The sequence below is a fragment of the Bradyrhizobium sp. PUT101 genome (genome assembly GCF_052043945.1).
In the GTDB taxonomy this organism is placed as follows: domain Bacteria; phylum Pseudomonadota; class Alphaproteobacteria; order Rhizobiales; family Xanthobacteraceae; genus Bradyrhizobium.
In genome coordinates this window covers 7,036,710-7,094,380 of the sequence record NZ_CP197207.1, presented here as the reverse complement: position 1 = coordinate 7,094,380, position 57,671 = coordinate 7,036,710, and the positions used below count along the sequence as shown (strand labels likewise).

Genomic DNA, 57,671 nt, shown 5'->3' with positions numbered 1-57,671 from the left:
GAGGCGCCCCCCATCTCACCGGCGATCACCTGAACGGGATCGCCGGGCGCGAGGTGGATCAGGCAGAAGTTCAGCACCAGCACCGCCAGCAGCAGCGCGGCGGCATTGGCAATCTGCCTACTTAGGTGGATGGCCAAAGCCATGATGTCGGAGGACTCCTCGCAGTCTCGATCGTGGTCGCGGTCACGTCATCAGTTCTTGGCTAAGTCTTGGGCGGGGTCTCCCAGTACATCTCGTCCAGCGGAGACATCATGCCCCAGATCGTGGTGGGAAGGCCACCGAGCCCCTTGCTGAACGCATTGTAGTACGGCGACACGTTGACGTAGTAGATCGGCACATCCTGGACCACGATCTTCTGGAATTCGGAATAGAGCGCCCTTCGCTTCTCCGGCGAGGTCTCCATTGCCGCCGCCTGCAACAGTTCGTCGACTTTCGGGTTGCTGTATTGCTGAGTGTTGGACCAGATGATGCCCTTGCGGATGTTGGAGGACAGGTAGGTCCGGTTGACCCCGATGACGGGATCGGCCCAGTTGTAGACGGTGTCCATGGTCAGATCGAAATCGAAGTTCGAAACACGCTGCGCCCAGGTCGGAAAGTCGGGTGCCGCCCGCACCTCGAGATTGATGCCGACCCGCTTCATCTGCGAGCGAAGATATTCGGCAACGTTGCGCTGCTGCTCGTCGCCGCCGGGAATATAGTCGATGGTGAGCGCGAAGCGCGAGCCATCGGCCCCCTTCGGATATCCCGCGGCATCCAGCAGCGTCGCCGACTTGGCATAGTCGACCTTGTAGGGCTCGACGTTCGCCTCGGCGAGCGGTGAATTCGGCGCGATCGGCCCGAATGCGGGAGCAGCCTTGCCGCCCATCAGTTTAGAGACGATGAAGTCGCGATTGGCCGCATAAGCGATAGCCTGACGAACGCGGACGTCGTCGAGCGGCTTCTTCCTGGTGTTGAAGGCGAGCCAGTTGAGCGGACCGACACCGGCAAAGCCCTTGTCGGTCACGACGATGTTCGGCACCTTCTGCAGGCGGTCGATATCGCGAACGCCTGCGACGAACGGCAGGGCCTGGACGTCGCCCCGCTCCATCGAGACCAGGGCGGCATTCCCATCCGAAACCAGCCGAACCACGATCTTGTCGAGCTTGGGGCGGCCGGGCATGAAGAACTTGTCGAACTTCTCCAGCGTGTAATATTCGCCCTGCTTGTATTCGGTCAGCTTGAAAGGCCCGGATCCGATCGGCTTGAGATTGGCGGGGTGCGTCTTCAGGTCCTGACCGTCACCGTAGATGTGTTTCGGCAGAATCGGCATCAGCGCCGGGGACATCGCCAGCAGCAGCGAGGGACTGGGGTGTGACAGCCGAATGATCGCTGTTGCCGGATCCGGCGTGTCGACCTTTTCCACCGCCGCCAGCATGGTCTGGAACGGATGGTTGGCCTTGATCGCCATGATCGAGAAGGCGACATCGTCCGATGTCACGGGCTTACCATCGTGAAATACGACATTCTTGACGAGATGCAGGGTCACAGACAGCCCGTCGGGCGCGACCTCCCAGGACTGGGCCAGATAGGGCTGCGGCTTCCAGTTCTCGTCATAGCGCAGCGGGCTCGCAAAGATCTGTGCCGTCGGCATGGCCGTCGCCATGCCCGACTGCACCGCGCCGTTGAAGTGGCGTGGCACCTGGGTGGTGGCCACAACGAGCGTATTGCTGCCCGCCGCTTGGGCTCGCGCAGCAGGTGACGCAGCGGCGGCCGCAACGAGACCAAGGGCTCCCAGTACGAATGTCCGTCTGATCAACATGGCTCTATCCCCCTGTTCGATTTGATCGTCGGCAAGTCGAGGTCGTGCATCGATCGATATCCGCTCGTCGTCATGCAGCGGCCGATACGGCCAATGCACGATCGAGAATGGCATCCAGTTCATGATCTGCCGGGAGATCAACGGACCCGACGCCCACCAGCACGATCGCGTCCGCGCCCTGCCCGGCGTCGCGCTCGGGCTGCGCCAGCGACCAGGTCCGCGACACCATCTGGAACACCTGCGGCCGTGCTTGGTCGCCGATCCGGCAGACGCCCTTCAATCGTAGCAGTTGCGGCGGCAACGCGTTCACCGCCGCGGCCAACAGATCGCGGTCGAAGCTGCCGGCGCGCCGATAGGTCCAGCGCCTGAACTCGCCTTCGTGATCGACGTCCTCATCGACGGAAACGGTGCGAAACCGTGGCGCCTCGCGTCGACCGAACACAACGGTGTCCTGCACCCCATCCGGGAGGATTTCGATCCGGACGTCCTGTCGCACCGCGCGGATCGCACTGCGCGCTGCCTCCATCTGCTTATCGGTTACCAGATCGCGCTTGCTGAGCAGCGCCACATCGCACTTTGTGAACTGGTTGCGGACCGTCTCGCCGACCTGGCGATCCTCGATCAGGGCCGCGATCCGGCTTGCATCGGCGAGCACGACCACGCCATCGAGCCGCAGCGCCGGCTCGACCAGCGCGATCTCGGCGATGCGCCAGGGATCGCCGACCCCACTCGCCTCGATCACGATGCGCTCGAAACGCCAGCTTTCGTCAAGCAGGCCGCCGAGCGTGTCCAGAAAGCCTGAACCGATGCTGCAACAGACGCAGCCATTGGTCAGCGACATCGTGGTGCCGTCGTGGCTCTCGATCAGGGCCGCATCGATATTGATTTCGCCGAAATCGTTCACCAGCACCGCGCAACGCGAACGACCGTTCGCCAGCAACCGATTGAGCAGCGTCGTCTTGCCGGCGCCGAGAAAGCCTCCAATCACCGTGACCGGGATGGGCGCGGACCGGATCATGCGCGCGGAGCTTTCCTGACATGGCCGCCGACGACCGTGCCCCACACGGGCACGTCCTTCAGCCCAGCGGGAGCGACCGCGAGCGGATCGTCATCCAGGACCGCGAAGTCCGCAAATTTGCCGCACGCGATGCTACCGATCAGGTGATCGAGCTTCAGTGTGTAGGCGGCGCCGATCGTGATCGCAGCGAGGGCCTGCTCGACGCCGAGAGCTTCCGTCTCGGTCCCGAGCTTGCGGCCTGACGACGAGACCCGATTGACCGCGCACCAGGCGGTAAACAGCGGCGATAGCGGCGTGACCGGTGCATCCGAGTGGATCGCGAACGGAACGCCGCTGCGCAGGGCAGTACCGGTTGCATCCAGTCTCCCGGCGCGCTCCGGCCCCATTGTCAGATCGTGGTGGGAGTCACCCCAGTAGAACAGGTGGTTGGCGAACAGATTGACGCAGACGCCGAGCGCCTTCATGCGCCGGAACTGCGCGGCATCCGCCATCTGGCAATGCTGCAGGGTGTGGCGGTGATCCGCGCGGGGCGTCGCGGCCAGCGCCTTCTCGATGGCATCGAGTGCCAGCTCCGTGGCCTCATCGCCATTGGTGTGGATGTGAAGCTGAATGCCCGCCTTGTGATAGAGGTCGACCAGCCGCGGCAGATCCTCGGGCGCGATGTACCAAAGTCCGTTCGGGGCACCGTTGTGATAGCCGGGCCATCGTAATCGCGCGGTGAAGCCCTGGATCGAGCCGTCCACGACCAGCTTGACGATGCCGTAGTGCAGGCGGTCGTTGCCGCTCTCCCGCAATGTCGCGATCTTCGCGATCGCCTGCTCGGGCGTGTGCGAGGCCGAAGCCAATGCAGGCACCAACCGCACACCAAACTCGGGCGAACGGGTGGCCGCCGCGTAGAGCTCGATCGTCGGATCCGTGAGATCATTGTGCAGATCGGTGATCGTGGTCACGCCCTGCACGCGGGCGGACGCGGCATAGCGATCGACGTCGTGCATCGTGATGGCGGAGGACAACGGATTGCCGAGCACGCGAAAGACGCGAAATCGCGCGGCGATGCCCTGTAGCTCTCCGCTGGCCAGACCGTCCTCGCCGGCGACGACGCCGGAAATCTCGGTGGCGTGCAGCAACTCGGTGCGCCCCAGCACCAGCGTGTTGACATTGCTGATGTGGAAGCTCGCATGGATCACCATGATCGACCGCGTGGTCGAGACGCGATCGAGATCCCGCCGGGTCAGCATGCGTCCGCCGATATGCAGCGGATCGAAGCCCCAGGCGAACAGCGTTGCGTTGGGATCGCCGATCCTGGATTCGGCCTCCTGCAGCCGGGCGACTATCGCGTCGATGTCACGCACGCCCGTTACGACCTTGCCTTCCGGCGAGCGACGATCAAACGCCCCGACATAGGGCAGCGACCACATCATGCCCTCCATGATGTGGCTGTGGCCCTCGACGAACCCGGGCAACAGCACCTTGTCGCGGAAGCGGTCGTCGATCGCTCCGCCGGCGAATGGTGCAATCTCCGCAGCATTGCCGACCGCAACGATGCGGCCATCGCGCACCGCGACATGGGTCGCGAGCGGTCGCGACGGATTCATCGTCACGATCTTGCGGGCTGAGTAAACGACCGTCTCCGCGCTCACATTGAACTCCCAGATGTCACGCCATCGACCCTGGGACCTCGCGTGGGCCTAGACCAGCGCCAGATGCCATGCACAAATGGAGCCAGCCCATGCACGGCAGCGCGTCATTCTCGCCGCTATGGCGCGGTTTTTGCTTTGCTTTTTGTGTTCACGCGACCCCCACCCTGGACAAGCCCCAATGGGAAAATTTGCACTCCTGCGGCAATCCGAAGCAACGGCACCGGCCGCCCCACCAAACGATGTCCTGTTCTGGGGATCGCTGTTCCAGGGCCTGGATCGGGGCGGCAGTTTCCTGCAGCTCCAGATTCGCCGGATGATCGTGACGGCGATCGAGGACGGCCGGCTCCCTCTCGGCGTGCGCATGCCGTCCAGCCGCGATCTTGCCGCGCTCCTCAAGGTCTCGCGCAACACCATCGTCATCGCCTATGAGCAACTCGTCGACCAGAACTTCCTGGTCTCGCGCGAACGCAGCGGCTATTTCGTCGCCGGCCTGCCCAAGCAGATTGGCGAGGCCAAGCTGCCTGCGACCGAGGCTTACAGCCGGCGCTGGACCGAGCGCTTCGCGCTCCAGCCTTCGACGTTCCGCAACATCGTCAAGCCGCTCGACTGGCAGACCTACCCCTACCCCTTTATCTTCGGCCAGTTCGACCCGAGTCTGTTTCCCACCAACGATTGGCGCGAGAGCGCGCGCGCCGCGCTCAGCGTGCCCGAGATCAACAACTGGGCGCGCGACATGATCGACGGCGACGATCCCGCGCTGATCGAGCAATTGCAGCGGCAGGTGCTGCCGCGCCGCGGCATTCGCGCGCGCGCCGACGAGATCATGATCACGATCGGAGCGCAGCATGCCCTCTATTTGATCGCCAAGCTGTTCGTGCGGCCGACGACAACCATCGGCATGGAAGACCCTGGATATCCAGACGCCCGCAACATCTTCGGCATGATGACGTCGGACGTCGTTCCGCTGCGGGTCGATGACGACGGACTGGTGCCCGACGACGACTTTGCGCGCTGCTCGCTTGCCTATGTCACCGCCAGTCATCAATGCCCGACCACGGCTGCGATGTCGCGCGCGCGCCGCGACGAAATTCTGCGGGCGGCGCGGGACCGCGACATCGTCCTGATCGAGGACGACTATGAAAGCGAGCTGATCCCGGAAGGCGATGCGCTGCCGCCGCTGATGAGCCTCGACCAGGACCAGACCGTCCTCTATGTCGGCAGCCTCTCGAAAGCCCTGGCGCCGGGACTGCGGCTCGGCTACGTCGTTGCGCCGGCGCCCGTGGTCCGCGAACTGCGGGCATTGCGGCGGCTGATGCTGCGGCACCCGCCTCTCAACAACCAGCGCGTCGCCGCGCTGTTCATCGGCCTCGGCCATTACCGCTCGCACCTGCAACAAGTCGGCCGCGTGCTGCTGGAGCGCGCCAAGCTGGTCGACGAATTGCTGCCGCAGACGCTGCCGGCATGCCGATGGGCGCGCGGATCCGGCAGCACGAGCTATTGGATCTCCTGCCCTGATGGAACCGACAGCGCAAAGCTCTCGGAAGCCGCGCGCGCCGAGGGCGTCGTGATCGAGCCCGGTGACGTGTTTTCGATGAGCCCCGACGCGACACGGCATTGCTTCCGGCTCGGCTTCTCGTCGATCCGGACCGACCGGATCGCCGCCGGCATGGCAAAGCTCGGCGAAGTGTTCGCGCGACAGGGTTAGAACAGGTCGCTCACGCCCTTGATGGCGCTGCCCAGCGCCACCACGGCAAGGCTGGCAATCGATACGCGGCGATGCAGCCGGTCGCTGCCACGGTGAAAGCCGAGATCGCCGAGCCAGGTTCCGAACAACATGACCGGAACGCCAAGCGCGGTCAGCACCACTGTGCTCTGATTCAACAGACCCAGCATGGCAGTGCTGATGAGCGCGGCAACTGACGAGACCAGGAAGAACACCATCATCGAGGCGCGCGCCGCGACGCGGCCGAAGGGACCAGTGCTGTAATAGACAATGACCGGCGGTCCCGGCATCGCCGCCAGGCCGTTGAACAGGCCCGCGCTCATGCCGACCAATGCCGTGACGCTGCGCGATGGAGCCACTGCGAGCCGGAAGCCGGCATTGAGCGCCACGACCGCACCAGCTGTGATCAGCGCGATCATGATGCGTGCGGCCGGCGCGGACGCCACGCGCAGAATGAGCGCGCCGAGCGGCGAGCCGATCACGCCGCCGATGACGAGCCAGCGCAGCGACGGCCAATCGCAGGCGCGCGAGGCGCGCGGGAGATCGCCGAGGCCGATGATGAGCTGAAGACACACCGCGACCGGAACCGATTGTATCGGCGGCATGAACAGCCCGAGCAGCGGCACCGCCGTGAGCGCGAAGCCGAAACCGGTGAAGCCGCGCACCAGAGCCGCCGCCAGGATCGACATCGCGGCGGCCAGCATCACGGCAGGCGTCGGGAGCGCCGTTGCGGCGATATCGCGGATCGCGACCACGGCCTCTGGCATCGTCATCGTCGATGCAGGGCGAGAGAGGGGAGATTGGCGGCCATTGCCGGCTATCAACAGGCCGGAACTTCGCTGCGGAAGTGCCAGCTGCCTCCGCCTCGTCATGCCAGTCTGGCCGTAGAGCCCGCGCGGTCTGGTTCTACGGCCACCTCCTCACCCCGTGGCAGATGTCCAGATGCCCCCATCAGGCTGTAGCGGCGCGCGTTGGCGCGCGAGGATACCGGCATGCGCAACATCAATACTGTCAGGCAAGAGCTGCTCGAAACCCTGTTCGCCGCGTTCAACCGGCACGACGGCGCGGGTGTAATGGCCTGCATGACCGAGGACATCGTGTTCGACACGGCCGCGGGTCCCGACATCTGCGGCCGACGGCTGGCCGGCACGAGCGCGGTTCGGGCCGCTTTCGAGGCAACCTGGACCGGGATGCCTGATGTGAGCTGGGAGTGCACGCGGCACACTGTGTTCGGCGACCGCGCCGTGTCCGAATGGATTTTTCGCGCCACCTCGCCGGACGGGGCGCGCATCGAGGTCGAGGGCTGCGATCTCTTCGAATTCCGCGGCGAGAGGATCTGCACCAAGAGCGCCTTCCGCAAGGACAGGCCGGCGCAGCCGGCAGCGCAGCGGAGCGACGCGCGATGAACGTGCACGCTGCGCCGCCAGCGGCGGCCTATGATCCGCACTATGACCCGCTGGTTTCCAGTGGTCCCGGCCGCAATCGGCAATATGCCCCGACCTACTGGATCGCCACGGCCGGCACACCTCCGCCGGACGACGGCCCGATCACGAACGACACGGTTGCCGACGTCGCAATCATCGGCTCGGGCTATACCGGGCTCGCCTGCGCGATCTTCCTTGCGCGCGAATACGGCATCAAGGCCGTCGTGCTCGAGGCCAATCGCGTCGCCTGGGGCTGTAGCACCCGGAATGGCGGCCAGGCGCAGAATGCCTCAGGCCGCCTGACGCGCTCGCAATGGATCAAGCGCTGGGGTCTCGATACCGCCAGGCGTATGCATGCCGAGATCACCGAAGGTTTCGAAACCTTTGAGGAGCTCGTGCGCGCGAGTCCGGTCGACTGCGAGCCACAGCGCGGCGGACATCTTTATATTGCCCATCGCCAGCGCAACCTCGACAAGATCGTAGCCGAATCGAGCGTCCTCAACGAGCTGTTCGGCTATGCGACGCGCGTCGTGTCACACGATGAGCTGCGCCGTGATTTCGTCGACGAGGCCGAGGCCGTCGGCGCGGTCCACGAGCCGCTCGGAACCGGGGTCCATCCGGCCAGGCTCGCGTTCGGCTACCTGCGCATGGCACGCGATCTTGGTGTGCGCGTACACACCGCAAGCCCGGTGCAGCGGATCGAACGGCATGACGGCGCATATCTTCTGCGCACGCCGGGCGGGACGGTGCGCGCTGCCGCGGTGGGGATCGCGACCGGCGCCTACACATCGCTCGGCCTGACGCCGGAGCTCGGCGGCCGCTGCATGCCGATCCTCTCCAATTCGCTGGTGACACGGCCGCTGACACAGGCCGAGATCGATGCGACCGGGTTCCGCACCAGGCAGGTGATCACGGACACCCGCACGCTTCGCTTCTACTACCGCCTGCTGCCGGACAATCGTCTCCAGATCGGCAGTCGCAGTGCGATCACCGGCGCGGACGCGGCTCACGACCGCCATCTTCAGCTCCTGATCGGCGGCCTTCACCGCAAATTCCCGCCGCTCGAGGGGATCGAAATCGACTACTCCTGGTGGGGCTGGGTCGACGTCAGCCATGACATGATGCCCCGCATCTTCCGGCCTGACGCAAAGCAGAAGCTGGTCTATGCACTCGGCTATGGCGGCAACGGCGTGTCCTATTCTGCGCAAGCGGGCCGGCGCATGGCCCAGATGCTCGCGGGCAAGACATTCAAAGGCCAAGAGCTGCCTATCTTCACCTCCCCGCTCCCGACGCATCCCTTCGCGCCATTCCGCCGTCTCGGACAGCGCATGCTCTATCATTGGTATCATCTGCGCGATGAAGCCCGCTGATTGCCGGCATCCTTCTGAGCTGCTGGCTAGCTGCAATTTCTACAGGGAACCGGCGAGAGCCTGGTGCGAACTCAATCCGCCGTGCTTTGTCGACAACTTCACACTTTCCGGAGTGTAGATTCTTCTGGTTCTCCCGGCGCACACGCGACCTTCTACCCAATAGAAGAACCTAAACTCTCGCTCCAATCCATCACGTGCACGCAGCTAAATCTCCAGTGATTTTCACTCACTTAGGCGTCTCTATCGTCCAATCCTGGAAGACGCGGCAAGTATCCATACTGATTTCGCTGGGTCTTTTAGGGATGGTTCGATTGTTCAGCGCCTTGCGCCGTCAGCTGCCTTCCGCCATGTCGGTTTTTTGACCCAGAGCGGAAGTAACGGACTCGAACGCTGAGCAGACTCGTCATTCAATCACCTGAGCCTCATGTCGAGCCATCCCAGATCGTTGACCTCGATTTGATCGCCCTCGCCAACGACGACTGTCGTCGTCTCAGCCTCCACTATTGCTGGGCCGTCGATTTTGTTGCCCGGTCGAAGCTGATCCGCAGCAAATACTCCAACCTCTCGCCATTCGCCGAAGAATGCCTTTCGACGTCCCTTTGGTTTGCAGGGCGCTACGGCCTTCTGCCCACGCGCGACTTGTCCGACGCTCGGGACGGCGCCTATGGCAGCGACCCGCGCATTGACGAACACCGCTTCCTGATCCGGCGAGGAGTAGGTGTATAGCTCTTCATGGCGACGGTGGAATTGATCCTCTATCCGATCGACGATGTTCTCCGACGTCCAATCGAGATTGTTTAGCGGGACATCAATCTGGAAGATCTGCTCGCCGTAGCGCATCTCGGCGGAACGTTCGATTGCCACATCGCCGCCAAACCACGACTTCAGACGACCTGTAGCTTCTCTTTCCAGGTCGGCGAAGATGGTCCTGACCTCCTGGGCCGTAATCCGTTGGCCGGCGCTGTAATACGTACTGCTCACCTCGTACCTCAGATCGCTGGTCAACATGCCCCATGCGGACAGGACCGAAGCCGCCGTCGGCACGATGATGCGCTTGATTTCAAGTTCCCGCGCAACTTCGGCCGCATGCAGGCCGGCAGCGCCGCCAAAGCTGAGCAGCGCGAAGCGCCGTGGGTCGACACCCCGCCGCAGGGTCATCAGACGGATACCATCCGCCATGCGCAGATTGATCATTCGATAGATTCCAGCTGCCGCATCGTCCCGAGATAGCTCGAGCGCTTTCGCGAGCCGATCGACTGCCGCTTCTGCGGCTGCACGATCGAGCGGCCGCTTTCCACCCATGAATGCAGACGCGTCCAGATACCCGAGAACGACATTGGCATCAGTAACCGTCGGTTCGACACCGCCGTTGCCGTAGCAAGCCGGCCCTGGCACCGACCCTGCGCTCTCTGGCCCGACGCGGAGCGTACCACCCGCGTCTAGAGTGGCAATCGAGCCTCCACCGGCGGCGATACTCGCGATATCGAGGCTCCTTAGCGCGATGCGTTGGCCGGCAAGCCCTCCCTCAGCGGACAGCGACGCGCGCCCATCCGCAATCAGCGAGATGTCCGTGCTGGTTCCCCCCATATCAAATGGCACAAGATTGGGAATTCCGAGCATTTCCGCACAGCGTCGGGATCCCGAGATGCCGCCCGCCGGGCCGGACAGAACAGTACCAGCAGCGAGTCGCGCGGCTTCCTCGAGCGGGGCCATCCCGCCATGCGAAAGAATGATAAAAAGACTGCTGGCTAGGCCCGCGTCCTTCAGCCGGGCTTCCAGATTGGTCAGATAGCGCCGCACCACCGGAGCGACGTAGGCGTTCACGATCGTTGTCGAAACGCGCTCATACTCCTTGATCTGCGGCAACACGTCGCTCGATCGAGAGACGCTGACTTCTGGAAGTTCGCGCTTCAGTCGTTCGACGGTCGCAATCTCGTGCGCTGGATTACGGTAGGCATGCAGGAAGCACACAGCCACCGAGCTTACTCCGGCGGCACGGATCGCCGAGATCGCCTCACCGAGAGAGTCTTGATCGAGTGGGATCAGCACTTCGCCGTTCGGCCTAACGCGCTCGCGTACACCGAAGCGCAGTGAGCGCGGCACCAGGGGGGACGGGGGTGCGATGCGGAGATTGTAGCGATCTTCCTTCAGGCCTTCTCGCATCTCGATGATGTCACGATGGCCATCCGTAGTGAGAAGCGCGACCTTTGCGCCCTTCCGCTCGAGCAATGCGTTCGTCGCGACCGTCGTCCCGTGCACCAAGCGGTCCGTTGCGGCGAGCATCTCCGTTCGCGGTATCTTCAGCCGGCTTGCGAGTTCCTCAAGTCCATTCATTACGCCTACAGACTGGTCCGCCGGCGTCGTCGGCGATTTTGCGAACACGGTGTTGCCGTCGCGATCAATCGCAACGAGGTCAGTGTACGTGCCGCCAACATCGATTCCGATCGTAAACATCTTCAGGCTATCCGCTAAATCGTTGTGGGTTTGGTCGTAAGGCCCTGCACCAAGTCGGCTTCGCGCGCTTCAGCCGACCGTTGACCAGGGGGGCCCCATCCTCCGCCCCCTGAGGAGCGAACCTCGAAGCAGTCGCCGGGAAGGACTTCGATGCCGACCTCCTTGGTGCGCAGCACGCGCGGCGCGCGGCCTTGCGACACGAGTGTGTACTGATGCGGAAGCCCATCGCTTCCGCCGAGCATCCCGCATCCTCCATGCTTCGTGCCCTCGCCTGCCGTGTTCGCTCGCGCAGGCTTCGCCGTTTCCACGACGAGATCCAACGACACGCCCAGGCCACCGCGAAACTTGCCGTCCCCGCCGGAGTCCGGACGAAATTCGTGATGTCGGAAATAGAGCGGAAACCGGGCTTCGTCGACCTCGATGCTGCCAAATTTGATGCCCCCGACCGTATGCCACTCACCAATCGATGACCAACCATCGCCGGCCGACGACGCCCCTCCTCCGGGCCTGGCCTGAAACAGATGCCAGATGAAACTGCGCCCTGTCCGCGGATTCTCACCTTGGATGGCGATGCGGAATCTGCGGCTCCACCCGGCCATCGCACGATCGGGACACGACTGGGAAAGTGCCTTGACGATGGCTTCCACGATTTCATTCGAAGGATGGCTGGTGCACATCGTGACCGGACGGCCGGGATCTGCCCATACGATCGTGCCCTGTTTGGCAACGACCTTCAGCGGCCGCAGTGCGCCGGCGTTCTTGGGAATATCTGCGTCGATGAGATACGCAAACGCCATGACGACCGCAGCCTGCATATTGGCGTGCGACGAATTGACAAAGCTCGTCGACTGAGGATCCGATTCCGAAAGATCGATCTCGATGTCGCATCCCTTCTTGGTCACCTTCGCGGCGATTCTGATATCGCTTCGGCCATGACCATCATCGTCAAGATACGCTTCACCATAGAACGTACCGTCCTGCCACGTGGATAGGACTGCCCGCGTCTGTTGTTCGGCCGCGTCGAGAATTGCTTCGACCGCAGCTTCGACGACCTCTCCACCAAACTCGTCGAGCAGTCGCCTAACCCGGCGCTCGCCAAGGTGCGCCGCGCCAATCATGGCAGCAAGATCACCGCGGAAGTCGCGAGGATTCCGCACGTTAAGTGCCAACATGTCGAGCAGGTCGTCGCGAAGTTTGCCGGCCTCATAAAGACGGATCGGCGGTACCCGCAATCCCTCCTGCCAAATGTCGGTCGCACTCGGATTGTAGCCGCCGTGGGTCGCCCCGCCGATATCGCTTTGGTGCGCGCGCACGATGGTCCAGTACAGCCTCCGCTCCCCATCGAAAACTGGCACGAACGCGGTCAGATCAGGCAAATGACTGCCACCATGATAGGGGTCGTTGAGCAGCAGAACGTCCCCGGGCTTGATGTCCTTGAAGCGCTCCTCGATAGCAAGCGTTGCCCAGGACAGCGCGCCGACATGAACCGGAATATGGTCCGCCTGCGCAATCAACCGGGCATTTACGTCGCAGATACCCAGCGAGAAGTCGCGGCTGGAATTCAGGATTTGGGAGTAAGATGTACGCAGCATCGCCTCACCCATTTCGTTCACGATCGAACTCAGCCGATGCTGGACAACAGAACGGGTGATGGGATCAATCTTCGAGGTCATCGCAAGCCTGCTGATAGGAATGAGATTCTCAATCCGGCGCCACGCGAGCGACGGTCCGAACATTTCACGGTACGGGGAGCTTGATCAGCCCAACGCGGCGACCTCATCCAGGGATTCCTCGGCCGCCTTCACAATCGTGTCGACGTCAGCATCGGTCATCGGTAACGAGAGCGCCATCAGGCCATAGCTCGCGACGAATATCCCGCGATTGAGCAGCCCGGTGTTGAACACGGCTTGGCGCTTCGCTTCCGTCTCGTTCAGGTACGCTGATCGATAATCACGGACGTTACGATCAGTAAAATGAATCTTGAGAAGCGAGCCCAATCCGACTGTGGTCCCGGCAACGCCAGTCTTGCGGAAAGCCGCATTGATACCGTCGCGAACCGCGGTGCCGATCTTATCGAGCCGTGAATAGGCTGCTGTATCGAGCAGCTGCATAGCAGCAAGACCGGCGCGCATGGTTACGGGATTTGCCGAGAAGGTGCCACCATGCGGGAGCGCCGGCTTGCCGGAAGATGGATCGAACACTGCCATGAACTCCTTACCGCCGGCGATTGCCCCGACCGGGAAGCCACCGCCGATGATTTTGCCGAGAGTTGTCAGGTCCGGCTCAATACCCCAAAGTCCCTGTGCCCCCTCATAGCCGAGACGGAATGTGATGACTTCGTCGAATATAAGCAACGCGCCGACTTCCCGCGTGACCTGGCGGAGCGCTTCCAAATAAGCTCTATCCGCCGGAACCAAACCTGCGCGGTTCGGCATGGGATCGACGAGTACACAAGCGAGTTCGCGGCCATGCTCGCGGATCAAGCTTACAGCCGCCTCGACGTCGTTGAACGGAATGGTCACGACATCCGCGAGCACGTTCTCGGGCGTACCCTTGGCATAGGCTACCGATACCGGGGCGTTGCCACCCCAAGCCGCGGGTGTCGGGTCGAGGCTGACTTCAGCGTAATCATAGGAGCCGTGATAGGCCCCTTCGCACTTCGCGATCTTCGGACGACCCGTGTAGGCGCGGGCAGCCTTTAGTGCCATCATCACCGCCTCCGTGCCCGAATTGCAAAAACGGACATGATCTACCGATGGAAGCCTTGCTGCCAGCAACTCGGCGAGTTCCACTTCGGACTCCGTCGGCATGCCGAAGGCCGAGCCCAGCTCAAGTTGCCTGGTCGCCGCCTCGATCAATGCGGGATGAGCGTGTCCATGGATCAGAGACGTGAAGTTGTTGATGCAGTCGATATATTCATTGCCGTCGACATCCCGGACTCGGCACCCGGCGCCCGAAGCTGCATAGATCGGAAACGGTTTCATATAGACTGTGGTGCGCGTGTTACCACCCGGCAGGCTCTTCAGCGCTCGCTGATAGAGATCTCGCGATTGGGAATGATTGGCGGGATACATTTTGCCTCCTTGATTCTGGGTTCAACGGCCCAGATAAGCTTCGCGCACGCGCGCATTGTGCTTGAGTTCGTCTGCCGGTCCTTCGAGCACAATGCGCCCTGTTTCCAGCACATAGGCACGATCGGCGACCGAGAGCGCGAGCACCGTGTTCTGCTCCACTACCAGGATGGTCAGACCGGTCTCGCCGATGCATTTGACTTGTTCGTAAACCTCTTCGGCGAGCCGCGGCGCCAAGCCGAGCGATGGTTCGTCGAGCAACAGCAACTTCGGGCGAGCCATCAGAGCACGTCCAATCGCGAGCATTTGCTGCTCTCCGCCCGATAATGACCATCCCAGTTGTCGTCGGCGCTCCTTAAGGCGCGGAAACAATCCAAAGACGCGATCGAGATCGGCCGCAATCGACTGCCTCCAACGGCGCCAACTGACGGTCGCGAGAGTCAGGTTCTCCTCGACCGACAATCCAGGAAATATCCGTCGGCCTTCGGGCGCCTGCGCAATTCCAGCGGAGACGCGTTCGTCGGTGGGCCATCCGGCGATCGAGCGCGTTTCGAATCTGATATCGCCCGACGAGACCCGGTTGAGGCCGGAAATCGTATGTAGCAAGGTCGTCTTGCCGGCGCCATTGGCACCGATAAGTGCGACCGTTTCGCCAGCTCCGACTTGGAGAGTCACCCCTTGCAGCGCTACGATATCGCCATGTGCGACCACGAGATCGTTACACGACAGCATGAGCATATCCTTCGCCCAGATAAGCAGACAGCACGGCCGGATTTGCTTGAATCTCCGCTGGAGTTCCCTCGGCAATCTTGCAACCAAAGTTGAGAACGAAGATGCGCTCGGCGAGCCGCATGACCATCCCCATATTGTGTTCGATCAACACCACGGCGAGGCCGTGCGCCGCCCGCAACTTTCCCAGGCGATCAATCAGTTGGTCGACCTCGCCGGAATTCAGGCCGGCCGCCGGCTCGTCCAGCAAGAGGACATGCGGCCGGCAGGCCAACGCACGTGAGAGCTCAACCATTCGGCGCCGACCATACGAGAGCGACCCGATGGCTGCGTGCGCTTCGTCTGCCATCCCCATTTGCTCGATGATCTCCATCGAAACGTCGCGCAGGCCAGACTCGCTTAGGTCGCCACGTATCGCTGCACCCGTCATAACGTTTTCAAGTACGCTAAGGCGCGCGAATACCCGCCCGTGCTGAAACGTACGGCCAAGGCCGGCACGAATGCGCTTGTTTGTGGCCATGCGCGTGATCGCCTGACCCTCGAGAAGCACCTGCCCCTCATCTGGCATCGCCAGGCCAGTCAGAACGTTCAACAGAGTGGACTTTCCCGCGCCGTTAGGCCCGATAACGGCAACAAACTGCCCCTTTTTGACGGTCAGATCCACGTCCGCCAACGCAGCGAGGCCGCCATAGCGCTTGTGAATGCTTCGTGCTTCCAAGACATTCATGGCGTCGCCTCCGGAGCACGAACAGACGCGAAGGACGGACTTCTCGCTGACCGGCGGCTCAGGCGTTGGCCGAGGCCGACGAGACCCGTGGGCAGAAACACCAGAATGCAAAGCATTAGCAGGCCGAAGAAGAAGAGGTAGGCGGTACCGAGAAAGCGCAACCATTCCGGCAAAAACGTCAGCAGTACCGCTCCCAGGATAGCACCGACGATCGTGCCTTCCCCGCCGACGATCAACATGGCGAGATATGTGATCGAATGCGCGTAGGTGAAATCCTCGGGCGCGACGAATCGCACGTGCAGGGCAAACAGGCACCCGGCAACGGCGGCGCAGACCGCGGAAAGCACAAATGCTGCAATCTTGATCCGCGTCGTATCGATTCCGGTCATCTCGGACGCGATCTCGTCATCGCGCACAGCCATCATCTCGCGGCCGAGACGGGACTTGTGCAATGCGGCCGCCGTTGCGGCGATCAGCGCGAGGACTATAAGTGCAAGCCACAGGAATTGATGCTCCCCGGAGAAGCTGAGCGAGCCAAGCGCCAATCCCGGGATTCGCGCGATTCCGTTAGTCCCGCCTGTCATCGCGATCCAGTTCGATGTCACGATATAGAACGACACATTGAGGCCGAGCGTCGCCAGTGCCAGATAGTGCCCGCGCAAGCGAAGCAGTGGATACCCAATCAGGCCGGCAGAAATGGCTGTCGCCGCGATCGCTACTGGCGCCGCGAGCCACGGTGACCATCCCCAAGTGGTAGTTAGTATGGCCAAGCCATAGCCGCCCATGCCAACAAAGGCCGCATGACCAAGCGAGATCAAACCGGCATAGCCAAAGGCAAAGTTGAGCCCGATCACCGCTACTGCGGAGATCAGCGACAGGTTCAACAAGCGAAGATGATATTCCGGCAAAACGATACCGGAGAGCCCGCCGAGCACAATGATCGCTGCCGCGATCTTCAGGGGAACACGCATCGCCATCCCGTCAGCCTCGATCCTGAATTTTTTCGCCGAACACGCCTTGCGGACGCACCAGCAAGAAAGCGATCATTATGCCGAAGGAGATCAGATCCTTGTACGCAGACGAGACGTACGATGCTCCGAGGACCTCACTCAAGCCGACGAACAGGCCGCCCACGATAGCCCCCGGCAGACTTCCAAAGCCACCGATGATGGTCGCGGCGAAGGCCTTCAACGCGATCGGATCGCCCATGTTGACGTCCGCGAACCACATCGGTCCGAGCATTAATCCCGCGACGCCCGCGAGTACCGCCGCGAGGATCCATGATAACGCCAGCAGGCGGTTGACTTTGAGCCCCATCAACTTGGCGGCCTGCACATCCTGTGCGACGGCTCGCATTCCCACGCCAACCGAAGTACGGTTGAAGAGAAACCATAGCCCAGCGACCATCCCCGCGGTCACCGCGACCACCGCCAACGCATGCGTGGAAATGATCGCGCCCCCAAGAGAAACCGCGCTGTCTTCGACGGGAGACGGCAGACGGAACGGCCACGATCCAAAAGACAGCAACGCGGCGTTCTGCATCGTGATGCTGACGGCAACGGTCCCGATGATGATCGTCACGACCGAACCGCGCCGCAGAGGCAGATAAACAGAGACAAAGAACAAAGCCCCGAACAGCGCCATGATGAGGAGCGCCGCACTATATGCAAACGGCCAGGGCAGCTGAGCGTTGACGAGCGTCGCAACTCCGGCGAACGTTCCGAACATTACGAATTGACCGGCAGCGAAATTGACCACGCCGGTAGCAGAGTAAACGATCACGAAGCCGACTGCAGCGAGCGCGTAGACGCTGCCGATCGCCAGACCGTTGATGAGGAGCTGAACGAAGTCCGCCATGGCGTTCCTGCACGATCCCGGTCTGCGGCCGACTTGTCGAACCGCAGACCACTTCGCTTCAAATAATCAGTTGAGCGAGACAGGCTGGACGAGCTCCAGGGTCTTGGTGCCCGCCTTTGCCTTCACGACGGCAAGGTCGCGAACGCCATTGCCTTTGTTGTCGTACGAGTAGACGTGCCCAATGCCCTGCCACCCCTTGACCGAGGACAGCCACTCGCGCAACGCTTTCGGGTCGGTTCCGGCCTTGCGCATGCCGTCCGCCATCAGCATAGCACCGTCATAATACGCGAGCCCGTACGGATCTGGATCAACCCCGAACTTCGACTTGAAGCGCTCCACGTAGTCCTTCATCCGGCCGCCGACGCTGACGTCCATGAAGGCATCGACCACTCCCCAGACCCCCTCGAGATCTGCCGGCGAAAGAAGCTGCGTCGCCGCGGGCACCAGTGCAGCGGAGGACGTAACCAGCGGCATCTTGAAGCCGAGTTGCTTCGCCTGGCGAAGGACCAGCGCGCCATCTTGCGGATAATTGAAGATCAGAATGGCATCCGCGCCTTTGTTGCGGAGACTGAGGAGCTGCGCGGAGAAGTCCTTGTCGTTCTGGCCATAGGCTTCCATGCCGGCGACCGCGATCCCGGCGGCCTCGAAGCGCTTGGCGGCAGTCTGCGCACCGCCCTGACCAAAGTCGTTCTGAATGTAGAGAATTCCGGGCTTCTTCGCCTTGATGACGTCGACTGCGGCCTTCACCATTCCTTCGGCCGACACGCTGTCGGCCGGACGGATGCGGAACATCCATTCATTGCCGTTATCGGCCACGACGTCGGCACCGCCCGCATACATCGCCGGCACTTGAACTTTGCTTAGCTCGGGCGCCGTTGCGAGATTCTGCGTGGAGTAGCTCGACAGAAAAAAGAATGCGGGCTTGGTTTCCTGGGCCAGCTTCACGAATGCGTTGACCGCAGTTCCGTTGGACGCCTGCGTGTCCTCGAACACGATCTTGATCTTGCGACCGTTGATGCCCCCCGCCTTGTTGATGTCCTCTTCGGCCATCGAAAGGGAGTTTTGATACTGTTTGCCCGTCAGCGACAACGGTCCCGTCATCGGGACGGTAGCGCCAATCACGATGGGACTGCCCTGCTGAGCTTGAGCTACACCGACGAACGACAGCATCGCCGCTCCGATCGTCACGCTGAGAACAGCCTTCCGCGTAATCTTCATGTCGCCTCCTAGAATGAAATACCCTTGTCCATCGCACCCAATGGAGTCTCACGGGGCTTGACAGAAGTTCCGTTTTCCGGAACATAATCCCGAATAACGAAACGGTAAACGGCATCCTCGTCTGGAGTCAAGCCGTTGATTTTTGCTTGCGCCGCACAAAAATTGATCGGATCACATGCAGATGGATGACAATTCGCCCGGCCCGCTGGCTCGATACATCGACGTGCTCGAAGTGATTGCCGCCTTCCCCGGCACGATCACGCTCGCCGACGTCTCATCGATTCTCGAACTCCCCAAGACAACCGCACATCGACTGCTGAAGGGGCTGGTTCGATCGGGACTTGCAGTCGAAGCGGAAGCAGGACGCACCTATTCCGTGGGCGATAGGCTAACGCGCTTGCTTCACGCGAGCGCGGACGATGGCTGGTACGCCTCGCTCGCCGGCCCCCATATTCATGCATTGACGGAGGCGACGACCGAGACTTGCTATCTCGCACGCCTCGTCGGGTCGCGCGTACTGGTAGCCGTTTCATATTCGCCCGATGTGAGGTGGCGCGGATATGTTCAGCCAGGAATCGAGATGCCCGTGAATGCCGCAGCGACTGGCAAGGCCATCATGGCATTTCAGAGCAAAGAACTGATCGCTGAAGCTCTCTCAAATGAGCTTCCCAAGCCGACCGTCAATTCACACACCAGCCGAAAGTGGATTGATCAGGAGTTCGCGAAAGTCAGAAGATTGGGTTACGCCACCTGTATTGGGGAGATCGACGAAGGACTTGCGGCGCTTGCGGTCCCCGTCACGCTTTCGGATGGCACGGTTCTCCAATCGGTAGGCATGACTGGGCCGCTTGAGCGTATCATGAACAAGCAGATGGAGGATCGACTTGCGGCTCTACGGAAAACTGCAGCGGCTCTCTCGAAAGCGCTATCCCGAGGAATGGTTGTGAATGGTCGGCGTTGAGACGTCGTCCTCTCGACCTTCTTCAAGTGCCAAGTCGATCGTTCTTGTACCGAGGCGTTTGCGATAAGGAGAAACAACGATTACTGCTCTTCCGAACGGAAGAGCATCGGAACGCAAAACGGCAGATGACGCTATCGAGACTCTCGTTGACGTCGCGCGTGCGATGCCCATGAAAGGCCAGCCAGTCCTCGATCCGGCGCACGCTCGAACGTCCGAAGCCCGGCTGTGCCAGGAGCTCGGCCCGAGTATGGAGCGACGCAATCTCGAGAAGGTAGTACATGCGCGTCGATGGCTCTCTGCCGACCAGCCCCGCAAGCGGGCTATGAACCAATATGCCGGCAATTCGCTCCGGCAAATGGCTGTGGCTTTGCTTGAGAACGAAGGCCTTTCTCACGTGAGTTCCACCCGAACCTGCAAACATTCCAAAGAGCGTTCTAAGAACACCTCTAGCAGAGCAGCACAGCCTTGTCTCAGGTATGCACGCCTCGGTTGATTTCGATTAGATAAGTTCTAGATCGGAGAACCTCCAAATCGACATCGGGACACGCCAGAGTTTGTTCATCGAACATGCGGATGAACAGAGATGAGGCAGCTGGGGACGGAATGTAGACCATTTGCACGTACGTTATCGATCCAGCTTGCAAGCGAGACTTTCGTTTGATCAGTCGCCGTCAAATCTGACGCCCCGCTCAATCAATTGCCCTGCGATGCCTGTCGGGTCCATGCATTCGGGGTCCGGCTGACTTCCGGAATTCGCAGGAGATTTACTTGTGGCTGGGCGCGACGCATAACTCGCGAAGCGAGGCGCTTGGTAGCGACGCGACACTCCGTGTCGATGAAGCCAAGATTCTGCTCAACGCCAAAAAACTCCAAGCGTCTGGCCCGATTTCGTCACGTAGAAGTTCGACCGAGCTATCCTGCCGCACACGCCGGCGCGCGCCTCCTGACTGGGAGCCATGGCAAGGCAGCCGGCAGAACAATGGCGCGTCATGGCCTCTGGCTAAGCGCGAAGAGATCAGGATGAATCGTCATCGCGCTTTAGGTTCTTGTTCGAGCATGAGCTTTACGGAAAGCCGCTGCACACTTCTCCGTATCATGCTCTAGCGATGAGCTCCCGGCGCGAAATTGTCGAAAGCAATGACTCCGCAATTTCCTGGGACCGCACGGCAAGAACCGAGAGCAGCGTATCGCTCAAGCCGTGAGAGGATTCCGAATACCCTTGGAGATGGATCTGCGGTCGGAACGCCGGGCTGGTGACGAGCCTGTAACTGCGATCGAGCGCGCCATCGCGAATGTAGCAACCGAGCGGCTCGAGAAACCGGTGCGGAGTTTCCCTGTCGTATCCCGTTGCCAGGATCACGACGTCATAGGTCGAACGACGGCTTTCGCCACGGAATTTGTCGGCCAGGCCGATTTCGATGCCGTGCGGTCCCGGATCGACGTTCGTGATCTCGCTGCGTGGTCGCAATGCGATCGCTTCATCGCCACCGATGCGCTGCTGATAAAGCAGGCGGTAGAGCTGGTCCAGCAGGTCGGAATCGACCACGGCATAGTTCGTATTCCGGAAGTTGCGCACGATTGCGTCCCGCCGCTCGGCAGGCTGGCCGTAGACAAAGTCTGTATAGTTGGGGTTGAATATCTCGTTGACGAAGGGGCTGCTGTCGGACGGCTTAAGGGCATGGCCACGAAAGATCAGATCGATATGCGCCTCGGGACATCGGTCATGGAGGTCGACCGTCACCTCGGTCGCGCTTTGTCCGCCACCGATGACGGCCACGCGCACGGCCCGACCGCGCGGGACGACGTGCTCGACCACGTCGAGATAGCGGCTGGAATGCAGCAGCCTGCGGTCGCCAGTGGCCTTGGCAAACACCTGCGGGACATAGGGCTGCCCTCCCACCGCAACCACGAGATTTCGGGCAAGGCGCACGGTCTCTCCGCCGGTGAGCGAGCGTGAATGCACCCGCAACGACGTCACCGTCTGCCCCGCCGTCACCGGCTCGATGGCAACGATGGTTTCGCCGTAAGCGGCCTGCGATTTGAAATGGCTGGCTACCCACTGGAGGTAGTCATTGAACTCGACGCGGCTCGGATGGAACGTCCGGCAATTGATGAAATCCAGCAAGCGGCCACGCTTGTGCAGATAATTCACGAAGGTGAAGGGACTGGTCGGATCGCGCAAGGAGACCAGATCCTTGAGAAACGATATCTGCATGTCGCTGCCTGGGAGCAGCATGCCGCCATGCCACGTGAAGTGCGGCTGCTTCTCCACGAACAGGGGCGCGCATTTCAGGCGCGATCGCTTCGCGCATTCGTCCAATGCGATGGCGAGCGCGAGGTTGGAGGGCCCGAATCCAACGCCGATGACGTCGTGCTCGATCGCAAGTTGATGAGACATGAAGCCGCACTCCGCTCGCGCCTTAGGACGACATCGCTGGACCGGCGGCTGCCGGAAGCCAGAGCCGATCGCCGAAGAAGCGCTCGCGCAACAGCATCACCAGGGTCGCGCGTTTGTGGGGAAAGTCGAAATTTTTGATCTTGGCAAACCCCGAGCGTTCGAGATTGCGAAGCTGCTGGGAATGCGCGGCCGCCGGCTCCCCGACGATCCGCTGCGTACGGCAATCGTCGAGGAACATGTAGTGCATTAGCGAAGGAAGCCACGCGCTGATGTAACGACCGCCGCGAAAGGCATCCTCGCCCACGACCACGTGCCATCCCCGGTCGTAGTCGCCGGCATCATAGAACGGCGCGATGCGATTTTCCTTGGCCCAATAGAGCTCGAAATAGCCGAACGGCTCATCGCCAAAGAAGCCGATCAGCGGCAGCATATGAGGATCGGCCAGGATGCCGGCCAGATATCGTCGATGCTTCTCGAGATCGCCCGCCTCGTTCCAGAACGCGTCGACGCGGGGGTCATTCATCCAGCGATGCAACATATGGAGATCATTTTCCAGATCGGCCACGCGAAACGAGATGACCTGCGACAGCCAGGGGATGAACCGGCCATACACTTTTCCCGTCGGCTTTGCGGCGCGTCGCGGGTGCCGCCGGCCGTCCGTCATGACGTGGAGTTGCGGAAATGACGGTCGTCCGGGGTTCACCAGCCAATTGTCCCGTCGCTGCATGACCAGCTCGGGAAGCAACACCAATTGTCCCTCGGACATGAAGGCAAGGCCGCTATCCATCAGCTCCCGCGCAAGCGATGATCCATGACTGAAATCCAGCACGAGTCGATCAGCGCTCGGACGCCAGGCGAACAGCGCTTCGGCCGACGCCGACAAGGCCCGGGCCGCAAGCTGATCGTCTTTCGGCGCATTCAGGACCTCGAGGTGATCGACTTGCTCATGAAGACGTAGCTCCAACGCCGTCATATCGTCGGCGACGACGCGAAGGCGATCGCCCTCCTGGAAAACGGTGAGAGCGGAACATGGGCCAACCGGAAACGCACGAGGCCCGGTCCCGGAATCCGAAGCCTTGTTCATCCGGCCCTCGCATCTCGATCATCGCTGACGCGTGGTGTAAATCACTCGCCTACAGGCTGACAAGGAATGCACGCACACGCAGATTAGATTCTCTACAAATCTGACGACCTGTGGCAAAACGGATCGCATGTTTTCGTCCGCATGCGACCGAAAAGCATCCGCGGCTCGCTACAATATGTCTAAAGCGGCGCGTCGGTTGGAATTGGGGAAGCACCCGCAACGTTGTCGGTCCTCGCCTCGCTTGCGACGATCTTGCCTTCGCGCAGCCGCACCAGATGATCCGCGATCCCGAAATAGCGATCATCGTGGGAAATCACGATGATGGTTTTTCCGAGACGCTTCAGGTCGGGCAGCAACTCCGTGTAGAAGATGTGCCGGAAGGCCGGATCCTGATCCGCGGCCCACTCGTCGAACACGAGAACGGGCCTTTCCTCGAGCCAGGCATTCATCAGGGCCAATCGCTTGCGCTGTCCGGTCGACAGATCCGTCGTCGTGAACACACCGTTCTCGACGGAGACCTTGTGCGCGACCTCCAACCGCTGGAGGTAGCGCTCCGCAACATCGGGAACCACGCCCTCGCCACGTATGAGATCCTCGAACAGATAGTAGTCGGAAAAGATGGTCGTGAAGAGCTGGCGGTAATCGTCCCGCGTCTCCGTCAGGACGGGCGAGCCGTCGCGAAGCACGGTGCCGCCATGAGGAGCATATAGGCCCAGCAGCAGCTTGATGAGAGTCGTCTTTCCGCTTCCATTCTGCCCCACGATGAAGACGATTTCTCCCTGCCGGACAACCAGATCAACCGGCCCAAGGACAAAGGGGTCACTGCCCGGCACAGCGCGAAAAGCATAGGTCACGCCGCGAAGCTCGATGGATTCGATTGCAGTCTTTCCCGGCGGAGCGGGAGCAGAGGCCAGAAGATTGTGCTCGGGGGTCGAGAACTGCTCCGAGAGTTCCGCAATGCGGCGCATCGCGACCTGGGCGCGGCCAAGCGCCGGCAGGATACCGATGACCTGATCGATGGGTCCGCGCATGTAGAGCAGGACCAGCACGAAGCCACTGGACACTGCGGCGGGGCTGTCGGGCCAAAGGAACGGACGCAAGGTCAGCGCCACGCCGACTACGACAAAAAACAGCATCGTGCCGAACGCCCGCGCCGTCACGAACAGATTGATCGACCTGATCTGCACCGAGCTTATCCGGTCGACGGTCTGCCGGAGTTGCTCGGCATAGACGCGCCAACGGCGGGCGCGGTTCAGACGCAGTTCCTTGGCGCCCTCGGCGATCGCCCGATACTGCTTGTGCAGCTGATCCTCCGCATCGCGCGCCACGTTGAAGCCGTGGACGCCTCGCGTCCTTGCATATCCATGCGCCAGCGACCCCAGAACGATGACGGCTCCCGTGATCAGGAACAACGGCCACGACAGCACGGCCAGGTAAACCATGCAGCCGAGCGCGATCACGAGCGAGACGAAAAAAGACGAAAAGAAGAACGCGAAATCGCTGATCGTGTCGACGTCCTGCGTGAGAACCGGGATCAGGCGATGGGTCCGGTAGATTTCGAGCTGATCGATGGGCGCGGCCAGGATCCTGGCGGCCAGCGACTTGCGAAGCTCGGCGATGATCCGCTGTCCGACGTAGTTGGCGCTGACATCGGCGCCGATCGACCCGATCAAGATCAGGAGGCACAGGCCGGCAAATGCGAGAAGCAGCGTGACGACGTCGGCCTGCGTGGCATAGAGCCCTTTATTGACGACTGCGAGCAACGCCGCGACGCTGGCGCCGCCAACCAGACCCATAACGATGCCCCCGACCACGATCGGCCAGTAAGGCCGCAGGAGGTGCAGGATCTGCGCCATCAGGCCGCTGGGTGAATTCATGATGAGAGCCGCGCTGGAGGAGACCTGAAGCGAACCTATACGGCCCGTCGCCATCAGAACAAGCCGTGCCGACGTGATGCGAATACATGATGGCAGCACCACACTTCCAGCGCTTATTTTCTCTGCTCTTTCGATGGATTCTAATTTGGGATCGGCAATGCCTTTAATATGATATGGGTAGTATCGCTTCTGCATCGCAGCCGGCGAGCGAACAGGATTTTGATCCAGCGCCTTGCTGCGACCTCCGGACATCGAAGCGCTTGCAGGCCAGCATCGGGCAGGCCCGATGGAGAATGACTTTGGACCCGCTTATCTCCGAAACCCGCATCGCGCTTCCCGATGCCGCCGGCCTCGCTGCGCGGATGATCGATCATCTGGCCGAGCATGACATCGCCTTCGAGAACCGGGACGGCCTCATGGTGGCGAAACTGCCATTCGGCACCAGTTCCCTCGCCGTCGAACCCGATGCGCTCAAGATCCGCGTCGAGGCCGACGACAAGGGCAATCTGGAGATGTTGCGCTCGGTCGTCGCCTCGCATGTGATCGAGTTCGCAGGCGACATCGCCTTAACCATCGTTTGGTCCGGTCACGAATCCGACGGCGGCACGCTGGCGAACTTCCGCGAGGTTCGGCTGAAGGCCGCGATCACCCTGACGCCGCACATGCGGCGGCTGACCTTCACCGGCGACGACATCGCCCGTTTCGTGAATGACGACGAATTGCACGTGCGGCTGTACTTCCCGCCCGAAGGACTCGCCAAGCCAGAATGGCCGTGGCCCGCGCTGGACGGACGTATCCTTTGGCCGGAGCCCGACCGCAGGCCCGCGACCCGCTATTACACCATCCGCCGCATCGACTTGCAGACCCGCGAGATCGATATCGATTTCGTGGTTCATGATCATGCCGGTCCGGGCTCGGCCTTCGCCGTCAACGCAAAGGCCGGCGCCATCTGCGGCATGGCCGGCCCACTCGGCCGCGGCATTCGTCCGGCGCGCTGGTTGCTTCTGGCGGGCGACGAAACTGCCCTGCCCGCCATCGCGCGAACTCTCGAGAAGCTGCCGGCGACGGCAACGGGTCAGACCTTCATCGAGGTTGCCGATCGAAGCGAGGAAGTTCCGCTGGTCGCGCCGAGCGGCGTAGCGATCCGCTGGCTGCATCGCGCGGACCGTCCGGCCGGAACGACGCAGCTCCTGATCGACGCCGTCAAGGCCGTGCAATGGCCCGACCATGGCGAGGTCTTCGCCTGGGTCGCGTGTGAGGCGCAGGCGCTGAAGGCGCTGCGAAACCATTTGCGCGACGAGCGAAAGCTCTCCCGCGATCAGCATCTGGCCGTCGCCTACTGGAGCCTGCGCCAACCATGACGTTCCAAAACGCGCAGACGGACAAAAGCACGCTCGCCGCGCCGATCAGCACCACGCAGGCCTTACAAAATGTACCCACCTCGTTGTTCGAGCTCGACCAGGTCGGCTTCGCGGTGGCTGGGCGCGCGCTGCTCGAACCGCTCACCCTGTCCCTTCCCGCGCGCAGCGTCGTCGGACTGATCGGGCATAACGGCTCCGGCAAGTCGACTTTGCTGAAACTGTTGGCACGGCAGCAGCCAAGCTCGTCGGGAACAATCCGTTTCGAAGGCCGCGCGCTGCGCATGTGGAGCGATCGGGACTATGCCCGCAAGGTCGCCTATCTGCCGCAGCAGACGCCGCCTGCCGCCAGCATGCTGGTCAAGGAGCTGGTTGCACTCGGCCGCTATCCCTGGCACGGCGCGCTCGGCCGGTTCGGCGATATCGACCGCGAGAAGGTCGAAAGCGCCATGGCGTTGACCCATATCGAGCCATTCGCGGACCGCCTGGTCGACACGTTGTCCGGCGGAGAGCGCCAGCGGGCCTGGATCGCCATGCTGGTGGCGCAGGATGCCGAGTGCCTGCTGCTCGACGAGCCGACCTCGGCGCTGGACATCGCCCATCAGATCGAGGTGCTGTCGCTGGTCAAGCAACTCGCCCGCGAGCGCAATCTCGGCGTGGTCGTGGTGCTTCACGACGTCAACATGGCCGCCCGCTTCTGCGACGAGATCATCGCGCTCCATTCCGGGAAGCTGATTGCCCGCGGGAAGCCGGACAAGATCATGACGCCCGCCGAGCTCGAAAACATCTACGGCATTCCGATGGGCGTGATGCCGTCGCCGGATCACGGCCATCTCATCAGCTTCGCGCGGTAAGCGGCGTCGCTTGGGCCGCAGTCATCGCCGCTGTGGCCGCAGCAGCCAGATGAGGTAGGGTCCGGCGAGCATCATGGCGAAGATACCGGCGGGCAACTGGAACGGAAATATCACCACGCGTCCGGCCCAATCCGCCGTGACCATCAGAATCGCCCCGATCAACGCGGCCAGCGCCGCCTGATGCAGCGCACGCTGCGCGCCCATCATCCGCGCCATGTGCGGAGCGATGAATCCAACCAGACTCAGAAGACCCACCATCAGCGTCGCCGTCGCGGTCAGCAATGCCGTGAGCAGCATGATGATAATACGGCTTCTCGCCAGCGAGATCCCCACCGAACGCGCCGCCGCCGGTCCGAGCGGCAGGATGTCGAGCCAGCGCGACAGCAGCGGCACCATGATCAGCAGAACGAACGCCGCGGCAGCGAGGACCGCGGCCTCGGCCGGACCGATCTGGTAAAGCGACCCGGTCAGCAACGACAGCAGCGTGCCGATCCGCGGATCGCCCGTCGCCAGCGCCATGGCGATGATCGCGCCGAACGCCGCGCTCATGGCGACCCCGGCCAGGAGCACGCGCTCCGGACTGAACTCGGACCGCCGGCTGAACAGCAGCACCAGCGCCAGCACGATGAAGGCGCCGATGCCGGCCGCCGCAATCTGCGCCAGCCGCGTGTGCGTGGGAAAGAGATAGAGCAGAACGATCACGCCCATCGCGGCGCCATAGCTGATGCCCATGACCTCCGGCGCGGCCATCGGATTGCCGGTCATCCGTTGCAGCAGGGTGCCGGCGACCGCCAGCGTCGCGCCTGCGGCCAGCGCCGACACCACGCGCGGCCCGCGCCACGGCCAGAATTCCTGCAAGCCCGACAGACCACTCCAGCGCCAGCCGTCGGCGCCTACGCCAAGGGCGAGTGCGATCCAGACGACGAGCAGCAGCAAGACAAGAGCGAACAGCATCACGCGCAGGGGATGATCGAGACGTGACGGAGCGGATGGCGTGAGATCTCCCATCGGCATGGCAGCCCGCAGCCGTGGCAGCAACAGGAGCAACATTGGCGCGCCGATCAGGGCCGTCACCGCACCGGCCGGCATTTCGCGATAACCGGGCGGAATCAACAGCACGAGCTGATCTGTCAGCCACAGCAGCAGGGCACCGCAAAGTGGCGCCCAGATCAGGCGGTCGCGAAAGCGACGCGCGCCCGACAGCATGACGATGGCAGGCGCGGACAAGCCGACGAATCCCATGACGCCGACGACGCTGACGACCGAAGCGCTGAGCGCGATCGCAATAACGAGCGCGAAGACCCGCGCTCTCGTCAATCCGAGGCCCAGATTGCGCGCGGTCTCGTCGTCGAAGCCGAGCAGGGTCAGCGGGCGAACCATCAACGCGATCAGGACGATCGAAATCAGGAGCCGCGGCGCCAGGAACGTGACGTTGCTCCAGTCCTGCTGATTGAGGAAACCGGCCCCCCAGATGAACAGCCCGATCAGATATTCGTGGTTGAGCAGCACCAGCGCCTGGGTGGTCACGGCGCAGTAATAACTGACGATCAGTCCCGCCAGCACCAGGACGACGGGCGACAGCGCACGTTTCCAGGTCAGCCCGAATACGCAGAGGAATGCAGCGAACCCGCCGAACGCCGCAATCCACTCCCGGCCAAAGGCAAGCAGCGACGGCGCCCACAGGGTCGTCAAAGCCAGCGCGAGATATGCGCCGTTCAGGACACCGAGAGTGCTCGGTTCAGCCAGCGGATTGCGCAGCACCTGCTGACAAACGGTGCCGGCGAGACCGAGCGCTGCGCCGGCCAGCAGCGCCACTGCGATGCGAGGAAACACGGTGTAGTGCACGAGCATCTGCTGCGGATCGGTGATCTCGGGCCGCCACAACACAGGCAACCAGGCGCTCGCGGGCAGATATCCGGACAGGTTCCGCCAGGTGAGCGCGGCCGCGGCCGCCACCAGCAGCCCGATCAGCATCGCCGGATGCATGTCGAAGCCGGACCGGGCCGGCAGCGCGTCAACCTTGCTCATGGCTTTCCCGCGGCAACCGTTCGGCGAGAAGACGAGCGAAACGCTCGGCCGCCGGCACGCCGCCATAGAAGAACTGATTGTCCAGGATCGTCAGCCGGTGCGATCGAAGCGACGGCAGGGTCCGGAGCACCGGGCTTGCCCTCAGCAAGGCCTCGACGTCGGCGACCCGCGAGGTCATCAGGACCAGCCGCGCATCCGGTACCGCGGCGAACACTTCGAGCCCTACGCTGGTATATCCCCATGGGCCGCTCTGTCCGGTAAAGGAATTCTTCAATCCGAACTGGTCGAGCACCTCCTGATAGAGGCTGTTCGGACCGAACACGAGCGCGCGGTTACGCGCGATCTCGCTGACGAGATAGAGCGGCTTGCCACCACGGTCGCGGAGCCGCTCACGGTACCCGGCCATGGCGACATCGAAGCGGACGAAATAGGATTCGCACGCCGACTGCACCCCGAGGCGCTTCGCGAGCTCCATCGTCGAACGTCGCGCCGTGTCGAGAGGACGCCCACCGGGCCTGAAGATCGTGAACATCTCGACCGGTGCGATCAGCTTGAGCCGGGGTATGGCGGCGGCGATGCTGGGATCGATGACGATGATGTCAGGGGCGAAGCTCTGTAGCAGCTCGAGATTTGGCTCCGAGCGCAGGCCGATCTCCTGAACGGCGGAGGGGACAGCCGGCTCGACGACGAGCCGGCCATAGCGCTCGATCTCCGGAATCACCAGCGGCACGACGCCGAGCGCCAATATCGTCTGGGCACAGGCCCAGCCCAGCGCGGCGATCCGGGGCCCGGACGGCGAGCCGCTGGTTTGGGCAAATGCCATCGGCCATGCACCCGTGAGCGCCGTGCCTCCGATGGCCGCGCCCGCGCGGAGAAGCGCGCGGCGGGATAGCCCGTGGTCTGGGACGAACGTGCTCATGGGATACGGTTCAGGAACTCCCGGCCGAGAGGGCGCGGGACGACGACAGCCATGACATACCCTCGTTCGCGCTGCATTTCCATATCAAGCTGCCCTTTCGCCAGCGGCACGAAATGCATTGGCCAGCGCCTGCCCGATCGCCGCCCTCGCTTGCAAGGCATCGGCCACGACATTCCCCATGCGCAGGAATTCATGGATCATGCCGGGATAGACTTGCAGATCGACCGGAACGCCGGCCGCCTCTAACCGCGCCGCATAGGCGCGCCCTTCATCCGCTAGGGGATCGAACTCCGCGAGCACGATGAACGCAGGAGCCAAGCCCGATAGATCGTCCGCAGCAAGGGGCGCGAAGCGCCAATCGTCGCGATCTGAATCATCGCGGAGATACTGCCGGAAGAACCAGTCGACGGTGCTGCGCTCCAGGAGATGGCCGGTACCATATCGTTCGTAGGACGCGGAGGTCTGCCGCGAGCTGAGGCCGGGATAGGCGAGAACCTGAAGCACCGGCTTCGGAAGACTCTCGTTTGTCTTTGCCTCGATCGCGAGCGCGGCGGCGAGTGTCCCGCCAGCGCTGTCACCGCCTACGGCCACGCGGCGCGTATCGAGCCCGATCGCGCGGCCTTCGCGGCCGATCCAGGCCAGCGCATCAGCCGCATCCTCGAAGGCAGTTGGAAATTTGTGCTCCGGGGCAAGCCTGTAGCCGACCGACAGCACCGCGGCGCCACTGTCCTCGGCGAGACCGCGGCACAACGGCTGATGCGAATCAAGGCTGCCGACAACGAACCCGCCGCCGTGCATATAGAGAAGGACTGGAACCGGCTTGCGATCGCTCGGCGCCGCTCTCGCGTAGAGCCGCGCTTCGATCGTCGCGCCATCCCGCGTACGCAGCGACATACGGCGCTCGTAGCCAAGCGCGGGCGGATCGACATCGAGCAGCGGCGAGGACGCATCGAAATCGGCCCGCGCCTGCACGGCGGTCAATTGCGAAAACGGAATGCGCAGACCGCTCTCGGTGCCGGCCTGCACCATCTCGAGCAATGCGGCGATATCTGGATCAAGACTCAAGGGCTTACTCCGCCGGTTCCGGAATCGTATCCTGCGCGATTGTCTTCGCCGTCGCCGGCACGAGCAGGCCGCAGATCTCATCGAGCAGGCCGGCATCCTTCAGGATCGTGAAATGGCTATCACCTGCGACGCCACGATCGACCGCCATCGGCAGCTGCAGTTCCAGCTGATCGCGCTGCGCCAGACGAGCCGACGTCCACCAGCAGAGCGGCGTGGCTTCGAGGCCGCGCGGCAGCGCTGTATTCTGGGCCAGCCTATTGAGATGCCGCCCGACTGCGAAGGCGACGGACAGGTCGTCCGGACCGAGCAACGCATTGTCTGACGGCGCTTGCCTGCCCTGCTCCACATCCACAACAGCCGCGACCAGATCGCGAATGCTCTCCGGCGTCTCCGGCAAGTCAGCACGCTTCGCTGCCTCGACTTGCGCCTTGATCCGAGAGGCCGCAGCGGCCGGAAGAATCGCCGACAGCAATCCGGCGAGATCATCCGCCCAGTGGGCGATCGCTTCCGGCCGGCTCGATCCGTCCGGCTGCCGCGGCACGAAGCTGTCGACCATGGCAAGACGATCGACGCGCTCACCACCGCGCTCGAGCTCGGCCGCAACGAGACTGGACAGCAGCCCTCCCAGCGACCAGCCGACCAGGCTGTACGGACCGCGCGGCTGCATCCGCCGGATCTCGGCCGCGTAGTCCACGGCCATGGCTTCGAGGGAGGCGTCGGTCCACGATGGATCGACCAGCATTCTGGATTGCAGGCCGATCATCTGCCGACGCCCTTCGAGGCGGCGCGCCAGCGGTCCGTAATCGAAGACCGTGCCGAAACCGCCATGCACGCAGAACACCGGATTCGCGCCGCGAACGGCAGCATTGAGCGGCAGCAGCGCCGATGGCGCCGCCGACGCGGCGGCGCCGCTGTCCGCGAGCAGCGCACGGATCGTCGGCTTCTGAAGCAGATCACGCAGCTTGATCTCGATCCCGAACGTCTTATCCTGGCGGAGCCGCGCCACGACCTTGAGGCACAGAATCGAATTACCGCCCAGCTCGAAGAAATTGTCGGTGGCGCCGACCTGCGGCACATTTAGAATCTCGGACCACAAGCGCGCCATCGCAATCTCTGCCGGGCCTTGCGGCGCGACGAAGCTCCGCATCGACGCGTCCGGGGACGGCAGTGCACGCCGGTCGATCTTGCCGCTCGACAATGTCGGCAATCGCTCCAGCACCATGATCCGCGCCGGCACCATATAGGTCGGCAGTATCTGCTTCAGGAAACCGGTCAAGCGCTCGACCAGCGCCTCGGCCACATCGGGCGCGACGTCGTTGGCCGCCTTCGGCGCGACATAGGCGATGAGTTGATTTCCGGCCGCACTTGGCACCGCCAAAACCGCCGCTTGGGCGATCGCCTCATGACGAAGCAGCGAGGACTGGATCTCTCCGAGTTCGATCCGGAAGCCGTTGACCTTGACCTGATCGTCGCTGCGGCCAAGATATTCGACGGTGCCGTCGTCGCGCCATCGCGCCAGATCGCCGGTGCGGTACAGCCGTGCTCCCGGCACTGCCGAAAATGGATCGGGCACGAACCGCTCCGCGGTCATGCCGGCCCTGCCATGATAGCCGCGCGCCAGCCCGAAACCGCCGAGATAGAGCTCACCGGCGACACCGGCAGGAATGATGTTGAGCGTGGAATCGAGAATGTAGGCGCGGCGGTCTCCGACCGGCACTCCGATCGGCACATAGGGCGTGTCGCATTCGGATGCACCATCGACCTTCCAGACCAGGGGCGTGACGACGGTCTCGGTCGGACCATAACCGTTGATCAGAATGCGCGGCTTGAGCACGCGCTTGACCTTGTCGAAGCCCGCCTTTGGCATCGCCTCGCCACCGAAGGAGTAGAGCTTGACCGGCGGCGGACTGCCGTTCTGCTCCACCCATTCCGCAACCTGCTGGAGATAGGCCGGCGGCAATCCGATATGGCTGACGCAATGGGCGCGCAGGTTTTCGACCGTCTTCTCCGGCGCCCACAATTCGGCATCACGCATCAACAACCGCGCGCCGTGCGATAGAACCGTCAGCCAGCGTTCATGAGCGCCGTCGAAGGCGAGCGACAGGAAATGCAGCTCGCAGGAGCTTTCGTCGATCTCGTAGAGGCGGCCCGTGACGTGACAGTGCATCGCCAGCGGTCCATGGGCGACGGCGGCGCCCTTTGGCGTCCCCGTCGAGCCCGAGGTGTAGATCAGATAGGCCAGGTTTTCAGGATGCAGTTCAGGTTGCGGCGCATGGTCCGGTCCCCGGTCGAAATCGAATGTGGACAGCGAGATTGTCTCGACACCATTCAGATTGCTCTCGATCTCCAGCTGCCCCGTCAACAGGAACCCGATTGCGGCATCGCGCATGACGAAGGCACGCCGTTCAGATGGCAGCTCGGGATCGAGCGGGACATAGGCCCCGCCCGCCTTGAGGACGGCCAGCAGCGCGATCATCGTGGTGTCAGTTCGCTCGACCACCACGCCGACGCGCTGCTCGGGTTTGAGTCCGCGGACGATCAGGTGATGGGCCAGACGATTGGCCCTGCTCTCGAGGTCTCCGAACGAGAGCACCGTGTCGCCGATGGTCAGGGCCGTCCGCTCCGGATGACGCCGCGCATGGCTGGCGATCGCCTCGTGCACCGGCGGCAGCGGAGCATTCGACGTGGCGTTCCGATTGCAACGATCTGCAAGTGCATCGTCGAGCTCCGTGACAGGATCGATGCTACCGACCAGGGCCGCGGCGTCCCGCGTCAGAGCCGCCAGCAGATGCTCGAACTGCGCCTTGATTTGCTCCGCCTGCACCGCCGTGAAATGGCTTGGCATATAGGTGTACTCGACCTGAAGGGTGTCTTCGACCAGCACCGACAGGTCCATCGGATAGTTCGTCACGTCGACATTCTTCAGGCCGCTGAACTGCAGAGCGTCGCCGCTGCGATGCATGCTGCGTTCGATCGGATAGTTCTCGAACACGATGATGCTGTCGAACATCGTCTGGCCGGCGCGGCCTGCCCAGCCCTGGATGTCATAGAGTGGCGTGTGCTCGTAATCCCGGATCGCCGAATTCCGGTCCTGGAGCGCGCGCAGCCATTCTCCGATGGTGCTGGCGGGCGGAAGCGTTTCGATCACGGGCAGCGTGTTGATGAAGAGCCCGAGCATCTGCTGCGATCCGTCGAGGCCAGCCGGACGGCCGGCCACTGTCACGCCGAACGTCACGGTGTTCTGGCCCGTATAGCGCTGCAGCAGCAGCGCCCACACGCCTTGGACGATGGTGTTCAGCGTGACCCGCTCGCGACGCGCGAACGCCTTCAGCTTCGCGGTCGCCCTCTCTCCTAGACGGGTGTAACAGCGTTCGTGGCCCGATTCCTGATGGCGGCGAGCGCCGAAGGCATCGGCGAGCTGCGTCGGCTGGTCGAAGCCTTTGAGCTGCTCGCGCCAGAAGCCTTCGGCTGCCTTGGTATCCTGCGCCAGCAGCCAGGCGATGTAGTCGCGGTAGCGCGTCGCATTCGCGGCGGGGGTCCCGCCGTAATAGCACTCCAAGACGTCTCCGACGAACCTCGCCGAGCTCCAGCCGTCCATCAGGATGTGATGGTAGGTCCAGATCAGCCGATACAGATCGTCCTGGAGCCGCAGCAGCCGCGCCCGCTGCAGCGGCGGCGCCTGGAGATCGAACTCGGCGGCGCGCTCTTCGGCAAGGGCAGCATCAATCCGTTCGCCGCCGATCGCCTGCCCGCGCCAGTCGTCCTGCTCGAACGGCACGATGGTGTCGCGATGGACGATCTGCAGCGGAGAGCCGGAGAGCTCGCGCCACAGGAAGCCGGTCCGAAGCATCTGATGGCGCGCACTCACTTCGCGCCATGCTCTGCGGAGGCGTTCCGGATCGAGGCCCCGGATTTCCACACTGACCTGGTTGACGTAGACGCCGCTGCCGGCATCGCGCAGGCTGTGAAACAGCATGCCCTGCTGCATCGGCGACAACGGATAGATGTCCTCGATCCGGTTCCAGTCCAGGCTAAGCCGATCGAGCTGCTCGCTGGACAGCCCCGTCAGCGAGCCGCGCTCCGACGCTGGGGTGTCCCTATCGGGGCCGGCATCGCGGGATGACGCAATCAGCGCCTCGATGGTCTGATGCCGGAACACAACGCGCGGCTCGATGAGCACGCCCTCGCGCCGCGCGCGGCTCACCATCTGCAGCGAGATGATGGAATCGCCACCGAGCTCGAAGAAATTGTCGGTGACGCCGATATTGGGCTGGCGCAGCAGATCGGCCCAGATCGCTGCCAGCGCCGCCTCGACCGGCGTGCGCGGCGCGACGTGCTCGGTTGACGCTGTGAGCTGATCCGGTGCCGGCAGCGCCTTGCGGTCGATCTTGCCGTTCGGCGTCAGCGGCAGACGCTCCAGCACCACGATCCGCGCCGGCACCATGTAATCCGGCAGCACCGAGGACAAGGCCGCCTTGAGTGCAATTCCGTCCAATGCTTCGCCACTGACATAGCCGACCAGCTGGCGGCCGGCGCCGGCCTCGCGCGCCACCACCACGGCCGCGCGGGCGCCCTGTGCCAGTAGCCGCGCCTCGATCTCGCCGAGCTCGATGCGGAAGCCGCGGATCTTCACCTGGTGGTCGGCACGGCCGACATAGTCGAGCACGCCGTCGGATCGCCACCGCGCCACGTCACCGGTGCGATAGAGCCGCGCTCCCGGCGGACCGAACGGGTCGGGGATGAAGCGCTCCGCCGTCAGCGCACCGCGCTGCCAATAGCCACGGGCCAGCCCGCTACCGCCGATATAGAGCTCGCCGGCAACGCCGACCGGCGCCAGATTGAGGTCGCCGTCGAGAATGTGCAGCGTGGTGTTGCCGATCGGACCGCCGAGCAGCGGACGATCGTCCATGGCATCGAGCCGATGGCGCGCCGACCACACCGTGGTCTCGGTCGGGCCGTACAGGTTCCAGACCTCGCCGGCCTGCTCCACCAGCCGCCGCGCCAGATCCGGCGGCAGCGCCTCGCCGCCGCAGAGCACCCGGCAGCTTGACGGCAGCGAGCTCCCCTCGTGATCGAGCAGCATCCGCCAGGTCGACGGCGTCGCCTGGATCATGGACACGCCGTGCCGCTCCACGATCGCCTTGAGCCTGACAGGATCATGCGCGGCCGCGCGATCCGCCAGCACCACGCAGGCGCCGATCGTCAGCGGCAGCCACAATTCCAGGACTGCGATGTCGAAGGACAGTGAGGTCAGGCCGAGCACGCGGTCGTCGGCCGTCATGCCGGGCTGTTCCGCCATGGTCGCCAGGAAATTGGTCACGGCGGCGTGGCGGACCATCACGCCCTTCGGCAGGCCGGTCGAGCCCGAGGTGTAGATCACATAGGCAAGGCTCTCACCGTGAACGGCGACATCGAGATTGCCGGCCTCCCCGGCCCCGCCGTCCTGCCCGTCGAGCAGCCAGGCCTCGGCTCCGGTCTCCTCCAGCACGGCGGCGAACTGATCGCGCAAGTCCGTCCGCGTCAGCACCAGCGCCGCACCGCTGTCGCGCAGCATGTGGGCCAGCCGCTCCGGCGGGTAATCCGGATCGAGCGGCAGATAGGCTCCGCCCGCCTTCAACACGGCCAGCAGCGCGACCAGCATCTCGACGCCGCGCTCGAGCGCCAGCCCGACCACCACGTCGGTCCCGACGCCCTGATCCCGCAATCGCCGCGCCAGCCCGTTGGCGCGCGCGTTCAGCGCGGCGTAACTCAGCCTCAACTCGCCAAACACCAGCGCGATCGCCTCGGGTGACCGGCGAACCTGGGCCTCGAACTGCGCAACGATTCCCTCGTGCGACTCATCTCGGCGCGTGTCGTTCGCCCGCGCTAGTAGGACGTCATCCGCGGGATCGCGGACCGCGATCATGCCGACCGGTCGATCTGCATCCACGCTCAGCGCTTCGATCAACCGCATAAAGACTTGCTGCAGCCGGGCGATCTGCGCTTCGTCAAAATGCTTGCGCTGATAATTGAAGACGAGGCGCAGACGCTCATCGCCCCCGACGCTCGCAAATAGCGGGTAATTGCTGGTCTCGACGATCAGGGTCTTGCTGACCTGGATTTGCCGGTTCGTCCCAATCAGCGCGTGGTCAACCGGGTAGTTCTCGAACACCAGGATGCTATCGAACAACGGCCGCCCGGGACGCCCTGCCAGGCGCTGGATCTCATAGAGCGGCGTCGAGCCGAATTCGCGCACGGCCAGATTGCGATCCTGCAACTCGCGCAACCATGCGCCGACGGTCTGCTGCGGACTGACGCCGTCGATGACCGGCAATGTGTTGATGAACAGGCCGACCATTTCTTCAGCCCCGGCAAGCTCAGGCGGCCTGCCTGATACCGTGACACCGAAGCAAACCGTCCTCTGCCCGGTATACTGTCGCAGCAACTGCGCCCATGCCGCCTGCGCCAGCGTATTCATTGTGATTCGCTCGCGCGCCGCAAATGCCTGCAGCCGTGCGGTCAGGGCAGACTCCAGCTCCAGCGCAAGCATGCCGTGGCCGGACGCTTGCGGGCCTGCCCGTTCGACTAAGCCTTCCGCCAGGAAACTCGGCTCATCCAGCCCAGCCGTCGCATTGCGCCAGAACACCGCCGATGCATCGCTATCAACGCTCTTCAGCCACGCGATATAGTCGCGGTAACGGTGCTGCAAGGCCGGCAGACGCCGCTCGCCGTTATGCTGCATCACCTCAGCGATCAACCGCGCCGAACTCCACCCGTCGAGCAGGATATGATGATGCGTCCAGATCAACCAATGCCGATCTTCGCCAAGTCGGATCAGCCGGACCCGCTGCAAGGGCGGCCGTGACAGGTCGAACCCCGCGGACCGCTCCTGCCGCGAGACGTCGGCCAGCGCTGCATCTAGTTGCGCTTGGTCCCATGCGACACTCCGTGCTCGCCAGTCATCCTCGACAAAGGGCACTTCGGCCCATCGATAGACAACCTGTTGCGGCGCGCCGGACAGGTCGCGCCAGACGAATCCGGTCCGCAGCACCGCATGGCGATCGCTGGCCGCCTGCCAGGCGCGGCGCAATTTAGCGGCATCCAGGCCGCGAACTTCCGCCGCGACCTGATTGACGTAGAGTCCCCTCTCGCCGTCGTGCATCGCATGGAACAACATGCCCTGCTGCATCGGCGACAATGGATAGACGTCCTCGATCTCGCGCCAATCGAGCGCGAGTCCATCGAGCTCGGCCTGACCGAGCCCCGACAATGCGACGTCGGATGGCGTCAGGCCGCAGGCGCCGCCGGTGCAGTGTTCGATCAGCTCACGCAATGCCGCCTCGTACAATGCGGCCAGTCTCTCGACCGTCTCGCGCCGATAGCGCTTGCGGCCGAAGCTGAACGACAGCCGCAACTGGCCATCGCGCACGGTCCCGTTCACGTTCAGCCAGCGTCGCAGCGCGCTTGCTGCATCCCGCGACGGGCCGGCGCTTTCCGCAGCCATCGCAAACAGCGCCGTCTCATCATCACCGCTGTCGATCTGGCCGAGATAGTTGAAGGCAATCTTCGGCTCCCCGACGTGCGACAGCTCCATGCGCTGCTCTTCGGAGCCGAGATGGCGCAACACGCCGTAACCTAGCCCTCGACCGGGAATTCCGCGAAGCTCCTCCTTCACGGACTTGATCAACAGCGAGCACTCTTGCGAGCCGCTGGTCAGTCGCACGGGGAACGCCGTCGTGAACCAGCCGACCGTGCGCGAGAGGTCGAGATCGCCCGGGATGTGCTCGCGGCCATGCCCCTCCAGCTCGACGAGCACGTCGTCCTGTCCGCTCCACTGCCAGACGGCGCGCGCAAGACCGGCAAGAAGGAGATCGTTGATCTGCGTGCGATAGGCCGACGGCGCTTCGGTGAGCAGCCGCTGCGTCCATTCACCTTCGAACGACAGCAGGACCTCATCGGCATCCGCAAAGCGATCGATGCTGGCATGATCGACATCGCAGGGAATATCCGCATTCGCGCGGCGGCCGCTCCAATAGGACAGTTCCGTCGCCAGTTCGGGCGACGTTGCGTAGGCCCGCAAGCGCTGTCCCCACAGCGCGTAGGCGTGGCTCTTGGGCGGAAGCGCGACCGTGGCGTCGCCTTGTGCAAGCTGCGTGTACACGGAAGCGATGTCTTCCAGCAGAATTCGCCATGACACGCCGTCGACAACCAAATGGTGGATCACGATCAGAAAACGCTGGCTGCCATCGGCGACATCGATGCCGACGGCTCGCAACAGCACCCCGCTGGAGATCGACAGGCTTGCCTGCGCCGAGGATGCCAGCGCCGTCACGGCGTCGCGGTCGGCCGCGCGCCGGACCCAGAGCAGCCCGTCCGCGGCCGGAGCGGCGCCGTGCTCAGCATGCCAGCTCCCCCGCCTCTCCTCAAAGCGCAGACGCAGCGCGTCGTGATGATCGACCACGGCGACAAGTGCGCGCCGCATCACGTCCCAGTCGACGCGGTCTCTTGGCCGCAGCAATACCGCCTGGTTCCAATGATCGCGATTTCCCGCCTCTTCCGCAAAGAAGCGATACTGAATCGGCAACAGCGGATGCGGACCGGTAATCGGTGCCTGATCGGCAAGCGCCTCGCTGCGCTGTTCGGTCCGCGCCGCGAGCGCGAGCGCTTCCAGCGTCTGATGCTGAAATACGTCGCGCGGTTCGATCAGGTATCCGGCGCGCCGGGCGCGGCTCACCATCTGGAGCGAGATGATGGAATCGCCCCCGAGCTCGAAGAAATTATCACTGACGCTGACGGCCGGCTGGCCGAGCAGCTCGGCCCAGATCGCCGCAAAGGCGATCTCGGCCGACGTGCATGGCGCCTGATGCTCCGCACTTCCATGGGCCGCGTCGGGCACCGGCAGCATATGGCGATCCACCTTGCCGCTCGGCATCAACGGCAGGCGCTCCAGCACCGCAATTCTCGGCGGCACCATGTAATCCGGCAAGACGGCCGACAGCGCCCTCCGCAGGCCCGCCTCTTCCAATCCACCCGCGCCGCTGACGTAGCCGACCAGCTGCCGACCGGCGCCGATCTCTCGCGCCACCACGACCGCGGAGCGAACGCCGGGCAGCTCGAGCAGCCGAGCCTCGATTTCGCCGAGCTCGATGCGAAAGCCACGAACCTTGATCTGGTGATCCGCACGCCCGACATAGTCGATCGCGCCATCGGCCCGCCAGCGCGCCAGATCTCCCGACCGGTAGAGCCGCTCGCCGGCCTGGCCGAAGGGATCGGGAATAAAGCGCTCCGCCGTCAGCTTTTCGCGCTGCAAATAGCCCCGCGCCAAACCCGCCCCGCCTATGAACAAGTCGCCGGTCACGCCCTCCGGAACCATGTTCAGATCTGTGTCGAGAATGCGAATCGTCACGCCGGGAATAGGCCGCCCGATCGGCACGCGCGCCGCACCCTCGTCGCGACAGGTCCAGTAGGTGGCGTTGATCAGGGCTTCGGTCGGACCGTAGCGATTGTCGAACCGGACGCTGGGAAACGCAGCGAGGACGCGTCTCATCAGTTCGAGCGACAGCGCCTCGCCGCCGGCAAACAGGCGCTTGAGCGAGGTGCAGCGCGTTGCGCCGGGCTCGGTCACGAAATGCTCGAGCATCTGCGGCACGAAATGCAGCGTCGTCACGTCATGGGCGATAACCGCATCCACCAGAAGCCGCGGCTCGCGATGCGCCCCGGGAGCCGCAATCGCAAGTCGCGCACCGGTCGCGAGCGGCCACAGAATCTCCCAGACCGAGACGTCGAAGCTGAACGGCGTTTTGTGCAGCAAGGTCTCACCGGGACCGAGACGATACTCCGCCTGCATCCAGCCGAGCCGCGCCACGAGCGCGCGATGCGAGCATGCCACGCCCTTCGGCACGCCGGTCGACCCCGACGTGTACATCACATAGGCCAGGTTGTCCGGATGAAGCGCTGCATCGGGATTGCCCGCGCACTCTTCGGTGCGAGCTTCGTCCTCTCGGTCGATGGTCCAGGCTTCGGCGTTCGCATCCGCGATCACTGGCGCCAGATGCATCAAGAGCCGCTCCTGGCTCAGCACCAGCGCTGCTCCGCTGTCGCGCAGCATGTAAAGAAGGCGATCGGACGGATAGTCGGGATCGAGCGGCAAATAAGCGCCGCCGGCCTTCAGCACAGCCAGGACAGAGACGATCAATTCGACACTGCGTTCGAGCGCCAATCCAACCAGCCGATCGCGACCGATCCCATGATCTCGCAGCCGCCGCGCCAGACGATTGGCGCGCGCGTTCAGCTCGCCATAACTGATCTCGCGGTCGCCGAAAACCAACGCGATCGAAGACGGCGAAGTCTCGGCCCGTGCTTCGATCTGCTGGACGATAGTGACACTACACGTCGGAGCCCGCTCAACGCGGCCGCTCCAGCCGAGCACTTTTTGACTCTCGTCGCCATCCAGGCCACCGAGCGCGCCAAGCGGCCGAGACGCGTCCGCCACGATCCTGGCCAGCAGCCGCGACAGCGAGACTTGCAGGTATCTTATCTGGTCGTCATCGAACCGGCCGCGATCGTAGCGAAAGCCCAGATTGATGCCGTCTGACTTGGCGAACACCGCTACCGTCAGTGCATAATTGGTGATTGAGACCTGCTCGACCCGGCCGAACCGACAACCGCTTTCGCTCTCGCCTCGCAGCGCCTGATCGATTGGGTAGTTCTCGAACACGAGTATATTGTCGAACAGCGCACGCCCGGAGCGGCCGGCTAGACGCTGAATTTCGTAGAGCGGCATCCAGCCGTGATCGCGCAGATCCATGTTGCGCGCCTGGAGTTCGCGTAGCCACGCTCCCACCTCCTCTTGTGGGTTTGCCTGATCGACGACGGGCAGCGTGTTGATGAACAGGCCGACCATGTCTTCTGCGCCGCTGATCTCGGCAGGCCGGCCCGACACCGTCGCGCCGAAACAGACCGTGCGCTGGCCGGTGTGACGACGCAGCAGCTGCGCCCACGCGCCTTGCACCAGCGTGTTCAGCGTGACGCGCTCGCGCCTGGCGAACGCCTGCAAGCTTGCCGTCAGGTCCGCCGTGAGAAGCAGGTCCAGCGAGCCATGGCCGGAGGCACCGTGGGTTGCAGGCCCTCCCAGCGTGTCCGCAAGGAAACTGGGCTCCTCCAGTTCTGCTAACGCGGAACGCCAGAACGAGGTCGACGCCTCGCGATCCTGCCTTTGCAGCCACGCGATGTAGTCGCGATAGCGGCCCCGCACGGAGGCCAGCCGCTCGCCGCGTTCGTGCTGCAGGATCTCGGCCATCAGACGCGCCGCGCTCCAGCCGTCGAGCAGGATATGGTGGTGCGTCCAGACCAACCAGTGGCGTGCGTCGTCGAGCCGAATCAGCCGTACTCGTTGCAGCGGCGCCTGCGACAAATCGAATGCCTTGGCGCGCTCAGCTTGCGAGACGCGCGCCAGCGCGGCCCGGAGCTCTTCATCGTCCATGGTGACCGCCAGCGCGCGCCAGTCTTCTTCCTCAAATGGCAAATGCGCGGAGCGATAGACTACCTGCTGTGCCGCCCCTGACAGCTCGCGCCACGCAAATCCGGTCCGCAGCACGGCGTGCCGCGCGCTGACCTCGTGCCAGGCTGCGCGCAGCCTGCCGGCATCGAGGCCACGGATCTCCAGGCTGATCTGGTTGACGTAATTGCCGCTTTCCCCATCACGCAGAGCGTGGAACAGCATGCCTTGCTGCATCGGCGACAGCGGATAGATGTCCTCGACCTCGCGACAGTCGATCGCTGCGACCAGCGCGTCGAGATCAGCCTGGCTCAAGTCCGACAACGTGAAGTCCGACGGCGTCACGCCGCGGGCGCCACCCGTGCAATGCGCGAGCAGTTCGCGCAGGGCCGCAGCATAATGCTCCGCGAGACGCTCGATCGTCGCTCGTCGGTAACGCCTGCGGCCATAGCTGAACGACAGGCGCAATCGTCCTTGGCCGACCTGGCCGTTGATGCTCAGCCAGCGGCCAAGCGGCGCGCCGTCGCTGCGCATCGGCCCGGAGCTCTCGGGCGCGAGCCTAAACGGCGCATTTTCGCCCATGCTGGAGTCGAACTGGCCGAGATAGTTAAAGACGATGCGCGGTTCGGCGGGCGCGCTCAACGCGTCACGCTGCGCCTCGGTACCGAGATGGCGCAGGACGCCGTAACCCAGCCCGCGGTTGGGAACGCGGCGAAGCTCCTCCTTGACCGATTTGATCAACGCAGCGTCGTCACCGGAGCCGCCCGGCAAACGCACCGGAAAGGCCGTGGTGAACCAGCCAACGGTGCGGGACACGTCCGCATCCGCGAAGACGTCCTCGCGTCCATGCCCCTCGAGCTCGACGACGACACCCTGGATTCCACTCCAGCGCGACACGGCTCGCGCAAGTGCCGCGAGCAGGAGATCATTGACCTGCGTCCGATAGGCGGATGGTGCCTCCTTCAACAGCTGCGCGGTCAATCCCGCGTCGAATGTCAGCTGGATTTCGTCGCCGTCGGCAACCCGGTCGACCTCGCCATGATCATCGTCGCAGGGAACCACAGCATCCGACCCTCGTTCGAGCCAATAGCCGAACTCGGCCGCCAGCTCATCGGTACCGGCATAGGCCTGCAACCGCGCGCCCCAGGATGCATAAGGCTCGCTTCCCGCCAGCGCGACCGAAGCCGCACCTTGTCGAAGCTGATCGTACACCGTCGCAAAATCCTCGAGCAGCACGCGCCATGACACGCCGTCAATGACGAGATGATGCACCACCACCAGAAGGCGCTGGCTACCGTCTGCGAGGTCCATACCGACCAGACGCAGCAGCGGCCCAGCCAACGACAGACTGGCCTGAGCCGACGAGGCGATCTCCGTGACCTCGGCAGCATCGCGGATGTCGCCGCGAATCCAAAGCAGCTCTGACGTTGCCGGCGCTGCGCCGTAGGTGGCACGCCAGCTGCCCTCTATTTCATCGAAGCGCAGGCGCAAGGCCGCGTGATGAGCGACGAGAGCGGCGAGCGTGCGTTCGACAAGTCTCCAATCCAGCCGCCATTTCGGCATCAACAGGACGGCCTGGTTCCAGTGATGGCGGTTCCCTGCGGCCTCGCCGAAGAACCGCAACTGAATCGGCAGTAGCGGATGCTCGCGTCCCTCGATATCAACTTCAGGACCGGTACGTTCCGCCTTGTATTCGCGCCGCGCCGCCTGCGCCAGATCCTGCAAGGTCTGATGCCGAAAGACGTCACGCGGCTCGATAAGCAAGCCTGCCCGGCGGGCGCGGCCAACCAATTGCAACGAGATGATGGAATCGCCGCCAAGCTCGAAAAAATTGTCCGCAACGCCGATGACGGGTTGGCCGAGCAGCTCGGCCCAGATGGCAGCGAGCACCGTCTCGGCGTCGGAGCGCGGCGCCACATGCGCTGCCGTCGCCATGGGTGTTTCGGGCGCGGGCAACGCGTCGCGGTCGACCTTGCCGTGCGTGGTGAGCGGCAGCCGCTCGAGCCGGATGATGCGGGTTGGCACCATGTAGTCCGGCAGCTCCTGCAAGAGCGCCGTCCGCATCGCCGCTTCGTCGCCCCCCGCATCGCCGGCGACATAGCCGACCAGCTGGCGGCCGACGCCGGATTCGCGGGCAACCACGACGGCCGACTGCACGCCGGCCTGTCGCATCAGCCACGCCTCGATCTCGCCGAGCTCGATCCGGAAGCCGCGGATCTTCACCTGATGATCGAAACGGCCGACATACTCGATCACGCCATCGACGCGCCACCGCGCCAGATCGCCGGTACGATAGAGCCGCGCGCCTGGCGCGCCGAACGGATCAGGGACGAAGCGCGCAGCCGTCAGCTCGGCGCGCCGCCAATATCCGCGCGCCAGTCCCTCGCCGCCGATGAACAGCTCACCAGTCACGCCGGCCGGAACGATGTTGAGATCATTGTCCAGAATGTAGGCCGAGCGGCGCCCTACCGGACGACCGATCGGCGCGTAATTGCCATCGATCTCCTCGCTGGCAGCGACCTTCCAGACCAGCGGCGTCACCACGGTTTCGGTCGGGCCGTAACCGTTGATCAACGTCCGCGGCTTGAGCGCGCGCTTGACCTTGTCGAAGCCTGCCTTGGGCATCGCCTCGCCGCCGAACGAGTAGAGCTCCACGGGCGGCGGATCGCCGCGCCACAGTGCGAACTCGGCGAGCTGTTGCAGATAGGCGGGTGGAAATCCGGCGTTGGTGACGCGCTGCCGACGCAAAGCCTCGATGGTCTGCTCGGCCGACCACAAATCAGCATCGCGCATCACGAGCGCCGCGCCGCAGGTCAGCGCGGTCCAGAGCCGCTCATGCGCACCATCGAAGGTGAAGGACAGGAAGTGCAGCTCGCGCGACTGCCGGTCCATGTCGTAGAGCCCGGCCGTGGCCTCGCAGTGCATCGCGAACGGACCGTGCTCGACCGCAACGCCCTTGGGGATGCCGGTGGAGCCGGAGGTGTAGATCACATAGGCAAGGCTGGTTGTGGCCAGCGCGATCTCCGGATCGCTTTCGCTTTCCCCCGCGAGATCGATTGCACCGAGCGGAACGATCTCGACGCCGGATGGTGGCGGCGTCAGCGCCGAGCCGTTCGCGTCAACCAGCACGACACGCGCGCCAGCATCGCGCATGGTGCCGATCTGCCGCCTGGCCGGGTGCTCGGGATCAAGCGGCAGATAGGCTGCACCGGCCTTCAAGATCGCCAGCAGCGCCACGATGAGATACGGCGAACGTCGAGCCGAGACGCCGACGAGATCGGAGCGCCCGACGCCCAAGCGCATCAGGTGGTGCGCGAGGCGATTGGCGCGACGGTTAAGCTCGGCATAGGTAATCTCATCGTCACCGAAGACCAGCGCCGGCGCATTCGGCGTTTCGGCAGCCAGCCGTGCAACCGTCCGGTGCACCGGCGTGAACGATGTGCTTGTCGTTCCCCCGTCGGCGCGGTTCCATTGACGCAATCTCTCCAGCTCCCGTTCGGACAGCAGCGCCACATTGGCGATCGATTGCGTATCGTCGGCGACCATCGCCTTCAGGATCGTGGTCCAGTGCGCAGCAAGACGCTCGATCGTCGCCGCCTCGAACAGTGCTGTCGCGTAGGTGAAGATCGCGCGGATTTCGCCCGACGGCCCCTCGTCGGTATCAAGCGCTAGGTCGAACTTGACCGTGTCAACGTGGGCATCAATCGTCTCGATCTGGAGACCGGTCCGATCGGGTGGATTGCCCGACGCCCGGCGTCGTTGATGATTGTAGAGGACCTGAAAGAGCGGGTTCTGGCTCAGGCTGCGCGTCGGCTGGAGAATCTCGAGCAGTCGCTCGAATGGAAGGTCCTGGTTCTCCTGTGCCTCGATCGTGGCCGTATGGACCGCCGCAATGAAATCCGCGATCCCTGCGCGGCCATCGATCTGCGTGCGAAGCACCTGGGTGTTGATGAACAAGCCGATCACTCCGCGCGTTTCGTCGCGGTGCCGATTGGCGACGGGCACGCCGATGTTGATGTCGGATTGGCCCGTGTAACGATAGAGCAGCAGCTTGAAGCTCGCCAGCATGACGGTGAACAGCGTCGTGCGGTGTCGCCGCGCGAGAGTGAGCAAGCCATCGGCCAACGCCGGATCGAGCTGTACTCTGCGTGCCGACCCCGCAAGGTCCGGAACCGCCGGCCGCGCGCGATCGATCGGCAGCTGGAGCACGGCCGGATCGGCAAGACGCCTGGTCCAGTATTCGACCTGCCGCTCGCCATCGACCGCGCTCATCCAGAGCCGCTGCCATTCAGCGTAATCGGCATAATCGATCTCCGGCTCCGGCAGGGCCGGTGTCTGACCGCACGCGAACGCAGCGTACAGCGTCCAGAATTCGTCAACCAGAACGCCCGTCGACCAGCCGTCGGTCACGATATGGTGCAGGCTGACGACGAGGAAGTGATCGCCCTCTTCTAGAGTCAGCAACGCCGCGCGCATCAGCGGACCCGCTTCGAGATCGAACGGCAGCGAAGCTTCCTGCTGCGCCAGCAAGCGCGCCTGCCCTTCGCGGTCATCGCCGTCGAGCGTCAGGTGCCGCAATGCGATCGATTGTGGCTCGCGGATGACCTGTTCGGCTTGCTCTCCTTCCTGCCGAAACACCGTGCGAAGCGCACTGTGGCGGGCAACGATAGCATCGAACGCCTGTTGGAGCGCGCGGGGTTGCAGCCTACCGCGCACGCGCACCGTCGCCGAGATGTTGTAGGCGGCGCTGCCCGGATCCATCCGCCACAAGAACCAGAGGCGCGATTGCGCGAAGGACAGCGGTGCCCGCTTGCGCTCCTGACGTACGATCGGCAGCATGGCGAGGTTGACGCCCTTGGCCGCGAGCTGCGACAGGAACGCGTGCTGCTTGCCGGCGTCGAGCCGCATCAGGCGCCGTGAGATGTCGCGCAGTTGCTGCTTCTGCGTGGTTGCCGTGTCACTCATCGGACAGTTCGACTTCCTTCAACATGTCGAGCATCGCGGCGATGTCGCCGCTTCGCTTGTCGATCTCGCTCTCAAGGCCCAGCGCTGCCGCCATGGTTTCAACGGTCGTCATTTCAAACAGACGGTTGAGCGGCAGGTCGTGGCCGAGATCGCGCTTGATGCGGCTGACGAGCTGCACGGCGATCAGAGAATCGCCACCGAGCTCGAAGAAATTGTCGGTGACGCCGATATTGGGCTGGCGCAGCAGATCGGCCCAGATCGCTGCCAGCGCCGCCTCGACGGGCGTGCGCGGCGCGATGTGCTCGATTGACGCTGTGAGCTGATCCGGTGCCGGCAGCGCCTTGCGGTCGATCTTGCCGTTCGGCGTCAGCGGCAGACGCTCCAGCACCACGATCCGCGCCGGGACCATGTAATCCGGCAGCACCGAGGACAAGGCCGCCTTGAGTGCAATTCCGTCCAACGCTTCGCCGCTGACATAGCCGACCAGCTGGCGGCCGGCGCCGGCCTCGCGCGCCACCACCACGGCCGCGCGGGCGCCCTGTGCCAATAGCCGCGCCTCGATCTCGCCGAGCTCGATGCGGAAGCCGCGGATCTTCACCTGGTGGTCGGCACGGCCGACATAGTCGAGCACGCCGTCGGATCGCCACCGCGCCACGTCACCGGTGCGATAGAGCCGCGCTCCCGGCGGACCGAACGGGTCGGGGATGAAGCGCTCCGCCGTCAGCGCACCGCGCTGCCAATAGCCACGGGCCAGCCCGCTACCGCCGATATAGAGCTCGCCGGCGACGCCGACCGGCGCCAGATTGAGGTCGCCGTCGAGAATGTGCAGCGTGGTGTTGCCGATCGGACCGCCGAGCAGCGGACGATCGTCCATGGCATCGAGCCGATGGCGCGCCGACCACACCGTGGTCTCGGTCGGGCCGTACAGGTTCCAGACCTCGCCGGCCTGCTCCACCAGCCGCCGCGCCAGATCCGGCGGCAGCGCCTCGCCGCCGCAGAGCACCCGGCAGCTTGACGGCAGCGAGCTCCCCTCGTGATCGAGCAGCATCCGCCAGGTCGACGGCGTTGCCTGGATCATGGACACGCCGTGCAGCTCCACGATCGCCTTGAGCCTGACAGGATCATGCGCGGCCGCGCGATCCGCCAGCACCACGCAGGCGCCGATCGTCAGCGGCAGCCACAATTCCAGGACTGCGATGTCGAAGGACAGTGAGGTCAGGCCGAGCACGCGGTCGTCGGCCGTCATCCCGGGCTGCTCCGCCATGGTCGCCAGAAAGTTCGTCACGGCGTCGTGGCGGACCATCACGCCCTTCGGCAGGCCGGTCGAGCCCGAGGTGTAGATCACATAGGCAAGGCTCTCGCCGTGAACGGCGACATCGAGATTGCCGGCATCCGCACCCTCGCTGTCCTGCCCGTCGAGCAGCCAGGCCCCGGCTCCGGTCTCCTCCAGCACGGCGGCGAACTGATCGCGCAACTGCTTCTGCGTCAGCACCAGCGCCGCGCCGCTGTCGCGCAGCATGTGGGCCAGCCGCTCCGGCGGGTAATCCGGATCGAGCGGCAGATAGGCTCCGCCCGCCTTCAACACGGCCAGCAGCGCGACCAGCATCTCGGCGCCGCGCTCGAGCGCCAGCCCGACCACCACGTCGGTCCCGACGCCCTGATCCCGCAATCGCCGCGCCAGCCCGTTGGCGCGCGCGTTCAGCGCAGCGTAACTCAGCCTCAACTCGCCAAACACCAGCGCGATCGCCTCGGGTGACCGGCGAACCTGGGCCTCGAATTGCGCAACGAACGACTGGTCTTGCGGATAATGCGCCCAGGTCCGATTCCACGCCTCCAGCAAGAGCCGGCGCTCCTCGGCAGGCAGAATGTCGACCTCTCGCACCGGCGCGCGCGGCGAGCATTCCAGCGCCTCGACCAATCGATCGAGCGCCTGCTGCATCAAGGCGCAGATGCGGTCAGGCAAGAGCGGACGGACGATCTGAGCGGTCAGCCCGAGCGCCTGACCATAGTCCTCGACGGCCAGCATCAATGGATAATTGGTGCGCTCTTCGCCACCAAGCCATTCGATGCCGGAGCCGTCCCCGTAGGCCGCCAAATCGGCCGGCATTGCGTTGTGCCGATAATTGAGGATCGAGCTGAACAGAGGTGCCGGGGCCGCAACGCCGCTACATCGTTGCGCAAGCGCCAGCGAGGCGTGCTCATGCGCCATCAGCTCGGTCAGCCGACCATGTGCATCTCGAACACTGTCCTCGACCGCCGTGGCATCGAGATCGAGCCGCAGCGGCAAAGTGTTGATAAGCAGACCCATGGTGCGATCGCCGCCGGCGCCGGCCTGCATGCGACCGAACAGGACCGTCCCGAACACGACGTGCTCGCGCCCGCTGGTTCGCGCCACCACCTGCCCCCAGGCGAGATGGAAAAGGCTGGCGAGGCTAACGCCCAATCGTCGCGCCTGGGCACGAAGCCTCACGCTCAGCTGTTCGGGCAGCATCCGCCGGGCTTCCACAACGCCGCCGCCGTCCCCGTGCACCCGGTCCAGTCCAAATGGCGTGGTCGGCTCATCGATGTCGGCGAGCATGCTACGGAAGAAGTGCTCATGCTCTGCGGTCGCCGCCGATGCGCGCGACTGCGCCACCAAATTCCGGAACGGATATGGCGGCGGCAATTCGTACCTTCGTCCGGACAGGATCTTCCCGACCTCATCGTGCATCACCTCCAGCGTGGAGTGATCGCCGATCAGGTGATGCAGCAGGACCAAGAGCAGCCAGCGTCCGCCCTTCGGATCGGCGGCGACTGCAAATCGCAGCAGCGGAGGCTCGCCAAGATCGATCCGATGGAGACGTGGATCGAACCGTCGCGCGAGCTGCTGATCCGCGGGACCTTCGCCATCCAGCACGACCTCGCTGACAACCAAGGGCGCCTGCCGCCAGACCACCTGTGCCGGCGTGGACAAGCCGTTCCACACGATGGACGTTCGCAGAATGTCATGGCGGTCGACCACCTGCCGCACCGCGTCGAGATAGCGATCGAGCAGATCACGGCTGGAAAATGCCATCTGGCCGACCAGCAGATATGGATCGCCCTCCTTCGACAGCAGATGGTGAAAGAGGATACCATCCTGAAGCGGCGAGAGGCCGTAGATGTCCTGGATGTTGGCAACGCCGCCTGGAACGCCGGCCACAATGGTGTCGATGTCGGATTGCGTCAACGCGATCAGCGACAACAATTCGGGCGTGATCGCCATCGCCTGCCGGGTGATCCGGTTGACAGGAACGTCGACTGCTCCACCGCCACCGAGGCTGGCAGCAAAGTCTGCCAGCACCGGCTTTGCGAACAGCGCACGCGCCTGCGCTCTCAGCGCATGCCGCCGCAACCGCTCCAGCATGCGAACCGCCAGCAGCGAGTGGCCCCCGAGCTCGAAGAAGTGGTCGTTACGCCCGATCCGATCGACGCCCAAAAGCTCAGCCCAGACATTCGCGACGATCTGCTCAACATCCCCCCGCGGCGGTTCGAACCCGCGCCGCGCAAACGCATCGTCCTCCGGAGCCGGCAGCGCCTTGCGATCGACCTTGCCATTTGGCGTGAGCGGCAGTGCGGCGAGGCGTACGAAGGCTGACGGCACCATATAGTCTGGCAGGCACGCACGCAGATGATCGCGCATCGCGCCGGCAAATTCTCCGGCGTCGGGCCCTGCGCCGTCGCTGCGACGCGCAGCCACGTAGGCAACCAGCCGCGTGTCGCCGCCATGATCCCGGTGGATCTGCACAACTGAATCGGCCACGTCGGCGTGCTCGTTGAGACGAAACTCAATCTCGCCGAGCTCGATACGGAAGCCGCGAATCTTGACCTGATGGTCGTTTCGGCCGAGAAACGCGATATTGCCGTCCGGCAGATAACGCCCGAGATCGCCGGTGCGATACATGCGCGCGTCCGCATCGCCGTGGAAGGGATCGTGCAGGAAACGCTCCGCCGTCAGGTCGGCACGGTTGAGATAGCCGCGCGCAACACCGGCTCCGCCAATCCAAATTTCGCCCACCGTGCCGAGCGGAACGGGCGCCCCAAACCGATCCAGAAGATAGATCCGCGCATTCGGCAGCGGGCGACCGATCGGAGCAGCGTCTCCGTCAAAGTCCGCCGGCCGCAGCCAGCTCGTGGCGCAGACCGTTGCTTCCGTCGGCCCGTAACCGTTGAAAACGGCAACGCCAGCAGGCAATCCCTTGATCAGCTCGGCTTTGGGCAGTTCGCCGGCCAGGACGAGGACCCGCAGCGAGGCCAAGCGGTCGAGATCGGTACGTCCGTGCAGCATCGCCGGCGGCAAGGTCGCATGCGTGATCGCGTTGTCCGCGAGGTAGTCAAGCAATTCCGACGCGTCCTGATGCTCGCGGGGACCAGCCAGAAATAGCGCAGCGCCCGAGCACAGCGCCATGACCACTTCCCAGATGCTGGCGTCGAAGCTGAACGAGGCAAACTGCACGGCGCGGGCGTGCGAATTGACCTCGAACAGCGCCCGCTGAGCCAGCGCCAGATTCACCAGGCCACGGTGCTCTACCATCACCCCCTTCGGCCGGCCGGTCGAGCCGGACGTGTAGATAATGTAGGCGAGGCTTCGCGAGGTCAGTCCTTTGACGAGCCCGTTCGGGTCCGACGTCGCCTGCCCTGAGACGATGGATGCGTTCACGTCGGGATCGACGATCTCGCAGCTCCTGTCCAAAAATATCGCGCGGCCCGCCTCGTCAGCGATCAGCAGGCGAGGCCTGGCGTCGTCGACGATCTGGCACAGCCGCTCCGCCGGATAGGCGGGATCGAGCGGCAGATAGGCGCCGCCCGCCTTCAGCACGGCCAGCAGGCTCACCACCATGGCAATACCGCGCGGCAGGCAGATTGCGACGGGCTGGTCCGGCATCACCCCCAGGACCATCAAACGCCGCGCAAGCCTGTTCGCTCTGGCATCGAGTTCGCCGTAGGTCAGGCGACCATCCTCGCATACCAGCGCGATGGCCTCCGGTGCCCTTCTTACCTGCTCCGCAAACAATTCGTGAATGCAGCACTCGGAGGGAAATGGTGTCGCGGTCTCGTTCCATGTTTCGAGTATGCGCCTGCGCTCCTCGGCCCCGACAATATCTACGCGATCGACCACTTGGTCCACGTCGGCGACCATGGCCTGCAGCAGGGCCAGTAGATAGCCTCGGTAACGCTTGATCGTCGCTTCGTCGAACAGCGCTGTCGCGTAGTTCAAGGAGCCGACGATACGTCCGTCGATCTCGCCGAGACCAAGCTCGAGATCGAACTTAACCTGTTGGAGCGGGATCTCCGCGACCTCGGCCGTGAGGCCGGGCAGCTCGAGGGTCCCCGTTGTTTCGTTGCTCTGCCAGGCGAACACGACTTGAAAAATAGGCGTCTGATCCAGCCCTCGCAGGGGCTGAATTGTCTCAACGACCTGCTCGAACGGCAGATCCTGATGGTCCTGCGCCGCTAGCGCAGCAGTGCGGACGCGGTGGAGCAGTTCGGCGACGCTGGGCTCTTGCGAGAGATCGACGCGGACAGCCAGCATGTTCACGAAGAATCCGATCAGGCCTTCGATCTCGGGCCGACTTCGGTTGGCCGTCGGCGTACCGATGACGATATCTGTCTGCCCGGACAGCCTCGAGAGGACCGCCGCCCAGGCTGCCAGCACCGTCATGAAAACGCTGGTGCGATGCGACTGACTCAGTTTCCGGATGCCGGATGCGAGCTCGGCATCTATCTCGATCGGCAAGGACGCACCGGCGAACGACCTGACCGGCGGCCGCGGCCGGTCCGTCGGCAGTTCGAGCGCAGCAGGGGCATCCGCGAGCGTCTCTCGCCAATAGTCGACTTGCCGCTGCAATCGCTCGCCCGACAGCCATTGTCGCTGCCAGGCGGCGTAGTCCGGATACTGGATTGCCAAGGACGCCAAGGTCTCGTCCTTACCGGCGGCGAAAGCCTGATAGAGCGCACCGAGCTCCCGCACGAGCACGCCGATCGACCAGCCGTCGGAGACGATGTGATGCTGCGTGAGCAGAAAGAGATATTCCCTCTCCTCCGTCCGGATCAGCCGGCCGCGGATCAATGGCCCTGCGGCGAGATCGAATGGCGTAACAGCCTCCTCGCTGCAGAGGCGCGCGAGCTCCTGCGCGCGATCGTCCCGCCCGCGCAGATCTTGTTCGAGCAGCGGCACGCGCTCATCAGCGGACAGCAGCACCACGCGCGGCTGTTCGCCGATCACGCGAAAGACGCTGCGCAACGCTTCGTGGCGCGCGAACAAACCGTCGATGCTCCGGCGCAACGCTTCGACATCGAGCTCGCCCGAAAGTCGCAATGCTCCACGAATGTGATAGCTGGAATTGGCACCATCGAGTTGCGCCAGCAGCCAGAGCCGCTGCTGCGCAAAGGACATCTCCAATGATCCGTCGCGCGCCACCACAGGAATGGCGGCAGAACCGCCCCTGTCGGCATTCCGGTTGCGGTCCCTGGCCAGAGAGATGAGCTTTCTCATCTGCTGGGACTCCATATCTCGCAGACTCGGCTTTGCCGTTTCAGCCATGCTCACTGCTCCGCTCCGAACAGTTCCTGGAGCTCTTCGGCGTCGAATTCCTGCTCGATCAGCCCAATCGACACGACGCGTGCAAATGACGCGAGGGTGGGATGAGCGAACAGATCCGAGATCGCCATGGACACGCCGATCTCCTGCGACACCCGACTGAGCACCCGCACGGCGAGCAGAGAATGTCCGCCAAGCTCGAAGAAGTGGTCGTTGCGTCCGACTTGGTCGACGTCGAGCAACTCCGCCCAGATCCCGGCGAGTGCGAGCTCGATCTCATCCTCGGGGGCCTCATAGGAACGGCGCGCCAGCGCATCCTCTCCGGACGTCGGCAGTGCTCGCCGATCGATCTTGCCGTTCGGGGTGAGCGGCAGCCGCTCCAACACCGTCACTGCCGACGGCACCATATAGTCAGGCAGATTGGACGACAGTGCGTCGCGCAAGACGCGGCCGTCGAGCGACGGATCACCGCTCACGTAGGCGAACAGTTGGCGCCCGGTCCTGCCCTCGCCGGCCACCACCGCCGCCGCACGCACACCGCGCTGCTCGAGCAGGCGCGCCTCGATCTCTCCGAGTTCGATGCGGAAGCCGCGGATCTTCACCTGCTGGTCGGCACGGCCGACATACTCGATCACGCCGTCCTCACGCCAGCGCGCAAGATCGCCTGTGCGATAGAGGCGCGTGCCGCCGCCGCTGAACGGATCGGGGACGAACCGCTCAGCGGTCAGCGCACCGCGATTCAGATAGCCGCGTGCCTGGCCAACACCACCGATAAACAGCTCGCCGGTAACCCCAATGGGAACGACGTTGAGGTCGGAATCGAGAATGTGCACGGACCTCGCACCAACGGGTCGTCCGATTGGCGCAGGCTGGTGAGGGATCAACACGTCGTCGTCGACGATCCACGCCGTCGGCGCGATTACCGTCTCGGTCGGGCCGTAAGCGTTGACCAGAAGATCGACATCGGCGGCCGTGCGAAATGCCTTGATGCCGGTATCCGACCAGGCCTCGCCGCCGACGATGCACGCCCGGATCGCGAGCTTCCGCCTGCTCTGCCGCAACGCCGCGCTCAATTGATCGGCATAGGCAGGCGGAAGGAAGATCGAGGTCACTGAATTGCGCACGATCTCGCTAATGAGGTCGTCGATCAAGAGACCGGGACTCGAGGGCAGTACGAGCGACCCGCCCGTCATCAGCGGCACCAGCCATCGCTCGTGAGCGATATCGAAATTGATCGACGCCGTCTGGAACTCGCGGTCGCGAGAGGTCATGCGATACAGCCGCCCGATCGCTTCACAATGCATCGCGAGCGGTCCGCGCGCAACGGCCACACCCTTGGGCATTCCGGTCGATCCCGACGTGTAGATGACATAGGCCAGGCTAGCCGGATGGACTTCGACGTCGAGGTTGCCGCTGTCATCGCCAATAAATGGCGATGGCTCTTCGATGCAGAGCGCTTCGGCCCCTGCTTCGCGCAGCACCGGCGCTAGCCGCTCGAGCAGCACGTCTTGCGTCAGGACCAACGCCGCGCCGCTGTCCCGCAGGATGTAAGCAAGCCGCTCTGCCGGATAGTCCGGATCGAGCGGCAGATAAGCGCCGCCGGCCTTCAGAACCGCAAGCAAAGCAATGATCATGTCCGGGCTTCGGGTCAGAGCAATGCCGACCAGCCGATCCGGACCGAGGTTCCAGAGGCGAAGCCGCCGCGCGAGCGCATTGGCACGCGCGTTCAACTCGCCATAGGCGACGCGTTGGTCGCCCCAGACGATGGCCACAGCGGAAGGCGCCTGCGCGGCCTGCACTTCGATATACGTCACGACGTCGGTACAGGAAGATGCCGACGTCAACTGCGCTGCGCCGCTCCAATCGATAATTCGTCGCGCATCCTGATCCGCCACCGCTCTGAGACCACCGAGCACTTGCTCCGCGCTGGCTACGATCCGTTGCAGCAAATCGTGCAGAATATCGCGAATACGCAGGACGGTCGCCTCGTCGAACTGGCCTGCGTCGTAATTGAATTCTATATTCAGCCTGTCGTTTGCGGCGAACACCGCCACCGCCAGCGCATAGTTTGTCGGCGTCACATGCGCCACACGCCCAATCCGAGGGCTGCCCTCCCTGCCTCGCAGCAGTCCCTCGTCGACCGGATAGTTCTCAAACACGAGGATGCTGTCGAACAGCGGCTGCCCGGCATGGCTGGCGAGGCGTTGAATTTCATAGAGCGGCGTCCAGCCATGCTCGCGTAGCGCCAGGTTCTGCTCCTGGAGCTGGCGGAGCCAATCGCCTACGATTGCCTCTGGATTCGGCGCATCGACAATCGGCAGCGTGTTGATGAAGAGGCCCACCATCTCCTCCGAGCAGGGCAATTCGGCCGGACGACCCGAGATGGTCACACCGAAGCAGACGGCGGGCTGCCCTGAATGTCTGCGCAACAACTGTGCCCACGCGCCCTGTATGAGCGTGTTGAGCGTCACCCGTTCGTGCTTTGCGAACGACTTCAGCCGTTCGGTCAGCGCCGCATCCACGGCAAGGCCGATAGTGGCGTGGCCTTCAGCTTTGGATGTCTTGCGGGTCGCCAATGTGTTCGCGAGCAATGTGGGCGTATCGAGCCCTGACAAGGCCGTGCGCCAGAACCTCTCGGCGCTCTCGTGATCGCGGCCTTGCAGCCATGCAATATAGTCACGATAGCTGCCCTGCACCGCCGGCAGCGAGTCACCGCTCACCTGCTGCAACACCTCAGCAACCAGCCGAGCCGAGCTCCAACCGTCGACGAAGATGTGATGATGGGTCCAGATCAGCCAGTGACGATTATCGTCGAGCCGTATCAGGCGAATGCGCTGGAGCGGTGGCTGCGAAATGTCAAAGCCCTTCTCCCGGTCGTGTCGCGATATCGCGGCCAGCGCGGCATCCAGTTCCGCATGTGGGCTATCGCGCCAGTCCTCTTCGACGAACGGCACGGTCACATGGCGATGCACCACCTGCTGGGACGCGCCTGACAGGTTCTGCCAGACAAACCCGGTCCGCAAGGCGGCATGCCGGTCGCTGACCGCCTGCCACGCAGCTCGCAGCTTGCCGGCATCGACGCCGAACAGTTCGAGCCC

Annotated in this window: 28 protein-coding genes (2 of these 28 cut by a window edge); 6 read left to right on the top strand and 22 right to left on the bottom strand. The window is 63.8% G+C overall.

Annotation, left to right across the window (positions count from 1 at the left end; translation table 11 throughout):
• From ACSHT2_RS33575 to ACSHT2_RS33560, 4 genes are all read right to left on the bottom strand, one after another.
• Positions 1-143 carry the beginning of an ABC transporter permease gene (locus tag ACSHT2_RS33575; RefSeq protein WP_440639323.1) on the bottom strand. The gene continues 838 nt to the left of window position 1, outside the view, so the window shows 143 of its 981 coding nt (coding positions 1-143); its start codon is at positions 141-143; its stop codon lies beyond the left edge, outside the window.
• A 59-nt stretch (positions 144-202) separates the two neighbouring features.
• Positions 203-1,798, bottom strand: coding sequence for an ABC transporter substrate-binding protein (locus ACSHT2_RS33570; RefSeq protein WP_440639321.1), 1,596 nt, complete (start codon positions 1,796-1,798; stop codon positions 203-205).
• 70 nt (positions 1,799-1,868) lie between these two features.
• Positions 1,869-2,816: a CobW family GTP-binding protein gene (locus ACSHT2_RS33565; RefSeq protein ID WP_440639319.1), complete on the bottom strand. Its 948-nt coding sequence runs from the start codon at positions 2,814-2,816 to the stop codon at positions 1,869-1,871.
• A complete protein-coding gene (locus ACSHT2_RS33560) occupies positions 2,813-4,456 on the bottom strand; it encodes an amidohydrolase (protein WP_440639317.1) in 1,644 nt (547 codons plus the stop codon). The genes ACSHT2_RS33565 and ACSHT2_RS33560 overlap by 4 nt, the downstream gene beginning before the upstream one ends.
• Before the next feature lie 178 nt (positions 4,457-4,634).
• On the opposite strand from ACSHT2_RS33560, the gene pdxR reads away from it, so the two are divergent.
• Positions 4,635-6,161, top strand: coding sequence for a MocR-like pyridoxine biosynthesis transcription factor PdxR (gene pdxR, locus ACSHT2_RS33555; RefSeq protein WP_440639316.1), 1,527 nt, complete (start codon positions 4,635-4,637; stop codon positions 6,159-6,161).
• Here the strand turns inward: pdxR and ACSHT2_RS33550 are convergent.
• Positions 6,158-6,952, bottom strand: coding sequence for a sulfite exporter TauE/SafE family protein (locus tag ACSHT2_RS33550; RefSeq protein ID WP_440639314.1), 795 nt, complete (start codon positions 6,950-6,952; stop codon positions 6,158-6,160). The genes pdxR and ACSHT2_RS33550 overlap by 4 nt on opposite strands.
• A gap of 219 nt (positions 6,953-7,171) precedes the next feature.
• Between ACSHT2_RS33550 and ACSHT2_RS33545 the strand changes: the two genes are divergently transcribed.
• Together ACSHT2_RS33545 and ACSHT2_RS33540 are read left to right on the top strand one after the other, a co-directional pair.
• A complete protein-coding gene (locus tag ACSHT2_RS33545) occupies positions 7,172-7,585 on the top strand; it encodes a nuclear transport factor 2 family protein (protein WP_440639312.1) in 414 nt (137 codons plus the stop codon).
• Positions 7,582-8,973, top strand: coding sequence for an NAD(P)/FAD-dependent oxidoreductase (locus ACSHT2_RS33540; protein WP_440639311.1), 1,392 nt, complete (start codon positions 7,582-7,584; stop codon positions 8,971-8,973). The genes ACSHT2_RS33545 and ACSHT2_RS33540 overlap by 4 nt, the downstream gene beginning before the upstream one ends.
• Positions 8,974-9,384: 411 nt before the next feature.
• Here the strand turns inward: ACSHT2_RS33540 and ACSHT2_RS33535 are convergent, their stop codons facing one another.
• From ACSHT2_RS33535 to ACSHT2_RS33500, 8 genes are all read right to left on the bottom strand, one after another.
• On the bottom strand, positions 9,385-11,427 hold the full coding sequence (locus ACSHT2_RS33535) for a hydantoinase/oxoprolinase family protein (protein WP_440639309.1): 2,043 nt from the start codon (positions 11,425-11,427) through the stop codon (positions 9,385-9,387).
• Positions 11,428-11,441: 14 nt separating this feature from the next.
• Positions 11,442-13,100, bottom strand: coding sequence for a hydantoinase B/oxoprolinase family protein (locus tag ACSHT2_RS33530; protein WP_440639307.1), 1,659 nt, complete (start codon positions 13,098-13,100; stop codon positions 11,442-11,444).
• 84 nt (positions 13,101-13,184) lie between these two features.
• The gene (locus tag ACSHT2_RS33525) at positions 13,185-14,501 is read right to left on the bottom strand and encodes an aspartate aminotransferase family protein (protein WP_440639305.1); all 1,317 of its coding nucleotides are present in this window, start codon (positions 14,499-14,501) and stop codon (positions 13,185-13,187) included.
• A gap of 21 nt (positions 14,502-14,522) precedes the next feature.
• Complete coding sequence (locus ACSHT2_RS33520) at positions 14,523-15,230, bottom strand: ABC transporter ATP-binding protein (protein WP_440639303.1); 708 nt, start codon at positions 15,228-15,230, stop codon at positions 14,523-14,525.
• Complete coding sequence (locus ACSHT2_RS33515) at positions 15,217-15,954, bottom strand: ABC transporter ATP-binding protein (protein ID WP_440639301.1); 738 nt, start codon at positions 15,952-15,954, stop codon at positions 15,217-15,219. The genes ACSHT2_RS33520 and ACSHT2_RS33515 overlap by 14 nt, the downstream gene beginning before the upstream one ends.
• Positions 15,951-16,931, bottom strand: a complete 981-nt coding sequence (locus ACSHT2_RS33510; protein ID WP_440639299.1) for a branched-chain amino acid ABC transporter permease — start codon at positions 16,929-16,931, stop codon at positions 15,951-15,953. Before ACSHT2_RS33510 ends, ACSHT2_RS33515 begins: the two co-directional genes overlap by 4 nt.
• Before the next feature lie 4 nt (positions 16,932-16,935).
• Positions 16,936-17,811: a branched-chain amino acid ABC transporter permease gene (locus tag ACSHT2_RS33505; RefSeq protein ID WP_440639297.1), complete on the bottom strand. Its 876-nt coding sequence runs from the start codon at positions 17,809-17,811 to the stop codon at positions 16,936-16,938.
• Positions 17,812-17,877: 66 nt separating this feature from the next.
• The gene (locus ACSHT2_RS33500) at positions 17,878-18,981 is read right to left on the bottom strand and encodes an ABC transporter substrate-binding protein (protein ID WP_440639295.1); all 1,104 of its coding nucleotides are present in this window, start codon (positions 18,979-18,981) and stop codon (positions 17,878-17,880) included.
• A gap of 229 nt (positions 18,982-19,210) precedes the next feature.
• Between ACSHT2_RS33500 and ACSHT2_RS33495 the strand changes: the two genes are divergently transcribed.
• Positions 19,211-19,990, top strand: a complete 780-nt coding sequence (locus ACSHT2_RS33495) for an IclR family transcriptional regulator (RefSeq protein ID WP_440639293.1) — start codon at positions 19,211-19,213, stop codon at positions 19,988-19,990.
• Between the two features lie 1,093 nt (positions 19,991-21,083).
• On the opposite strand, the gene ACSHT2_RS33490 is transcribed toward ACSHT2_RS33495, so the two are convergent.
• The 3 genes from ACSHT2_RS33490 to ACSHT2_RS33480 form a co-directional block, all read right to left on the bottom strand.
• Complete coding sequence (locus ACSHT2_RS33490; RefSeq protein WP_440639291.1) at positions 21,084-22,388, bottom strand: lysine N(6)-hydroxylase/L-ornithine N(5)-oxygenase family protein; 1,305 nt, start codon at positions 22,386-22,388, stop codon at positions 21,084-21,086.
• A gap of 22 nt (positions 22,389-22,410) precedes the next feature.
• Positions 22,411-23,361, bottom strand: coding sequence for a GNAT family N-acetyltransferase (locus ACSHT2_RS33485; protein ID WP_440642986.1), 951 nt, complete (start codon positions 23,359-23,361; stop codon positions 22,411-22,413).
• A 290-nt stretch (positions 23,362-23,651) separates the two neighbouring features.
• Positions 23,652-25,349 carry a cyclic peptide export ABC transporter gene (locus ACSHT2_RS33480; protein WP_440639289.1) on the bottom strand — a complete coding sequence of 566 codons (1,698 nt, stop codon included), beginning with the start codon at positions 25,347-25,349 and terminating at the stop codon, positions 23,652-23,654.
• Positions 25,350-25,648: 299 nt separating this feature from the next.
• Here ACSHT2_RS33480 and ACSHT2_RS33475 point away from each other — a divergent pair, with 299 nt between their 5' ends.
• Both ACSHT2_RS33475 and ACSHT2_RS33470 read left to right on the top strand, forming a co-directional pair.
• Positions 25,649-26,710: a DUF2218 domain-containing protein gene (locus ACSHT2_RS33475; protein ID WP_440639287.1), complete on the top strand. Its 1,062-nt coding sequence runs from the start codon at positions 25,649-25,651 to the stop codon at positions 26,708-26,710.
• The gene (locus ACSHT2_RS33470) at positions 26,707-27,561 is read left to right on the top strand and encodes an ATP-binding cassette domain-containing protein (RefSeq protein ID WP_440639285.1); all 855 of its coding nucleotides are present in this window, start codon (positions 26,707-26,709) and stop codon (positions 27,559-27,561) included. The genes ACSHT2_RS33475 and ACSHT2_RS33470 overlap by 4 nt, the downstream gene beginning before the upstream one ends.
• Before the next feature lie 21 nt (positions 27,562-27,582).
• On the opposite strand, the gene fhuB is transcribed toward ACSHT2_RS33470, so the two are convergent.
• The 6 genes from fhuB to ACSHT2_RS33440 form a co-directional block, all read right to left on the bottom strand.
• Entirely contained in the window at positions 27,583-29,589 is a 2,007-nt protein-coding gene (gene fhuB / locus ACSHT2_RS33465; protein ID WP_440639283.1) for a Fe(3+)-hydroxamate ABC transporter permease FhuB, read from the bottom strand.
• Positions 29,576-30,412, bottom strand: a complete 837-nt coding sequence (locus ACSHT2_RS33460; RefSeq protein WP_440639281.1) for an ABC transporter substrate-binding protein — start codon at positions 30,410-30,412, stop codon at positions 29,576-29,578. The genes fhuB and ACSHT2_RS33460 overlap by 14 nt, the downstream gene beginning before the upstream one ends.
• Positions 30,413-30,592: 180 nt before the next feature.
• Positions 30,593-31,573 (bottom strand): alpha/beta hydrolase, encoded by a 981-nt coding sequence (locus ACSHT2_RS33455; protein ID WP_440639279.1) that lies wholly within the window; start codon positions 31,571-31,573, stop codon positions 30,593-30,595.
• 4 nt (positions 31,574-31,577) lie between these two features.
• Positions 31,578-48,014: a non-ribosomal peptide synthase/polyketide synthase gene (locus tag ACSHT2_RS33450; protein ID WP_440639278.1), complete on the bottom strand. Its 16,437-nt coding sequence runs from the start codon at positions 48,012-48,014 to the stop codon at positions 31,578-31,580.
• Positions 48,007-54,576, bottom strand: a complete 6,570-nt coding sequence (locus tag ACSHT2_RS33445; RefSeq protein ID WP_440639276.1) for an amino acid adenylation domain-containing protein — start codon at positions 54,574-54,576, stop codon at positions 48,007-48,009. The genes ACSHT2_RS33450 and ACSHT2_RS33445 overlap by 8 nt, the downstream gene beginning before the upstream one ends.
• A 2-nt stretch (positions 54,577-54,578) precedes the next feature.
• Positions 54,579-57,671, bottom strand: partial view of an amino acid adenylation domain-containing protein gene (locus tag ACSHT2_RS33440; protein WP_440639275.1) — the 3' portion only. The gene runs 6,654 nt beyond the window's last position; the window shows 3,093 of its 9,747 coding nt (coding positions 6,655-9,747); its start codon lies off the right edge, out of view — the gene reads right to left on this strand; its stop codon occupies positions 54,579-54,581.

What these genes read in the sequence shown, in the direction of transcription:
- ACSHT2_RS33570 (WP_440639321.1), bottom strand. Translation starts at nt 1,798, where the DNA reads ATGTTGATCAGACGGACATTCGTACTGGGAGCCCTTGGTCTCGTTGCG.
- ACSHT2_RS33565 (WP_440639319.1), bottom strand. Translation starts at nt 2,816, where the DNA reads ATGATCCGGTCCGCGCCCATCCCGGTCACGGTGATTGGAGGCTTTCTC.
- pdxR (WP_440639316.1), top strand. Translation starts at nt 4,635, where the DNA reads ATGGGAAAATTTGCACTCCTGCGGCAATCCGAAGCAACGGCACCGGCC.
- ACSHT2_RS33550 (WP_440639314.1), bottom strand. Translation starts at nt 6,952, where the DNA reads ATGACGATGCCAGAGGCCGTGGTCGCGATCCGCGATATCGCCGCAACG.
- ACSHT2_RS33545 (WP_440639312.1), top strand. Translation starts at nt 7,172, where the DNA reads ATGCGCAACATCAATACTGTCAGGCAAGAGCTGCTCGAAACCCTGTTC.
- ACSHT2_RS33540 (WP_440639311.1), top strand. Translation starts at nt 7,582, where the DNA reads ATGAACGTGCACGCTGCGCCGCCAGCGGCGGCCTATGATCCGCACTAT.
- ACSHT2_RS33535 (WP_440639309.1), bottom strand. Translation starts at nt 11,427, where the DNA reads ATGTTTACGATCGGAATCGATGTTGGCGGCACGTACACTGACCTCGTT.
- ACSHT2_RS33530 (WP_440639307.1), bottom strand. Translation starts at nt 13,100, where the DNA reads ATGACCTCGAAGATTGATCCCATCACCCGTTCTGTTGTCCAGCATCGG.
- ACSHT2_RS33525 (WP_440639305.1), bottom strand. Translation starts at nt 14,501, where the DNA reads ATGTATCCCGCCAATCATTCCCAATCGCGAGATCTCTATCAGCGAGCG.
- ACSHT2_RS33520 (WP_440639303.1), bottom strand. Translation starts at nt 15,230, where the DNA reads ATGCTGTCGTGTAACGATCTCGTGGTCGCACATGGCGATATCGTAGCG.
- ACSHT2_RS33515 (WP_440639301.1), bottom strand. Translation starts at nt 15,954, where the DNA reads ATGAATGTCTTGGAAGCACGAAGCATTCACAAGCGCTATGGCGGCCTC.
- ACSHT2_RS33510 (WP_440639299.1), bottom strand. Translation starts at nt 16,931, where the DNA reads ATGGCGATGCGTGTTCCCCTGAAGATCGCGGCAGCGATCATTGTGCTC.
- ACSHT2_RS33505 (WP_440639297.1), bottom strand. Translation starts at nt 17,811, where the DNA reads ATGGCGGACTTCGTTCAGCTCCTCATCAACGGTCTGGCGATCGGCAGC.
- ACSHT2_RS33500 (WP_440639295.1), bottom strand. Translation starts at nt 18,981, where the DNA reads ATGCTGTCGTTCGTCGGTGTAGCTCAAGCTCAGCAGGGCAGTCCCATC.
- ACSHT2_RS33495 (WP_440639293.1), top strand. Translation starts at nt 19,211, where the DNA reads ATGGATGACAATTCGCCCGGCCCGCTGGCTCGATACATCGACGTGCTC.
- ACSHT2_RS33490 (WP_440639291.1), bottom strand. Translation starts at nt 22,388, where the DNA reads ATGTCTCATCAACTTGCGATCGAGCACGACGTCATCGGCGTTGGATTC.
- ACSHT2_RS33485 (WP_440642986.1), bottom strand. Translation starts at nt 23,361, where the DNA reads ATGACGGCGTTGGAGCTACGTCTTCATGAGCAAGTCGATCACCTCGAG.
- ACSHT2_RS33480 (WP_440639289.1), bottom strand. Translation starts at nt 25,349, where the DNA reads ATGAATTCACCCAGCGGCCTGATGGCGCAGATCCTGCACCTCCTGCGG.
- ACSHT2_RS33470 (WP_440639285.1), top strand. Translation starts at nt 26,707, where the DNA reads ATGACGTTCCAAAACGCGCAGACGGACAAAAGCACGCTCGCCGCGCCG.
- fhuB (WP_440639283.1), bottom strand. Translation starts at nt 29,589, where the DNA reads ATGAGCAAGGTTGACGCGCTGCCGGCCCGGTCCGGCTTCGACATGCAT.
- ACSHT2_RS33460 (WP_440639281.1), bottom strand. Translation starts at nt 30,412, where the DNA reads ATGGCATTTGCCCAAACCAGCGGCTCGCCGTCCGGGCCCCGGATCGCC.
- ACSHT2_RS33450 (WP_440639278.1), bottom strand. Translation starts at nt 48,014, where the DNA reads ATGAGTGACACGGCAACCACGCAGAAGCAGCAACTGCGCGACATCTCA.
- ACSHT2_RS33445 (WP_440639276.1), bottom strand. Translation starts at nt 54,576, where the DNA reads ATGGCTGAAACGGCAAAGCCGAGTCTGCGAGATATGGAGTCCCAGCAG.